The sequence below is a fragment of the Streptomyces lancefieldiae genome (assembly GCF_031845825.1).
Classification (GTDB): domain Bacteria; phylum Actinomycetota; class Actinomycetes; order Streptomycetales; family Streptomycetaceae; genus Streptomyces; species Streptomyces lancefieldiae.
In genome coordinates, this window is the sequence record NZ_JAVRFH010000050.1 from 1 (window position 1) to 51734 (window position 51734).

52 protein-coding genes and 2 pseudogenes are annotated in these 51734 nt (G+C 69.0%); 29 read left to right on the forward strand and 25 right to left on the reverse strand.

What is annotated here, in order from left to right; genetic code table 11:
• Nucleotides 1-233: 233 nt before the first annotated feature.
• Nucleotides 234-1472, forward strand: a complete 1239-nt coding sequence (locus RM812_RS32870; protein WP_311580983.1) for an IS110 family RNA-guided transposase — start codon at nt 234-236, stop codon at nt 1470-1472.
• Between the two features lie 21 nt (nt 1473-1493).
• On the opposite strand, the gene RM812_RS32875 is transcribed toward RM812_RS32870, so the two are convergent.
• The 15 genes and pseudogenes from RM812_RS32875 to RM812_RS32950 all read right to left on the reverse strand — a co-directional run bounded on the left by RM812_RS32875 (nt 1494) and on the right by RM812_RS32950 (nt 13395).
• On the reverse strand, nt 1494-1724 hold the full coding sequence (locus RM812_RS32875) for a hypothetical protein (protein WP_030977339.1): 231 nt from the start codon (nt 1722-1724) through the stop codon (nt 1494-1496).
• 85 nt (nt 1725-1809) lie between these two features.
• Nucleotides 1810-2346: pseudogene (locus RM812_RS32880) on the reverse strand (glycosyltransferase family 2 protein); the annotation flags it as partial.
• A 43-nt stretch (nt 2347-2389) separates the two neighbouring features.
• Complete coding sequence (locus RM812_RS32885; RefSeq protein WP_311580989.1) at nt 2390-2899, reverse strand: hypothetical protein; 510 nt, start codon at nt 2897-2899, stop codon at nt 2390-2392.
• Nucleotides 2900-3012: 113 nt separating this feature from the next.
• Entirely contained in the window at nt 3013-3807 is a 795-nt protein-coding gene (locus RM812_RS32890; RefSeq protein ID WP_311580991.1) for a hypothetical protein, read from the reverse strand.
• Between the two features lie 291 nt (nt 3808-4098).
• The gene (locus tag RM812_RS32895; RefSeq protein ID WP_311580994.1) at nt 4099-5040 is read right to left on the reverse strand and encodes a hypothetical protein; all 942 of its coding nucleotides are present in this window, start codon (nt 5038-5040) and stop codon (nt 4099-4101) included.
• Nucleotides 5030-5254: a hypothetical protein gene (locus RM812_RS32900; protein ID WP_311580996.1), complete on the reverse strand. Its 225-nt coding sequence runs from the start codon at nt 5252-5254 to the stop codon at nt 5030-5032. Before RM812_RS32900 ends, RM812_RS32895 begins: the two co-directional genes overlap by 11 nt.
• 89 nt (nt 5255-5343) lie before the next feature.
• Complete coding sequence (locus tag RM812_RS32905) at nt 5344-5859, reverse strand: hypothetical protein (RefSeq protein ID WP_311580998.1); 516 nt, start codon at nt 5857-5859, stop codon at nt 5344-5346.
• A 54-nt stretch (nt 5860-5913) separates the two neighbouring features.
• Nucleotides 5914-6438, reverse strand: a complete 525-nt coding sequence (locus RM812_RS32910) for a hypothetical protein (RefSeq protein WP_311581000.1) — start codon at nt 6436-6438, stop codon at nt 5914-5916.
• A complete protein-coding gene (locus RM812_RS32915) occupies nt 6435-6857 on the reverse strand; it encodes a hypothetical protein (RefSeq protein ID WP_311581003.1) in 423 nt (140 codons plus the stop codon). Before RM812_RS32915 ends, RM812_RS32910 begins: the two co-directional genes overlap by 4 nt.
• Before the next feature lie 468 nt (nt 6858-7325).
• A complete protein-coding gene (locus RM812_RS32925) occupies nt 7326-8840 on the reverse strand; it encodes a VirB4 family type IV secretion system protein (protein WP_311581006.1) in 1515 nt (504 codons plus the stop codon).
• Nucleotides 8841-8868: 28 nt separating this feature from the next.
• Entirely contained in the window at nt 8869-9330 is a 462-nt protein-coding gene (locus tag RM812_RS32930) for a DUF6238 family protein (protein WP_311581009.1), read from the reverse strand.
• Between the two features lie 97 nt (nt 9331-9427).
• Complete coding sequence (locus RM812_RS32935) at nt 9428-10900, reverse strand: SCO6880 family protein (RefSeq protein ID WP_311581012.1); 1473 nt, start codon at nt 10898-10900, stop codon at nt 9428-9430.
• 81 nt (nt 10901-10981) lie between these two features.
• Nucleotides 10982-12352 carry an SCO6881 family protein gene (locus RM812_RS32940; protein WP_311581015.1) on the reverse strand — a complete coding sequence of 457 codons (1371 nt, stop codon included), beginning with the start codon at nt 12350-12352 and terminating at the stop codon, nt 10982-10984.
• A gap of 36 nt (nt 12353-12388) precedes the next feature.
• Complete coding sequence (locus tag RM812_RS32945; RefSeq protein ID WP_311581018.1) at nt 12389-13081, reverse strand: hypothetical protein; 693 nt, start codon at nt 13079-13081, stop codon at nt 12389-12391.
• Entirely contained in the window at nt 13081-13395 is a 315-nt protein-coding gene (locus tag RM812_RS32950; protein WP_311581021.1) for a DUF6112 family protein, read from the reverse strand. The genes RM812_RS32945 and RM812_RS32950 overlap by 1 nt, the downstream gene beginning before the upstream one ends.
• A gap of 548 nt (nt 13396-13943) precedes the next feature.
• Between RM812_RS32950 and RM812_RS32955 the strand changes: the two genes are divergently transcribed.
• Nucleotides 13944-15395 (forward strand): glycosyltransferase family 39 protein, encoded by a 1452-nt coding sequence (locus tag RM812_RS32955; protein ID WP_311581024.1) that lies wholly within the window; start codon nt 13944-13946, stop codon nt 15393-15395.
• Nucleotides 15396-15419: 24 nt separating this feature from the next.
• Here RM812_RS32955 and RM812_RS32960 read toward each other — a convergent pair whose 3' ends face one another.
• From RM812_RS32960 to RM812_RS32980, 5 genes are all read right to left on the reverse strand, one after another.
• The gene (locus tag RM812_RS32960; protein ID WP_311581130.1) at nt 15420-18359 is read right to left on the reverse strand and encodes a TniQ family protein; all 2940 of its coding nucleotides are present in this window, start codon (nt 18357-18359) and stop codon (nt 15420-15422) included.
• 5 nt (nt 18360-18364) lie between these two features.
• Complete coding sequence (locus tag RM812_RS32965; protein ID WP_311581027.1) at nt 18365-19453, reverse strand: TniB family NTP-binding protein; 1089 nt, start codon at nt 19451-19453, stop codon at nt 18365-18367.
• Nucleotides 19450-21495 (reverse strand): helix-turn-helix domain-containing protein, encoded by a 2046-nt coding sequence (locus tag RM812_RS32970; RefSeq protein ID WP_311581031.1) that lies wholly within the window; start codon nt 21493-21495, stop codon nt 19450-19452. The genes RM812_RS32965 and RM812_RS32970 overlap by 4 nt, the downstream gene beginning before the upstream one ends.
• A complete protein-coding gene (locus RM812_RS32975) occupies nt 21492-22133 on the reverse strand; it encodes a TnsA-like heteromeric transposase endonuclease subunit (RefSeq protein WP_311581034.1) in 642 nt (213 codons plus the stop codon). Before RM812_RS32975 ends, RM812_RS32970 begins: the two co-directional genes overlap by 4 nt.
• A gap of 336 nt (nt 22134-22469) precedes the next feature.
• On the reverse strand, nt 22470-23603 hold the full coding sequence (locus RM812_RS32980) for a C40 family peptidase (RefSeq protein WP_311581037.1): 1134 nt from the start codon (nt 23601-23603) through the stop codon (nt 22470-22472).
• 519 nt (nt 23604-24122) lie between these two features.
• Here RM812_RS32980 and RM812_RS32985 point away from each other — a divergent pair.
• The 5 genes from RM812_RS32985 to RM812_RS33005 all read left to right on the forward strand — a co-directional run bounded on the left by RM812_RS32985 (nt 24123) and on the right by RM812_RS33005 (nt 27639).
• Nucleotides 24123-24878 (forward strand): DNA-methyltransferase, encoded by a 756-nt coding sequence (locus RM812_RS32985; RefSeq protein WP_311581040.1) that lies wholly within the window; start codon nt 24123-24125, stop codon nt 24876-24878.
• A 252-nt stretch (nt 24879-25130) separates the two neighbouring features.
• On the forward strand, nt 25131-25682 hold the full coding sequence (locus RM812_RS32990; RefSeq protein ID WP_311581133.1) for a DUF4913 domain-containing protein: 552 nt from the start codon (nt 25131-25133) through the stop codon (nt 25680-25682).
• Nucleotides 25679-26164, forward strand: a complete 486-nt coding sequence (locus RM812_RS32995) for a hypothetical protein (RefSeq protein ID WP_311581043.1) — start codon at nt 25679-25681, stop codon at nt 26162-26164. The genes RM812_RS32990 and RM812_RS32995 overlap by 4 nt, the downstream gene beginning before the upstream one ends.
• Nucleotides 26165-26182: 18 nt before the next feature.
• Nucleotides 26183-26878: a hypothetical protein gene (locus tag RM812_RS33000; RefSeq protein ID WP_311581046.1), complete on the forward strand. Its 696-nt coding sequence runs from the start codon at nt 26183-26185 to the stop codon at nt 26876-26878.
• 17 nt (nt 26879-26895) lie between these two features.
• On the forward strand, nt 26896-27639 hold the full coding sequence (locus RM812_RS33005) for a hypothetical protein (RefSeq protein ID WP_311581049.1): 744 nt from the start codon (nt 26896-26898) through the stop codon (nt 27637-27639).
• Between the two features lie 17 nt (nt 27640-27656).
• On the opposite strand, the gene RM812_RS33010 is transcribed toward RM812_RS33005, so the two are convergent.
• A complete protein-coding gene (locus tag RM812_RS33010) occupies nt 27657-28298 on the reverse strand; it encodes a hypothetical protein (RefSeq protein ID WP_311581053.1) in 642 nt (213 codons plus the stop codon).
• A 373-nt stretch (nt 28299-28671) separates the two neighbouring features.
• Here RM812_RS33010 and RM812_RS33015 point away from each other — a divergent pair, with 373 nt between their 5' ends.
• From RM812_RS33015 to RM812_RS33060, 10 genes are all read left to right on the forward strand, one after another.
• A complete protein-coding gene (locus tag RM812_RS33015) occupies nt 28672-28992 on the forward strand; it encodes an SH3 domain-containing protein (protein WP_394816551.1) in 321 nt (106 codons plus the stop codon).
• Between the two features lie 92 nt (nt 28993-29084).
• Nucleotides 29085-29567: a hypothetical protein gene (locus RM812_RS33020; RefSeq protein WP_311581059.1), complete on the forward strand. Its 483-nt coding sequence runs from the start codon at nt 29085-29087 to the stop codon at nt 29565-29567.
• Nucleotides 29564-30007: a hypothetical protein gene (locus RM812_RS33025; protein ID WP_311581062.1), complete on the forward strand. Its 444-nt coding sequence runs from the start codon at nt 29564-29566 to the stop codon at nt 30005-30007. The genes RM812_RS33020 and RM812_RS33025 overlap by 4 nt, the downstream gene beginning before the upstream one ends.
• Nucleotides 30008-30017: 10 nt before the next feature.
• Nucleotides 30018-30425 carry a hypothetical protein gene (locus RM812_RS33030; protein ID WP_311581065.1) on the forward strand — a complete coding sequence of 136 codons (408 nt, stop codon included), beginning with the start codon at nt 30018-30020 and terminating at the stop codon, nt 30423-30425.
• Nucleotides 30426-30468: 43 nt separating this feature from the next.
• A complete protein-coding gene (locus tag RM812_RS33035; RefSeq protein WP_311581068.1) occupies nt 30469-31311 on the forward strand; it encodes a winged helix-turn-helix transcriptional regulator in 843 nt (280 codons plus the stop codon).
• Nucleotides 31308-31802 (forward strand): regulator, encoded by a 495-nt coding sequence (locus RM812_RS33040; protein WP_311581071.1) that lies wholly within the window; start codon nt 31308-31310, stop codon nt 31800-31802. Before RM812_RS33035 ends, RM812_RS33040 begins: the two co-directional genes overlap by 4 nt.
• Nucleotides 31803-31846: 44 nt before the next feature.
• A complete protein-coding gene (locus RM812_RS33045; RefSeq protein WP_394816550.1) occupies nt 31847-33034 on the forward strand; it encodes an MFS transporter in 1188 nt (395 codons plus the stop codon).
• A gap of 326 nt (nt 33035-33360) precedes the next feature.
• Nucleotides 33361-33825 carry a DUF2199 domain-containing protein gene (locus tag RM812_RS33050; RefSeq protein ID WP_311581077.1) on the forward strand — a complete coding sequence of 155 codons (465 nt, stop codon included), beginning with the start codon at nt 33361-33363 and terminating at the stop codon, nt 33823-33825.
• Nucleotides 33825-34487: a hypothetical protein gene (locus RM812_RS33055; RefSeq protein WP_311581080.1), complete on the forward strand. Its 663-nt coding sequence runs from the start codon at nt 33825-33827 to the stop codon at nt 34485-34487. The genes RM812_RS33050 and RM812_RS33055 overlap by 1 nt, the downstream gene beginning before the upstream one ends.
• 96 nt (nt 34488-34583) lie before the next feature.
• A complete protein-coding gene (locus RM812_RS33060; RefSeq protein WP_311581083.1) occupies nt 34584-35201 on the forward strand; it encodes a DUF6000 family protein in 618 nt (205 codons plus the stop codon).
• 54 nt (nt 35202-35255) lie between these two features.
• On the opposite strand, the gene RM812_RS33065 is transcribed toward RM812_RS33060, so the two are convergent.
• The 3 genes from RM812_RS33065 to RM812_RS33075 form a co-directional block, all read right to left on the reverse strand.
• Nucleotides 35256-36608 carry a hypothetical protein gene (locus tag RM812_RS33065; RefSeq protein WP_311581086.1) on the reverse strand — a complete coding sequence of 451 codons (1353 nt, stop codon included), beginning with the start codon at nt 36606-36608 and terminating at the stop codon, nt 35256-35258.
• 899 nt (nt 36609-37507) lie between these two features.
• A complete protein-coding gene (locus RM812_RS33070; RefSeq protein ID WP_164245247.1) occupies nt 37508-37831 on the reverse strand; it encodes a helix-turn-helix domain-containing protein in 324 nt (107 codons plus the stop codon).
• Nucleotides 37828-38937, reverse strand: a complete 1110-nt coding sequence (locus RM812_RS33075) for a tyrosine-type recombinase/integrase (protein WP_311581092.1) — start codon at nt 38935-38937, stop codon at nt 37828-37830. The genes RM812_RS33070 and RM812_RS33075 overlap by 4 nt, the downstream gene beginning before the upstream one ends.
• A gap of 125 nt (nt 38938-39062) precedes the next feature.
• Here RM812_RS33075 and RM812_RS33080 point away from each other — a divergent pair, with 125 nt between their 5' ends.
• Genes RM812_RS33080 through RM812_RS33105 form a run of 6 tightly spaced genes read left to right on the forward strand, consistent with a single transcriptional unit; the run spans nt 39063 to nt 43607 of the window.
• Nucleotides 39063-39362 carry a hypothetical protein gene (locus tag RM812_RS33080; protein WP_311581136.1) on the forward strand — a complete coding sequence of 100 codons (300 nt, stop codon included), beginning with the start codon at nt 39063-39065 and terminating at the stop codon, nt 39360-39362.
• A 51-nt stretch (nt 39363-39413) separates the two neighbouring features.
• Nucleotides 39414-40637 carry an ATP-grasp domain-containing protein gene (locus RM812_RS33085; protein ID WP_311581095.1) on the forward strand — a complete coding sequence of 408 codons (1224 nt, stop codon included), beginning with the start codon at nt 39414-39416 and terminating at the stop codon, nt 40635-40637.
• Nucleotides 40634-41494: a DUF317 domain-containing protein gene (locus RM812_RS33090; RefSeq protein WP_311581098.1), complete on the forward strand. Its 861-nt coding sequence runs from the start codon at nt 40634-40636 to the stop codon at nt 41492-41494. Before RM812_RS33085 ends, RM812_RS33090 begins: the two co-directional genes overlap by 4 nt.
• Nucleotides 41495-41527: 33 nt before the next feature.
• Nucleotides 41528-42004: a hypothetical protein gene (locus RM812_RS33095; RefSeq protein WP_311581102.1), complete on the forward strand. Its 477-nt coding sequence runs from the start codon at nt 41528-41530 to the stop codon at nt 42002-42004.
• 27 nt (nt 42005-42031) lie between these two features.
• Nucleotides 42032-42526: a hypothetical protein gene (locus tag RM812_RS33100; RefSeq protein WP_311581105.1), complete on the forward strand. Its 495-nt coding sequence runs from the start codon at nt 42032-42034 to the stop codon at nt 42524-42526.
• A gap of 58 nt (nt 42527-42584) precedes the next feature.
• On the forward strand, nt 42585-43607 hold the full coding sequence (locus RM812_RS33105; RefSeq protein ID WP_311581108.1) for a SpaA isopeptide-forming pilin-related protein: 1023 nt from the start codon (nt 42585-42587) through the stop codon (nt 43605-43607).
• A 147-nt stretch (nt 43608-43754) separates the two neighbouring features.
• Here the strand turns inward: RM812_RS33105 and RM812_RS33110 are convergent, their stop codons facing one another.
• The gene (locus RM812_RS33110; protein WP_311581111.1) at nt 43755-43901 is read right to left on the reverse strand and encodes a hypothetical protein; all 147 of its coding nucleotides are present in this window, start codon (nt 43899-43901) and stop codon (nt 43755-43757) included.
• A 759-nt stretch (nt 43902-44660) separates the two neighbouring features.
• On the opposite strand from RM812_RS33110, the gene RM812_RS33115 reads away from it, so the two are divergent.
• The 6 genes and pseudogenes from RM812_RS33115 to RM812_RS33140 all read left to right on the forward strand — a co-directional run.
• On the forward strand, nt 44661-45041 hold the full coding sequence (locus tag RM812_RS33115) for a hypothetical protein (protein WP_311581114.1): 381 nt from the start codon (nt 44661-44663) through the stop codon (nt 45039-45041).
• Nucleotides 45042-45384: 343 nt separating this feature from the next.
• The gene (locus RM812_RS33120; protein ID WP_311581117.1) at nt 45385-45792 is read left to right on the forward strand and encodes a hypothetical protein; all 408 of its coding nucleotides are present in this window, start codon (nt 45385-45387) and stop codon (nt 45790-45792) included.
• 46 nt (nt 45793-45838) lie between these two features.
• Nucleotides 45839-45979 (forward strand): hypothetical protein, encoded by a 141-nt coding sequence (locus tag RM812_RS33125; protein WP_311581120.1) that lies wholly within the window; start codon nt 45839-45841, stop codon nt 45977-45979.
• A 304-nt stretch (nt 45980-46283) separates the two neighbouring features.
• Complete coding sequence (locus tag RM812_RS33130) at nt 46284-48059, forward strand: YVTN family beta-propeller repeat protein (RefSeq protein WP_311581124.1); 1776 nt, start codon at nt 46284-46286, stop codon at nt 48057-48059.
• Between the two features lie 949 nt (nt 48060-49008).
• Nucleotides 49009-50568: an RICIN domain-containing protein gene (locus tag RM812_RS33135; protein ID WP_311581127.1), complete on the forward strand. Its 1560-nt coding sequence runs from the start codon at nt 49009-49011 to the stop codon at nt 50566-50568.
• 462 nt (nt 50569-51030) lie between these two features.
• Nucleotides 51031-51609: pseudogene (locus tag RM812_RS33140) on the forward strand (transposase); the annotation flags it as partial.
• Between the last annotated feature and the right edge of the window lie 125 nt (nt 51610-51734).

Sequence of the window (51734 nt, forward strand, 5' to 3'; positions counted from 1 at the left end):
GTCGGCCTGAGCCTCTACCGAGTCGTCCGCGAGCTGCAGATACTCCTCGCGACCTGGACCGGCGCCTGCCCCACCTGTCACCGCGACATGCCAGACCCCGCACCAACATGACCAAGCCCTACTAGTGAGGTGGAGGCACTGCCGTGAACCGGTTGATGCCTGGGATTAGGTCGCTCGCGTGGCCCTGCATGCGCTCGTGACCAGCGCAAACACCTGCATATGGGGAGGGACTTTTGATCTACTGCGGAATCGACTGGGCCGAACGAACCCACGACGTCGCACTGGTCGACGACGCCGGCACGCTGGTGGCCAAGCGGCACATCACCGACGACGCGGCCGGCTACAAGGTGCTGCTGGACTTGCTCACCGAGTACGGCGACTCCGAAGAGAACCCGATCCCGGTGGCGATCGAAACCTCCCGAGGGCTGCTGGTCGCGGTGCTGCGGACCGGGAAGCGGAAGGTGTACGCGATCAACCCGATGGCCGCCGCACGCTACCGCGACCGGCACAGCGTCTCGCGCAAGAAGTCCGATCCCGGCGACGCTCTCGTGCTGGCGAACATCCTGCGCACCGACATGCACGCCCACCGCCCCCTGCCTGAAGACAGCGACCTCGGCCGGGCCATCGCCGTCCTGGCTCGAGCTCAGCAGGACTCGCTGTGGAACCGACAGCAACTCGCCAACCAGCTCCGTTGCCTCCTGCGCGAGTACTATCCGGCCGCCCTCAACGCCTTCGCCACCTGGACCAACGGTTTGTGCCGTCCAGAGGCTCGCGAACTCCTGCGGGCAGCACCGACTCCGACCCGGGCGGCGCGGCTGACCCGCACCCAGCTCCAGGCTGCGCTCAAGCGCGCTGGCCGCAAGCGCGGCATCGAGGCGGAGGCCGACCGTATCCGCGACGTCTTCCGCGCCGAGTGGGCCCATCAACCGCCACTCATCGAGGAAGCACTCGGCAAGCAGATGCTCGCCCTCCTCATCCAGCTGGAGGCCGCCTGCACCGCCGCCGACCAACTCGCCGAGGCGGTGGAAGGGGCGTTCCCTCAGCACCCGGACGCCGAGATCCTGCTGAGCTTCCCCGGGCTCGGTATCCAGCTCGCCGCCCGGATCCTCGCTGAGATCGGCGACGACCGTGCTCGCTTCGCCGACGCCCGCGGTCTGAAGGCATACGCCGGTTCCTCACCCATCACCAGGGCCTCCGGCAAGAAGTCGTCCATCACTCGCCGATGGGTGAAGAACGACCGGCTCAACCACGCCGGCTACTTGTGGGCATTCGCCTCGCTACGAGCATCTACCGGCGCCAACGCCCACTATCGACGACGACGCAAACGCGGCGACTGGCACGCAGCCGCCCAACGTAACCTCTTCAACCGCATGATCGGCCAGCTCTACCACTGCCTCCAGCACCGCCGATGCTTCGACGAGGGCCTGGCCTTTCCGGCTTCATCCGAAGCGACAGAAGCCGCTGCTGCATAGATCGACCGACTGAGCCGCCCCTCACTCAGGGATGACCAGCCCGCGGTCACGCAGCTGAGGCAGACAGGTCTTCAGGCAGTCCTCCACCGAAGCCGCATCAGTGCGCACGAGCAGGTCCTCATGGAAGGGGCCACCGTTCGCGACGAAGGTCCACGGCCTGACGCCATCGCGCATGCGCTCCGCATCTGCCTTGAAGAGCACCGTTACGCCCTGCTCGGCCAGCGCCTCCATCACGCGTACAACGTCGACCATCGTTCCACCCCCGCCCGTTCGAATAGGGAGATCACGCTACATGGGCCGGACGTCCCCGACTTGACGGCATAACAACGTGAGGTGTCTCGCCCTGGACGAGACCGCCCATCGGCGCAGCGCGCACGAGGTCGGTGCGGGCGAGGATCGTGGTCGGCCCGATGGGGATCGTGTCCGTCGGCGACTTCCAATAGGTCCACACGTCGCCGGCCTCGTGCCGGCCGGGCGGGGTCGGGCAGCGCCACAGGGTGGTCGAGCCGTCGGGGAACTGGTCCTCACTCCAGCCCGCGCACCAGCCGATCCCGGTGGATTCCAGGATATCCAGCCGTACGGACATGGCGTCATCGGTGAACTGGTCATCATCGTCGGCCCAGTTGATGTAGGGAGTGCGCACGTGGGTGAGGGCCAGATTCCTGGCGCAGGCGGCGCCGACCGGCCGGGGCAGCGTCAGCGTGCGGATGCGGGAGTCCTGCGCGAGCGCGGCCGGCAGGCGTTCGGGTGTGGTGCCGTCGAGCGCGATCACGGCCTCCCACGGCACGGACTGCCGGGTGAGGCTGGCGTGCATGGCGGTCAGGTAATCGAGGCGGTCGTCGCGCAGGCGGGTGGCGATGACGACCGTAATCAGGGGAGCGGGCAGGGAAGTCTCCGGCAATGAGGGGCGGTGCGGGTCAGCGGCGGGCCGCCGTGCGGGGCCCGGCCGACGCTGCTCCGGCAGCGGGCAGCGGCGTGCGCGTGGTGCGCGAGGTGGGGGGCGTCCGGCGTGTGGTGATGGCAGGCCAGTGCGCCGGGTGGCCGCTGAAGGGCGTGCTGGGGTCGGTGTCCCAGGCGACGAGGGGGCCCGTGCCTGTGTGAGCCATGCTGATCACTTCGATGCCCTGCGGATGCAGGACGTAGCCCCACGGCATGCCCAGTTCGCCGGCAGTTGTGTCGGTGACCGTCATGCGCACCGGGGGCGAGCCGTCCGGACTGATCAGGTGATCGAGGGTCCGGCTGGGCCAGTGTTCGCCGCCGGTCAGCGCGGCGACGAGCGTGGACGGGGCGTCGTCGAGGAGATCGGTGCCGAGTTCGTCCCAGCCGACGGTGATGTCGTCGATGAGGTGCTGGGCCATGGCCTCGACGTCGCGTCCGAACTTGTACTGGTAGGCGGCCAGGAGGAGCGGGAGGTGGTGGCTGGGCACGCCATCGAGCTGGACGTGGATGCCGCTGTACCCCGTGCCGGCGGTGGGGCGGGCGATGAAGGAGTGTGTGGACAGGAAGGTCTCCGGAGCGAGCAGAGGGCGGGAGGGTGCGGCTACGCGCGGTGCGACCAGGCGGCGACCGGGGGCCCGGAGGCGTCGGTGCGGGCGCAGGTGTAGCCGATCAGGCGGGAGGGCTCGGCCTTCGCGGGGACGGTGGCGGCGTCGTTGCACACGAACGTGTACGTGATGGAGGTGCGTGGCACGTCGTGGAGCCAGGCCCGGTCGCCCTTGCCGGGGTTGAGCTGCAGCCCGGAGTGCGCGACGGCGTCGGTCTGCGTGTGCGTGTGGGCGAAGACGATCAGCGCGCCGCCGTCTGCAGTCTTGAGAGCATAGGCGTCCGTGAAGCGGTTGTCGGCTCCGTCGAAGACGCTGGTGCCCTTGTCGCCGAAGCGTGTTACGGCATCGCTGTGGACTTTGATCTGCCGCTTGCTGGCCTTGGTCGGCGCGAGCACCTTCGTGCCGGTGTTCGTGCCGCCGGTGGCGAAGTTGTCCAGTACGGCGGTACGCAGCACGTTGGCGTCGGCGGCCAGCTGCTTGTTGTCGTTAGCGGCGACAGCTGTCGCGTATCCCTCGCGGTCGAGGGCGACGTCGGGCAGCTTCTGGCTGTCCAGGTCGACGACGGACACCATTTCCCAGCGCTTGTGCTGGGGCTGTTCGGCGAACACGGCCAGCCGTGAGGGGGCCTTGCCCTTCTCGCTGGAGAGGGCGGCGGCGAACCAGCGTTCCTGCCCGTCGGCCAGGCGGGGGATGTACAGCTTGGCGTTCGCTACGTCGTAGGACCACGCCTTGTACGGCTCGCGGTCCTTGGCGGGAAGACCTTCGGTCTCGGTGTAGTCCGAGACGGACATCGCGTACAGCGGTCCGTCCTCGACGGTGTCGAGCAGGCGCCGGTCGCGGTCGGCGTTGGCCTCGTTGTTGATCTTCGAATAGCGGGTGATGACGTCGCGGGCCTGGGCGGCGCTGAGCGCAGGCGCCGACTTCGGGGAGGCGCTGGCGCTGGGCGTCTGCCGGGCCTGGGCGGGGCCGTCTTCGCCGGCGCACCCGGTGAGGGCCAGGGCGAGGCAGGCGGCGCTGGTGATCAGCGGCAGGGTTCGGCGGGCGGTGCGGATGGAGGCTCCAAGGGTGCGCAGGGGAAGGGATCAGGGCGTGCGTCTGGCCGGTGGGGTGGCTTTCGGCGATGCCGGCGGGAGGGGCCGTGGGGGAAGGGGCGACACGTTGGCCGGGATGGAGGGCAGTCGTGGTGCCGGTGCGAGCGGAGTGAGGACCCGCATGCGGTCGTCGGCCACGTGCAGGACCTCGGAGAGGTTGCGGATCTCGGCAGCGGCGTCGGCGAGGTCGTAGGACAGGTCGAAGCCGTCGTCCTCCTCGGCTTCCTTGGCCTTCTCACCGGCTGCTTCGAAGAACTCGCCGAGCTGCGCCAGCAGGCCCTCGGTGGGTTCCAGGATCTGGTGCAGCAGGGCAGCGGCATCCGCATGCGACTCGGCTGCGTTGAGCCGGTCGGTCAGATCGCGCAGCGCCTCGCCGTAGACGTAGCGGGGGCCGTGGTGTGGTGTGCCGGGGACATCCTGGGCCTCGGGCGTGGCTGACGGTTGGGCTGGGTGTCGGTGGGGGCTTTCGTGGGGCAAGACGGGGTGCGGTAGCAGCCCGAGCTGGGCGAGGCGGTGGTCGATCGCCTCGATCAGGGGTTGGGCGCTGCCGCCGTGGCGGGCTTCGGGCTGCTGCGGAGCACCGGGGTCGTTGGAGGGAGCCGAGTCGTAGATGACCTCGAACAGCGTCTGGTCGTCGGGGTGCTCGCGAGTGGCGATCCAGCCCCCCGGGTCTCCGGGCGGTCGCTCGGAGGGCGGGTCGTGCGGCGGACTGATGACCAGGTAGCTGTCGTCGGGGAGCGAGACGCGCACGATGTAGGCGTTGAGGCCGAACTCGATGTCGCAGGGCAGTCCGCGCGCCCGTAGCGGTGTGGTGATGTGCGTGTGGCGACGCCACAGCTCCTGCCACCATCGCGTCTCCACGTCCTGGTGGTCGGGAAGCGGCGCGAGCGGGGTCGCGCGGGCGTCCGTGGGGTTCGGCTTGTCAGCGGCCACGGCTCCTCCTCCGGGACGCCGGCCGGTGTCGCAGAGTCGGCCGGCGGGCGAGGCCGGTCTCCGGCTCCGGCACCTGATCGCGGTCGAGTGCGCAGTCGTCGCAGGCGGCGCTCAGGTCGTGCTCCTTCTCGGCTTCGCGGTCGGCGAGCTGCGCTATGAGGGCGTCGAGTGCGGTTTTGCGGCGTTGGGCTTCGGCCCATTCAGCGGCGTTCACGTGCGGGGGGTGTGTCAAGGGACTCCGGGTGTGGGCGGGCTGGGGTGTTCGCGCTGGGTCGGGGCTCGGGAGGCGGTTGGAGCTGGGAGCTACCGGTGGGGCCCGGTGCCAGGGGACGGGGGCGAGGGCCGAAGGCGCGCGGTAACCCCCTGCTGGGGGTTGGTCGGCGTCGTGGGTGTGGGTGCCGGGTCGTAGATGGCACGCAGCCTGTTCATGCCGGCTTCGTCGGCGAGGGCCAGGACCGACAGCGCCCGGCTGGCCGCTGTCATCAACAGGTGCGAAGGCGATCCCTTGGCCGCGTCGCGGTTCTCCTGCTTCCACCGGGCGGCGGCGACGAGGTAGTCGCTCAGGGCGCGCAGTGCGGGTTCGGCGGCGTCCAGGACGTGGTCGGTGACCGCGTCGATCTCCGCCGGGGTCTGGGCTGCGGCGAGGGCGTCCAGGTACGGGGTGGGATCGGGCGCCGGCCAGGGCTGGTCGGGTAGGGGGTGCGCGGCGCGGAAGGGCTGTGCGTCGCGTCGTGCCCACCTCTTCAGGTCACCGCGGGTGGCGAGGTTGTACCGGGCGGCGTGGATCTGGTCGGCGTCGCGGCCGACGTTGTCGTACAAATCGAAGTCTGGGTCGCGCGGGGTGATGCGGAAGTCCTTCGGGGCCGGGGCGGGCTACAGGTCGCCAAGGTCGTCGGTGTCGGGGAAGCCGTCGAGTCCGTCGTCGAGGGGGTCCTGCTGATAGTGGAAGACGGCTTCTTCGAGGGAGGCGAGCCGCTCAATTCCGGGGTGGGCGCGGAAGGCGTCGGTACGGTCGGCGATGTACTGCTGGGTCTCGGCCTCGGAGGTGAGGATGCGTACGGCGTTGCGGGAGCAGACCCGTCCCCACTGCGTAATGTCGGTGGGGGTGGCGTCCTTCATCCACACCCAGATGCCGTTGCCGAGCTTCAGAACGGCGTCGGGGTGGTACAGGCCGCCGGTCGTGCGGCGCCGGCGGGGGCTGTGCCGGTCGCCCATGTCCCGGATGAGGCCCTGACAGCCCTTGGCGAGCGCCATCGGCATCAGGTCCTCGTGCTCGGCCAGCTCCTTGGCCAGCTCCCTCTGGAGTTCGTCGGTGTGGATGCGCCCGCGGTCGGTGGTAATGCGCCGGGCGACCTCAAGGACCAGCTTGCGCAGCGCGTCGTTGGAGATGTGGGTCACGGCAGGTCACGCTCCACCCACACCGAGGCAGCCTCGGCCAGGGCGCTGGCCGCGTGCTCGATGACCTCCCGTGTCACCGCCCTGCCGGGCGGCGCCAGATCGGGGTCATACAGGGCGAAGGTGCGCGTCCCACGGACCTGGGCCAGGGAGGGGAGCGTCTCGCACAGCAACTGGGTGGCGACCCGGCGCTGACGCTTCTCCTCCTCCACCCGTGCGCGCCGCTCGGCCCAAGCGCCCTGCAGAGAGAGGTCGCCTTCGGTGACCCGGTCGGCCAGCTGGGGATCCTCCTCGCGCAGCCGGGCGAGCTGCACCTCAGCGGAGTTGGCCTTGGCCTTGTTCTCTCGCGCTACGTCGTACGCCTCGTCCAGACCCATGGCGCCATTGATCACCGGGTCGACGAGGTCGGGCGCGTGCCGCAAGACAGTACTGGCTCGTCCGATCAGGGCCAGGGAGATGCCCGTGGCCTCCCCCAGGGAGCGCGCTGTCTGTTCCGTTTCGGAACGCGGACTCTGTTCCGAGTCGGAACGCCCTCCGTGTTCCGAAACGGAACGGGCCTTGACCGTAATCATTGCCGCCTGCCCCTTGGTGAGGCTTCGACGGCGGAGATTTACGGAGAGGACGTAGGCGTCCGGACGGTCGCCGTCATAGGTGGTGAATTCCGCCTCTACCTGGGCAAGTTCGCATGCCGCGAGCCTTCCTCGTCCGTCGAGAAGGCGACCCTCCCGGTCGAGGACGATGGGGTGCTGGAGCCCGTTCTCGCGTATGTCATCGGCGAGGGCGTTCAGGTCCTCGTCGTCGAGCGACGGGAAGAGGTTGATGGTCGGATAGGTTTCGATGGTGGCTTCCTTGCTGGGATGTTGTCAGGATTCGTGAACCCGGCGCTGCGTTCAGTGCATGCGGGCGTCGGTGTCGAAGAGTGCCAGTTCGTGGCTGTGGAGGAGGTGCTGCACGATGAAGCTGCGGCCTGCGACCTTCCACAGACCGCGCCCGCGGTTGAGGTGGGCGATGGCGTCCATCTCGACGGAGGTCAGGCCGAGTAGGGAGGCCGCGGCATGGAGCTGGTCGGTCTCCTGGCGGTAGATGATCCGGGTGGAGCAGTCCGCCAGGAGGCCCTCGGCCAGGGCGCGGCCCTGTGATCCGGCGTCGCCGGCAGTGAGCAGGTCGGACAACCGATGGATCACCATGAGGTTGGCGATACCGAGGCCGCGGCTGAGCTTCCACTGGGCCTGCATCCGCTGAAGCAGGCCGACGTGCCGCATCAGGCGCCACGCCTCGTCGTAGACGATCCAGCGCCGGCCGCCGCCGGGGTCGGAGAGGGCGGATTCCATCCAGGCGGAGGCGCAGGTCATCGCGAGGACGAGGGCGGTGTCGTCCCCGGAGCCGCCGAGGCGGGACAGGTCGATGTTGAGCATCGGCGCGTTCGGATCGAAGGCGACGGTGGAGGGGGCGTCGAACATGTCGGCCAGGTCACCGTGGACCAGGCGCCGCATGGCGTGGGCCAGGTCGCGGGCGGCGTCGCCGAGTTGGCCCGACATCATCCCGGCGGCTTCGTCGAGCGCGTTCGGGTTGTTGAGGGTGGCGGCGATGTCGCCGAGGAGCGGGGTGCGGTGTGTGTCAGTGGCGCGGGTGACGACGGTGTCGAGGGCGACGTCCAGGGCGGTGTGTTCCATGGGCATCAGGTCCCGGCCCAGGACGGTCCGGGCCAGGGAGCCGAGCAGGAGCAGGCGCCGTTTGCGGATTTCGCCGACCCAGTCGGCCTCGGCCACGCTCTCTGGGCGCGGGGCTGCGTCCAGGGGGTTCAGGCGTCCGGGCAGTCCGGGCCCGAGGGCGACGGACCGGCCGTCGAGGGCTTCGGCCACCGGCGTCCATTCGCCCTTCGGGTCGCACGGTACGTAGACGCGGTATCCGAAGGCGACCGACCGCAGCGCGAACGACTTGGCGAGGGCGCTCTTGCCCTGGCCGATCGCGCCGGCGAGGAGCAGGTTCGGGTTGGTGAACCCCTCGACCTTGCCGTACAGCGCGAACGGGTCGAAGACGAATGACGCTTCGGCGTGTACGTCGCGGCCGATGTAGATGCCCTCGGCGCCGAGTCCGCCTTCGGCGAGGAAGGGGTAGGCGCCAGCGGCGACCGCGGTGGTCATGCGGTGGGCGGGAAGTTTCAGCCGGTTCCCGCGGGCGGAGGCGGGCCCGGGGCGTCCGCCCGGTGGGTAGAGCGGAGCGGGCATCTGGTGCTCGGCGGGCGTGCTGTTGCTCTGGTGGGCGCTGGCTTCCGCGCGGGCTTTGGCGGTGGCCTCGGCGAGCTGGCGGCGGGCGGCCTTGCGGCTGGCGCGGTCGGTGCCGTGGGGGGTGAACAGCGGGCTGGCGGACGCGCGGCGGGCGCGGCGGGCGGGCCGATGACTCATCGGGGGCCCTCGATTCTGCGGGTGGTGCTCATCGCACGCAGGCCGTGGTGTGCGGGCGGAGGTCGGTGGGGGTGGTCTTGCGGCGGACGACGTGTCCGGCGGCGAGGTGGCGCTGGCAGATCGTCAGCACAGGGGGGCCCTCGGGAAGCCGTTCTGGATGACAGGCCCTTGCTGCGGTGGTGGCCTCGGCCGCGCCGGGCAGCAGGTGGAAGGCAGCGTGGACTTCGGTGGTGGCCTGCCAGAGCCTGGTGTGGGCGGTGGCCAGGTGACGTCCGGCGGCAGGGTGCGGTGGACGGGTGTGGTCGGCGAGCCGGTCCAGAAGCTGGAGCAGAGCGGTGAGGTGGGCGTGCATTACGTCGAGGTGCGGACGGTCCACGGGCCTGGGCGGGTCTGCGTCCGACGGCACCAGGGCTCGTGCGTGGTGGCGGATGCCGGCGCTCGCGGCGCGGAGGTAGGGGTGCGCGTCGTCGGGGCGCGGGGGAGAGGTCAACAGTGGTGGTCCTTCCTGCCGGTAGGCAGGGCAGCGGCGGGCGTTCCGTCGCGGTGATCCGGAGTGCAGGGGGCCAGCGCGCACGGGTGCGGCTGGTTCACAGGGCGGTGCGGGCGAGAGGGAGTGCAGAGAGGGCGAAGGCGTCCGGCTGCTGGTAGTTGAGTCTGCGGAGATCGACTCCGGAGGTGACGGCGTGGGTCTCGATCTGTGCGCAGGCGGCGTCCAGGAGGGCGTCGGTCTCGGCGGTGACGGTGACCAGGCCGGTCAGGGCCACGTCTGCGTGTCCGGCGATGAGCTGGCGTTCGCGGGTTTTGACGTCGGCGTACTCGACGGAGTCCTCTTCGGAGTCGACCTGTCCGCGGCGGGCGCGCTCGTTGGCGTCGGCGATGATCGCGGCCTTCTTGCGCTGGACGTCTCGCAGTGCGGACTCGAGCCCCTGCGGCACGTAGATAAGGGAGAGGCTGCGACGTACGCCGGCCGTGAACATGATCCCGTGCAGGAACCCGGCCCCCATCTCGGTGCGCGGCCAGTTCTCCACCCAGTACGTCGCGTGCCGCGCGCTGTCGGTGGCGAGGCGGTCGTACTCCTCGAACTGCACGACGGGACCGGCGGCTGCGGGGTCGGCCTCGGCACGGCCGGTCTCGGACCACTGCTGGAGCGCGGCGAGCGCCTTCGGGTCGTAGGCGGTGCGGATGACGGCGGCGATCTCCCGCGCGCTCAGCCACCCGGTGACCATCAGGCCGGCGTTGCGGGCGGCCTGGGCGATGGAGGCGGTGGTCTGCTCCATGACGGTGAACGCCCCGGGCAGCCCTCCGCCTGCCTGGCTGATCAGGCGCCGGGCGGCCTTGAGGTCGAGGGAGATGGCGAGGTAGGTCTCGTGCGGAGCGGCGGCCGGGCCGGCCGAGGCGACCAGTTCGGAGTAGATCTGTCCGGCGACGGGGGTCTGGGGCTGCCCGTTCTGGGTCCAGTGCCGGGTGAGCGTGTCACCGCTGTCGGGCACGGTGCGCTCCAGTACCTGGACGGTGGCGACGTGCCCGGTGCGGGCGATGCCGGCGAGGGCGCGTCCCCAGCTGGTGACGTTGTGGTTCTGGGTGGCGGTGTCGAGGAGGGCGAAGGCACGGCTGGTGACGCGGGCGATGGCGGTAAGGGTCTGCTGATGCGGGTCGTGGACGGCCGCAGCTCCGTTGGCGGAGTCGCCGGGAGTGACCACCTTCAGCGAGGCTGCGGTGCCGGGAAGGTGGAGGACGCCGTCCTGCCGGGGCCGGGTGACGGGCCGGGCGAGCCAGAGGGTCTGGCCGGTACGGCGGCGGTGCGTGTACCGGGTGACGATCGGTGCCCAGTCGATGAGGGAGCGGCCGTGGCGGCGGATCGCGACGAGTGCGCCGGATACCGCCCACAGCGGTGCCAGGGCGAGCGCGCCGAGCAGCCCGGTGGAGATCACCGTCATCAGCAGCAGGGCCAGCGTGCAGGAGACGAGGACGAGCTGGGGCAGGGAGAGGCCGAGGAGGATGCCGCGGCGGCTCCGGTGCGGGAATTTCACCGTGACCGGAGCGACAGAAAGATCAGTCATGGGGCGGGTCCTGGAGGCGCGGGTGGAATCCGGGGGCGGGAGGTGGCGTGCACGTCCCGCCCCCGGGAGTCGGGCAGGGGATCAGAGGCCGGTCGGAGGCGGCGGCGGAGCCGACCCGCTTGACGCGGCATTCTGTGAGCCGGAGGACGGTGGCGCGCCCTGCGGAGGCGGTGTCGTCGTCGGCGGAGTGGCCTGCCATCCGCCGCCCTGGCCGGACGCGGCATTCGCGCCGGATCCGCCTGGACCGGGGCTGCCTCCCACCTGGCCACTGGTGTCATCGGACACGCTCGTCGGCGCAGGCTGGACGGTCTTCTCCAGGCCGGACTTGACGGCACCGCCGCCGGGCGAGCCTCCCGTTCCGCCGCCCTGCGAACCGTCCTTGCCTTCTGTGCCTCCGCCGGTCGGGTTGGCGGCGACGTCGCCGGGGAAGCCTCCGGCGGGATCGGGACCCTGCGGTGCGGCGCCCGCTCCGGCTGCCGCGCCACCGGTTCCGGCGGTGGCCGCGGCTGCGGCGGCCTTACGGGCGGCCTTCTCGGCGTGGGCTTTCGCGATCTGTGCTCCGGCGCCGCCGGCACGGTGGATGGACTCGCCGTCGGTGCCTTCGGCCGCCCAGTGCACGAACTTGAAGACGCCGTACGGACACATCAGCACTAGGGCCATGATCACGATGCCGGACATGACGTCTGCGAGGGCGGCGATGCCGTCCTTGGCCTCGGTCTTGCCCATCGCGGCAATGCCAAGCACGAAGATCACGGTCATCAGCAGCTTGGAGACGACAAGAGTGGCGGTGGCCTCGATCCAGCCCTTGCGCCAGCGCCGGGCGACCTCCCAGCCACCACCGGCGGACGCGAAGATCGCCAGGGTGACCATGACGAGGATGCCGACCTTGCGGACCATCATCACGCACCAGTACAGAAAGGCACCGACAGCAGCTCCGAGACCGGCGACGGCGGCGACAAGCCAGCCCAGGCCGCTCAGACCCCCGATCCCGTCGACCTGCACGGTGCGCCGCACGGCCGTCTCGATATTCAGGTGGGCGGTCTTGAACAGGCCGTCGGAGACGGCGTCGACCACTTCGACGGCGACCGTGGTCAAAGCGATGGCACAGAAAGCGAACAGGACGCCGGACATGGTGCCGGTGAACGCCTGTGTGAGGGCTTGTCCGTCGCGTCTGACGGCGGCCCGTACCAGCTGCGCGCAGAACGTGGCGACCAGCAGGACCAGGCCCAGCGGCAACAGCATTTCGTAGTTGTCGCGGAACCACCCGGCGTTCAGATCGACCTTGGTGGTGGTGTTGACGGCCTCGGCGGCCAGGTCGGCTGCTGCGGCTGCCAGTTCACCCGCGGACTTCGCCATCCAGTCACCGATGGCTTTGCCGGGGTCCGAGGCGAAATCCACCGCGTCGCCGACGGCGCACAGCTTGTCCGCCAGAGGGAAATCACAGAAACCCACGAGGAGTTACTCCTCCTTTCGTGTCTCAGGCGCGGGTCACTGCGTGACGCTCGGAGCGATGGCGGCCAGATAGCAGTCGTGGTTCGGGCGGCACTGCACGGCGAGGGTCACGGCGCGTTCCTCGGCTCCGCCGCCGCCCTGCTCCCAGCTGAGAGTCTGCTTGCCGTTGACGGTGACGACGTAGATGTACGCCTCGGTGATCGCGGACGGATCCTCGGCCAGCGCCTGTTTGAACGCGCCGGGGTAGTGGCCCTCGGTGATGTGAGCGGTGGCGTGCTGGTCCTGGTCGGCCATCCGCGACCACAGCACCGGGTCGGGGACCTGGCCGGCGACCGACGTCCAGTCGGCGTACTTGGTCTCCGTGGTCATCCAGGCATGCATGCCAGCGAGCTGCTGGTCGCGGCTGGTGTCGCGGGTGTCGTAGGACCACAGCATCTGGGCTGCAGCCTTGGCGTAGGCGACTGGTTCGGCGATCTGCGGAGGCCCCGGCACCGAACCGGATCCGGAGGAAGGCTTGGGGGCGGCCCCCGAGGAGGTCGGGCTGCCGGTCGGGGCGGGCGCGGCGCTGTCCGGGGCTTGGTGGCCGTTGCCGCCGCCGGTCAGCAGGGCGACGATCGCGGCGAGGGCGAGCAGGACGGCGACGGAGGCGGCGAAGATCGCGATGCGCCGGTTGGCCGACCAGCCCGAGCCGTACGAGGACAGCGAAAGGGAAGGGAAACGGTTTCGCATCAGTGGACCTGAGACCCCAGGCCGGAGAAGAAGGCCACGATGCCGTTCGCGGCACCCAGACCGAGAGCGGCGCCGGCGGCGACGACCGCACCTTTCTTTCCGTTGGCCTCGGCCTGGTGGCCGCCGGTGTGGTGGCCCCAGGCCCAGACGCCGAGCGAGACGGCGAGGGCGCCGACGACGGCGATGATCCCGAACATGTTGATCGAGTTGACGACGTTCTTCAGCACGCTCAGACCGGGCAGGCCACCACCCTTGGGTGAGATGCCTGGGTCGTAGGCGAGCCGGATGACGCGGTCTGCGAGAGGGACGGACATAGGTGTGGCGGGGCTCCTTGCATACGTGGGCCCGGCGAGGGCCAACGGGAAGGTGAAAGCGGAGGGGGGCGAGCGAAGGGCCCGGGAGTGGCAGCGGCACCCGGCCCGCCTGGAGCGACGCCGGGCTGTAGGTTCCGATTTAATTTGTCGTCAGGTGTCCGCATGACCTTCGGCTTCTGAGTGTTGTCCAGGCTTTTTGTCGGGGATTTGTCCGGGCGAACTGTCGGATTCTTTGGGGTGTTGAGACCGCCGGGGGCGTTCGTGGTTCTGGCGCGTCAGCCACCGGCGGGCTGTGAAGGGTCCGCGTAGTGAGTCTTGGGACCAAGGCGGACATTCTGTACGCGGCTGTCGCGTTCGCTGCGCAGGTAGTAACTGTGAGCTGAGTGCGGTTTCAGCCAAGAGGTGCGGTGGCGAGCTCCGGCGATGGCGGGTGCGGTGTAGCTCGGGATATTTTCCTCACGCACAACTGTCCATCGAACGGTGCTTGCGGCGTGAGGTCGTGGCTGCCCTCGGGGGCTTCACCGCGACCTTGATGAGTTTGAGAGTCCATGACTTGCCATATAGCCGCGCCATGGCGCCGTTCCTCCGTCTGGGCGCTCCCGCTGCTTTGGACCTTCGCCCTCGGCCTGTGGGGGCTTTCGCGGCAGCACACCCTATGGCGGGACGAAGCCGCCACCTGGCAAGTAGCCCGGCGGCCCGTTGCCGATATCTGGCACATGCTGGGACAGGTCGATGCTGTGCACGGGCTCTACTACCTGCTGATGCACGGGCTTTTCGAATGCTTCGGGTCTGGTACCACGACCCTGCGTCTGCCATCGGTGCTGGCCACGTCATTGGCGGCGGCATGTGTGGCGGTCATTGCCCGTCGGTTGGCCGGCCAGTTGGTGGGCCTGACGGCAGGGCTGGCGTTCGCTCTGCTTCCGGCTGTGCAGTTCTATCTCCAAGAAGGTCGTTCGTACGCGCTGATCGCGATGGGTGCTGGGATCTCGACCCTGCTGCTGGTGACCATGCTCGAAGACCGTGGCCGCGACCGACGGCGTCGATGGACAGCGTATGGAGGCACTGTCTTGCTGTGCGCGCTGCTGAACTGGCTTTCCCTGCTGATTCTTCCCGCGCACCTGGCAACTCTGGTCTGGTCGAAGGCTGAACGCGGGATATGGATGCGATGGGCCGTCGCTTCGGCGGCCGCGGTGGCAGCCGCCCTGCCGTTGATTCTTTTCAGCCGGAGCCAGTCGGATCAGGTGTCATGGATTCCTCCGCTGACGTGGCACATGATGATCGGCCCGGCTGTCCTGCTGCTGATCGGCGGGATCGGGGCCCTCGCGGACAGGCCGCAGTCGGGCCGGCTGTCAGTTGCGGCTGTCGGCTTGCCGCTGCTGGCGGTGCCGCAGATCGGATTGATCGGCCTATCGCTGGTCCAACCGCTGTTCTTGGACCGCTATGTCTTGTTCAGCATGCTGGGTCTAGCTCTGCTGATCGGTGCAGCGCTGGGTGCGGCAGTGGCCGCACTCGGGAAGAGGTACCAGCGAACGTCGTCATGGCTCCTCCCGGTGGCTGTCGTGGTGGCAGTGTTGGTTCTCTTGCCGCAGTTGCTAGCAAAGCGCTCTCCGGAGAGTCGAGTTGATGATGTCCTGGCGGTAGCGACGGACGTAAGGCACTTGAAGAAGGCCGGAGACGCGGTGCTCTTCATACCGGCAGCACGACGTGATACGGCGCTGGTCTCACCCGACGATTTCGCCGGCCTGCGGGATATCGCTCTGGTCGAGAGCGCTGCGGCATCGGGGACATTGAAGGGCCTGGAGGCCAGCCCCGACCAGATAAGAACCGATCTCTTGTCACAGCAACGGGTCTTGTTGATCACGGATGCGCCCAATGTGGCCCGGCCAGTGTCGGCGGCGCGGGACGAGGCGAAGATGTCAGTACTGCGGGCATTCTTCACTGCGGTGGCAGATCGGCAGGTCCGCGGACGAAGAGTGACGGTGTACGAGCGGCGCTCGTAACGTGTCACATGGACGCACAGGGTGTCATGCACTCGCTCGGCCCTTGACGCGGTGTTGGGTTTCGTGGCGGGCGGCGCGGATGCCCTCAGCGGTGAGGGCGTAGAAGTTGCGGCGCTTGCCGGGGCCGCGACCCGGGGTGGCTCTGTTCATCCAGCTGTTGTCGTCTTCGAGGCGACTGGTGAGCCATCCTGCTCGTTCGAGCCTCTTGAGCTGGGGATAGACAGTTCCTGGATCGAGACCTGTGCGTGCGATGAGCTCGGCGCCGTAGAACTCCTTTTGTGGGCGGGTGACCAGGTCGCGCAGGAGGGCGAGCGTTGGCTTGGTGATGCGGACACGCTCGACCGCGATGTCATTGAACGGGGTGGGCGGGCCGGGGCTGCGGCGAACCCGGAACTTGGCACGGGCTGCTTCCAGGACGCGGTCGTCGGGCGGGTCTGAGGTGTCGTCGTGCGGAAGTGAGGCGGTCATCAGAGCCTGGGCGCGGTCGGTTCCGAGATGCCGTAGCAGGCGTCGGCCCTGCGGCGTGGGCTGTTGAGGGCGGCCGAAGGCTGCCCTCTCGAAGAGGCTTGCTCCGATGTCGCGTTCCAGCCGCTGGAACTGTGTGACCAGCGCGTTGGGTTCGGCCTTCAGGTGGTGGGCGGCACTGTCGAGAGACGGGAAGCGCATGGCGATCTGGAAGCGGTGGAGGCGGAGCCAGCCGTGGAGTGTGCCTTCGGCGGCGGACCGGATGTCGCGGGGGAGGCTGGTGTCGATCTTGGTCATGATGGTGCGGCTGTGCACTCCTGGGGGTCGCAGGGGAACGTTCAGGTGCTTGAGGCGTCGGCGGACAGTCTCGTCTTCGGTGCCGAGTTCTTGGGCGATGTCGAGGGTTGAGCGCTTGTGGGCGAGGTATTGCTCGCGGAGCCATGTCTCGTCGATGGGGAAGGGCTTGCGGGTGCGGCGGATGGCGAACCCGAGGGCGCGGGCGTGGGCGACGGCGATGTGGCGGGGGATGCCGGTTTCCTGAGCGATGTGGGCCAGCGACTTGTCGCCGTCGACGTACTCGCGTTGCAGGAAGGTCGTGGTGAGAACCATCCTGGCCTGCTGGTGCAGGCGCCAGGAGCCGAGGCTCGATGACCTGCCCCACTCGCGGGGCTCGCGGGGAACCTGTTCGAGTGCGAATCGGATGTGAGTGAGGGTGGTGTCCAGTTCCCGGGCCGCCTCGCGGGGGGCCCGCTGTTCGGTGATGACGATGCGGCGTACTTCTTCCAGGTCGATGTCATCGAGGTGCCGGCCGGGAAGGTCGAGTCCGTCGGCGCACTCTTGCGGCGGCTCCCAGGTCAGGGGCTCGTCGATGTTCAGGTCGTGCAGGATGCCGATCGCGTGCTGGTGGAGGGCGTCTCGCTGGTCGAGGGTCAGGGAGGGCGGGAAGGCGAAGTACCGGGAGCGGTCGGGTGCCGATCGCAGGACGAGGGGGTGGCGTGGGTCGGTGAGGTCGGCGCCGGTGAGGAGTTGGTTGAGGTAGCGCTGCGCGTTGAGGTAACGGGGAGCCTGGGTGGTCTTGGCGCTGAGCTGTTCACCGGGCTGGGTGCCGGTGCGGAAACAGAGTTCGCGCCACTGGTCGGGGCTGATAGGGATCGCGGGGATGAGGCGCCGCCGGCGTTCGTAGTCGATGGGGCTGCCGTGGTCGTCGAGGTGGTGGGCGAGCTTGCAGAGCGCGGTGAGCACGTCCGGGTGCCCGGACTTGAGGGCTCGCTGCAAGATGACGGTCATGGCGTTCGGCAGGTGCGGTCCCAGCCGGTCGGTGACTGCGCGTGCCCGCAGGGCCGGTTCCCCGGGCAGGAGCAGGAGTGCAGCGGCGATGCCTCGGAAGAGGTTCTCCTTCGTTCCCTCTCGGGGAATGAGCCGCACTGTCCAGCCGGGCCAGAGAGCCTGCGGGACGTGCCGGATGCGTGCGTTCGCGCTGTCCTCGCCGGGTTCGGGGACGCGGGCGCGTGGGGTGGAGGAGGAGAAGCGTACGCGGTCCAGGGCGCCCATGATCTGATCGCCGGCGTGCAGGAATCGGCGCTGTGTGCCAGGTGAGAGCTGGGACCACTGTTCGGTGGTCATGCCCCGGGGGATCACCTTGTTCGGGGTGTCGCGCCGGGTCCGCAGTCCATGGACAACGTGGACGGCGATGGAGTCGTTCGGGGTGTCGAGGAAAGGCAGAGCCGCGTGGGCGATGACGCCGTTGACCGCGGCGCCGAGCGGCTTGACCCGGTCGGCGGGAGTCCGCGTGGCCAGCGGCCTGCGGTGCCAGCGTTCTCGGACCGCCTGGCCCATCGACTGGACGTCGGTGTCGTTGATCGTGTGCATCAGCCATGGCGTGCACTGGTTCAGGTCGGCCAGGACGGAGTAGGCCGTGGAGGGGTCGGCAAGCAGTGCGTCGACGCGGCGCTGGGCGGCGAGCAACGGGTGACTGGAGGCCAATGGCAGGAGCTCGGCGCTGGTGAGGTCGGTGCCGCAGACCGACGCGAGGCGGGAGCCGAGCGTGCAGGTTCCCACCGGGAACCGGAGGGTGTGTCCGGGGAGCCTGACGCGTGCTCCTTCGCCGCAGCCGGGGCAGGTGTCGTGTAGCAGGGATCGGTGGGTGGTGCAGCTGAAGGTCCAGGGCAGCCACCACTTCAGCAGCCATCGTCCTTCCCGTTCGGCCAGGCACTGGGGACAGAACCGGCATCGTCGCTGCCGCCGAGGGCTGAAGGGAAAGTCGCTGCCGATCACCGCAGAATCGAGGCGGCCGGCCGGAAGACCGGTGCGGATCTCCAGCCCGCGCAGAACGGTGGCGGGCAGGCCGCTGACCAGCGGGCGTGTGAGGTAGTGCCGGGGCAGGCCCATGACGCGCAGGAACGTGGAGAAGGCCAGGCCGTTGCGGCGGCCCAGTGCCTCCAGCCAGCTGTCCAGACCCTCGCCGGGAAGGATGCGCATCCGCAGGGGCAGCACTCGCATCTCGGTCACGAGGCATCACCGAGAGCAGAGGTGATCTTTCCGTGCGCCATGGCGGCGGCCAGCTGCTGACGTGCCTGTTCGGATGCCTCGTCCAGGCGGACCCCGTCGAGCACTTCACGGGTGACTGCTTCTGTGCCGGTGCGGATTGCGCGGTAGCAGGCCCGCATGAGCAGAGTGAAGTACGACCCAATGTGCCCGCTGGTGCGTTCGAAGAAGTAGTCGGCGTTGCGCAGGAGCATCCCGGGACGGTGATCTGTGAGGACGAGCCGGTGTTCGCTGGTCTTGAGCAGGCTCCGCCAGTGGCGGCGGCCTTCGTCGGTGTCGAGACGGAACGGGTCGACACCGAGCCGGGTCCAGCGGCGGGCGGTCTGGGCGAGGGCGACGTTCTTGCCGGTCAGGCCATCGGCGAAGAATCGCCGCTCGGCCAGGCCGACACCGACATAGATGAAGGTGACCGGCAGTTCGTTGGCGAGCCACTTGAGATGGTTGGACACGGCCAGGCCGTCGCGTCGGTCCAAGTCGATGAAGTGGATGTCGTCGATGATGCCGAGCTGGGTCTCGCAGGACAGGACGCAGTCCAGGGCGTGGCTGGCCAGGGCTGCCGCGTTCGCCCGGTCAGTGGCCGGGTGGCCGTAGTACTCGCAGATCATCCGGTTCAGGGTTCGCAGGGTGGTGTTGGAGGTCAGGCCGACGCGGAAGACGGGGATGCGTTCGTGTCCGGCCTCGGTGACCGTGGACAGGCGGCGCATCTGCTGGCGGTCGAATTCGCGGCCGAACAGGTTGGCGATGGTGGTCTTGCCCAGGCCGGGCAGGGCGTCGATGACGGCGGCGGAACGGATGCGGTCGCCGTCCTGCCGGTTGCTGGCCACGATCTGTTCGAGTTCGTCGTGGATGCCCGCGAGCTGTGGCGTCTGCACGATGCCGAAGTTCGCGTGCCAGTCGTGGCGCGAGTCGTTGTAGTCCTCGGCTGCTGCCTCGCCCAGCGCGGCCAGTCGGGTCCGGGTCAGTGTCTCGGGCCGCTGTCGTGGCGGGGCGTCGGCGAAGCGGCGCCAGCCTTCCTTGCGGGAGAGGCTGAACAGGTTGGGCTGCCTCATTCGATCACCTCGAAGGCGTCGGCGTAGAAGTCGTCGCCTTCAGGGGCGTCGAACAGCTCGTCCTCTTCGTCGCTGTCTCCGGCCGGCAACTCGGGCACCAGTTTCAGTTCCGGAAGAGTCAGGGGGCCGGACTGCTCGGGCAACAACGGCAGGGACAGAGCGCCACGTTCCGCCGACAGCCGTACTGCCATGCGGCGTTCGCGCCGGTCGGTGACCATGCCCTGGTCCCAGCGGGTCAGGAGAGCCGCGAGTGCCTGCGAGGTGTCGATGTGCCGGCCCTCGCGTGCGGCCAGGCGGCGAGCGTAGGTGGCGGCCTCCCCGCTGAAGGCCATCGTCAGCGCGGGCGCGTGTTCCCAGAGCAGCGGATGCCAGGAGTCGTCGACTGGGTCCTGGAAGTAGACGAACCGCACGTCATCGGGGTTGACGTGGATCGGCCACTGCCGCCCGAGACCCGCGTAGGGGCTCGGTGCGTTGCGGTAGCCGTCCAGCACGGCCCCGTTGTAACGCAGGCCATCGACCTCGACGCCGTAGTGCTGGATCGTGCGCGGCTTGACCGCGAGGAACTGAAAGGCCAGCTCCGGTGAGGCTGGCATACGAAGTCGTCCCGCCCGGGCCAGACCGATGCGCAGCATCTCCAACGGCGACAACGACAGCTTCGGCCACTGCGGGATGACCAGCCCGTCGTGCTCTCGACGGTGGTAGACCTCCGTGATCCACTCACGGACGATCTCCTCGACCTCGTGGATGAAGAAGAACGCGGCATCCTCGACAGCGTGTCCGCGGCTGTGAACGTCGGGCCCCTTGTAGGCGGGAAGGTGCTGGATCAGCCCTTCTCGCAGGGTCCGGAAGAAGCGTTCGACGGTCGGCTTGTCCGTGGGCTTTTTCGGCTGGGCCGGTTGAATGGACATCCCCAGACGGGTGCAAACTCCGATCACGTGCGCGGACATGAATGCCCGCCCGTGGTCGATGACCAGCGTCTCCGGCGGACACAGGCCGCCGCCCGGCACGAGTCCGTCCTCGGCGAACACCACCTCGTCCCACAGCCCGTGGTAGGGAGCCAGCGCGGGCCGGGCCGCGTCCTCCAACGGAGGGCAGACCGCCTCGAACAGCACACCGGCGACGTCCACCGCCTTCGTGGAGCACGCTGTCACCCGCAGGCCGACGATGCAACGCGAGAACAGGTCCTGAGCAACGGTGAGCTGGAGCGGAACCCAGCGGCAGGTCACCGGTTCCATGGCATAGATGTCCAGGTCCTGGGTGTCGAGCACGACGTACTCACCGGGCCGGGTGGCCCGCAGCCGCCCGTAAGTGCCCTGTGGCCTCTCCGCGATCGAGCGGCGGGCCTTGGCACTGCCGGAGACCGCGTTCGTGCCCTTGGCCATCCAGGCGAGCCGGGCGTAGGCCGTGCTCCGGCCCGGAACAGGAACGGTGCCCTTGCCGTACTCGGCGTTCAACCGTTCCTCCGCCCGCAGCAGCAGAGCCGACCGCGTGGGGGTCGAGCCGGTCACCGACTCCGCCATCACCCGGCGCACTGCCTCCTCCCAGCGAGGATCGACGCTTGAGATCCTTCCCGCGCGGGCATCGACCAGACCGGCTTCGCCGCTTTGCCGGTAGGCGGCCAGCCACCGCTCAAGCGTGCGAGCGGTAACACCCAGCTCCGCGGCCTTGGCTGAAGTCCGGTCCTTCAGCGGGAGATCGGGATCGTATGAGGTCCTCGGCTCGGTCGGCAGAGCACTGCCAGGATGCCCGGACCGGTAACCGCTGAGCACCTCGCGGACGTGGCCGGCCCGTTCCGCCAGTCGCTGATGCTGATCGGCCGACAAGCTCGCCAGCAGCATGCCGACCCCGTCCGCGGCGGCCGGTGCGGGAGATCCGATCGACCGGGCTCCAGCTGCCAGCCGCCCGAGCGGAACGGAGCTGTACTCGCCCGTCCGTTCGTTGCGGACCGTCGTCTGGAGACCCTCGACTTCCACGACCTCGACGACATCACCGCCGAAGAAGAGCCGGGCCCCCGCGAACAGGGCCATCGCGTAGGCGTTCATGCCGCCACCCGGATTCGGCTGGCCCGGTTCAGCGGAGCACGCAGGTCGGCCACAAGCCGGCCGGACCAGATCAAGTGCAGGACGACCGGACGGACGATCTCGCACGGCTGTCCGGCCAGCGCGGCCTCGATACCGCCGATCGTCGGCTGGCCCGCGGCGGCTGCCAGCACACGCGCGATGAGCGAGTTCTCCACCAGGTCGCGGCGCCGGTAGCCGGCCAGGAAGCGGACGTTCTCCACGACGGCAGGCTCGGCACCCGACCAGGTTTCATAGATCCAGCCACGACGCGAACACGCCTGGCGTGTCCAGTCGAACTGTGCGATCACCTTGGGATCCTTCATGCGTGAGGGGGCTTTGACGTCGACAACGGTCACCAGACCGCCGGCATGGACGAGGAACAGATCGGGAACATGGCGGCGGATGCGCCCGCCGTCTGGGCCGACCAGTTGGAAGGGCTGGGCCGCGATCTCCGTGACCTCGCTGGCGAAGTCAGCGATCAGGATGCGGGCGAGCTCCAACCGGCTCTCGTAGGCCACCATCCGGCCCGTCGTAGAGGCGTGGTACCAGCCCGAATAGTGCTTCCGGCCGCGATACCAGCGGAACTCGCGTACCGGGAGGCCACCGGCGACTTCGTCCACCGGAACACGGTCGAGCTCGGCCTCGACCAGCCGCCCGTTGCTCTGCCGGTACGTGGCCTGGACTGTCCGGCTATCTGTCGCGGCATCGTCGCCTGTACCAGTCCGCATGGTCGCCCCTTCGTGTCCGGTGTCTTCGACACCAGGACACTGGCCGCCACCAGCGCTAGCCTGAGCGGAACGGAGGACAAACCCAACGAAAGACTGGACCGCGGACCGCCAGAGTGACGCTGGCGCTGTACCGAGTGGAGACTCAGCCGGACGAGTCGGGCGACAAGTTGCTGACAAGTCACTTGGAAAACGACATCTCTATTCGGAACCTACACGGGCGGGGCGGCGTCAGAGGACGCGGCGGGCGGCGAGAATGTCCCAGTCCTTGATCGGGGTGATCCGGACCGGCTTGGTGGTGCGCGGCGCCTCGATGACGAGGCCCTCGCCCATGTACATGCCGACGTGTTCGGGCCGGGCTGCGGTGCCGCGGCTGAAGATCAGATCGCCGGGCTTGAGGTGAGCGGGTGAGACTGCCTTGCCCTCGTTGACCTGCGTGTACGTGGTGCGGGTGAGTGTGATTCCGGCGTGGGCGTACGCCTGCTGCATCAGGCTGGAGCAGTCGCAGCGGCCCATGGGGTCGGGGCCGTGTGCGTTGGTGCAGGATCCGCCCCACTGGTAGAGCGTGCCGAGTTGGTGCATCGCCCACTCGATGGCCTTGCGGGCCTTCGGGTCGGCGTCCTTGGGGATCGAGTAGCCCTTGGGGACGCTCCCTTCGGGGATGCGGCCGAAGCCGGACCCGTCCTGGCCCGGCGCGCAGCCGGTCGTACTGGTCGACGGCTTCTCACTCTGGTTCGTGTCCTGGTCATCCGCGTCATCGCCGGCACCGGGGAAGGTCTTTACGATGGCGGCCTGCAATGCGGTGGCCAGGTTCTCCCACTGCGCGTACGCGTCCGGCAGGCCGGACTTCTGCACGGCTTGGGCGGCCTGGGTGACGGTCATCTGCTGCCAGCCGTCCACCTTGAGCAAGTGCTTGTAGAACTGCTCGGAGGCGTAGACCGGATCGCGGATCTGCTGGGCGCTGCCCCATCCCTGGGAGGGACGCTGCTGGAAGAGACCGAGGGAGTCGCGGTCCCCGTAGCCCAGGTTGCGCAGCCGGCTCTCCTGCATCGCCGTGGCGAGCGCGATGATCTGCCCCTTCTTGGGAACGTCGAGTGAGAGGCCGGCGGCCACGATCGTCGCCGCGTTGGGGACCTGCTCGGCGGGCAGGTCCAGGCCCTCGATGTGGACGTCCTTGCCGGATGCGCCGTCGAGGATCTTGGTGACCTGCTCGGCGACCTTGTCGCTGTCGATGTCGGTCAGGCAGCTGCTGAAGGAGCTGCTGCTCTGCACGGCGTCGGCGGAGGAGGCGAGCATCATGCCGGTGCCGGCGATCAGGATCGGGGAGAGAAAGACGACGCCGATGCCGGCGGCGAGTGCCTTCAACCCGAGCGGACCGCTCGCCGGTCAACGGGATCGGGCATGGATGGGTAGTCAGACGTCATGAACGAGTCCTTCGGGGTGTGGTGTCCGGCGTGCCGCGTGCGCGAGGCGTGGTAGAAGGGCACGGCGGCCGGGGTGGGCGATCGGTGGCGGGCCGGGGTGGGCGAGTTGCCGCTCGCTCCGCGTGGCCGGGCTGTGAGCTAGGTGTGCCGGGGCAGGGGGTACCTCCGTGAGGTGTGGCGGGGGAGTAGCCAGCGGCGGTGTGCGCCGGGCGGTTCAAAAACAGTAGGTGCGGATTGGCGGTTGACCAAAAAGTTCGGCGTGAGGTGCCGGATACCGGCACCCCGGCACGGCACTTCTTGGTCGTCGACGGATTCGCCTCTACAGTTTTTGCACTCCCCCCTCGCCTCTCCTCGGTCTGCGGCCCTGGGCTTTTGCATGCCCACTTCCGGCCCGCGAGGACGCTCGTGCGAGGCGGTGGCAGTTCCCTCCGTGATTCCGCACCCGAATAGGGGTTCCTCTTTGCCTTTTTCCCTGCACCAGGGCGACGCTCTGGCCGTTCTCTCCAGCCTTCCGGACGGCTGCGTCGACTCCGTCATCACCGACCCGCCATACAACAGCGGCGGCCGGACCGCGAAGGAGCGCACCACCCGCTCCGCGAAGCAGAAGTACACCTCCGCCGACGCCAAGAACGACCTTGCCGACTTCACCGGCGAGAACATGGACCAGCGCTCCTACGGCTTCTGGCTGACGCAGATCATGACCGAAGCGCACCGGCTGACGAAGACCGGCGGGACCGCGCTGCTGTTCACCGACTGGCGCCAGCTCCCGACGACAACGGACGCGATACAGGCGGCCGGGTGGCTGTGGCGTGGTGTGCTGGCCTGGCACAAGCCGCAGGCCAGGCCCCAGAAGGGCCGGTTCACCCAGAACTGTGAATTCATCGTCTGGGCGTCCAAGGGGCCGATCGACGGCTCCCGGAACCCGGTCTACCTGCCGGGTATGTACTCGGCTTCGCAGCCCTCGGGGGCAAAGCGCCAGCACATCACGCAGAAGCCGGTCGAGGTCATGCGTGAGCTGGTCAAGATCAGCCCCGTGGGCGGCACGGTCCTCGACTTCTGCGCCGGCTCCGGCTCCACGGGCGTCGCCGCCCTGCTGGAAGGCCGGGACTTCATCGGCGTAGAGAAGACCGAGCACTACGCGTCGATCGCGGCCGACCGGCTCACCGAGACGATCCGCGCAACCCTCACACAGGACGACGTGGTTCTCGCAACCTGAGCCGCGTCCTCTCCTGCCGCCAACGCACCCGGCTCCTTGCTTCAGCCGCTGGCGGAGCACCGCCGGAGCAGACGTGCGATTTCGCTGTCCGGTCCGTGCAAGGACGCTTTCGCCTTTCTCTCATCCCGTGTCTCGTAGGAGGCCGAACTTTCAATGTCCGAATCCGCAAAGCCGTCTGACGATGGGGAGTTGGAGCCGGTTCGTATTCCGGATCCGCAGTTGGAGGGAATCGAGGCGAGCGTGCGGCGGCTCATGGAGCAGTCTGCGCAACAGGCCCAGCAACTCGACCACCTCGCGTCCGCGCCGGCGCCGAGTGGCTCGCCCTTCGCCGCGTTCGGTATGCCGGGACTCGGCGGGCCTCCGGCGCCCGCTCCGCCGGAGTCCCGCCCGATCCTGGAACTCGATGGGGAGGAACGGGAAGACGAGCTCGACGCCTTGTCGGACTGGGTCGACGACTTCTTCCTCCCGGTTTACGGGGCGGAGGTCACCACCGCGGCGCCCTGGTGTCTGCAGTGGCAGGAACACGACGACGTCGTGGCCTGGCTCCATGCCCTGTGGCTCGCCTACCAGCAGCACAAGGACCCCGAAGCTGGGCTTTCCGGCCTGTTCGTGTGGCACCGCGACTTCCTCACCCACGCCGTCGCGGCCATCCGCGCGCCGGGCGGACCGTTGTCGGCCTGCATGACCTCCCCCGACCGGCCCGCACACCGTCTCCTGCCCGGTCCGCCGCCGTCCGTGCGCACAGAGACCGCGGCCACGGCGGATGGTGCCGGCACTGCCGAGCCGGACGAGCCGGCGCCATGAGCGGGGGAGTGGGAGAGCCCGCCTTCGCCCTGAGCTTCGACCCTCGCGCGCTGACCGATCTCCTCCAGGCCCCCAGCGATATCCGCGACCTCACCCTGGCCTACCTGCAGGAAGTCGTGAACGCGCAGCGCTTCGGACAGCGCCTCGACGGCGACCTGGAGGGATTCCGGAAGCTGTTCGTGGACTCCCGCAAGGACTGGCGCGTCGTCTACGGCGTCCGCCCGGCGCCTGCGGAATCCGCCCACCACAAGGAGATCCACGTCGTCGCGATCCGGCCGCGTGCGGGCAACGACGTCTACGACGAGGTCGGCCGCCGCCTGGGGATGACCCGCCGGCCGCTGAGCGCACGTACGCACGCGGCCCGCTCGCGTTCCCCGCAGCTGACCACCCGCACTCCCGTGCCCCGGACCGGTCCGCCGCCTACCGCACTGCCGGGTCTGCCCCGTCCCGCACCCAACCCCGCGCACCATCCCACCCGCTGAACGTACGGAGCGTCGCCCATGCCCCCTCAACCCGCGCCGACACCCACCCGGCGTGCGGTCACGCAGCTCGACCACCGCATCGAAGCGGTCACCGGCCACGACATCGACACCCTGTGGGCCTACCGCCGCGGCGCCCTCGACGAACCGCACGCCCAGCTGGTCGACCGTCACCGGACACTGGCCAACGCCCAGATCGGGGTCACCTTCTACCTCAAGCTGCTCAACCGGCTCACGAGCGGTGAGTTCCCTGTCGACGGCGCACTCTTCGTACGCATCGAGCGCACCGTGGACCACCTGGAGGAAGCCACCGACGCGCGCGACGCCGCCGCCCAAAAGGTGCTCGCCGTCCTGGAGCCCATCGAGGCCGCCGCCGCAGCATCGACGCCCGACGGGCGACCGCTTTCGACCGACGACCGGGCGGCACTGCTCGCCATCGCCGGCGGTGCCAAGCTCCACGAACACCTCCTGACCGGCAGGGCATCCGTGACCGCCTCCTCCGGCACCCGCATCCCCTATCCCCAGATGCAGAAACTGGAACGCGCCAGCCTGATCGTCCGGGACACCAGCCACCCGGTGCACGCCGGCCAGCCCGTCTCCCTCACCGAGGCCGGACGAGCCGCACTGCTCGACGCCCGCCGGACTCCCACAACGCATGCGTCAAACAGCCCGGCCCGCCCCGGAGCCTCGCCGTCCACTCCGGCGAAGCGGCGCTGAACTCCACCGAAAGGCTCTTGTTGTCCCCCACCGAACCGGCGCCGGTCCGGAAGTCCATCCCCCAGGTCGACTTCGAGTTGGACGACCTCGACGCCGACGAGGAGAGCTACCTCGACTTCTACCGCAAGGTCGGCGTCCACGAGGACATGCTCGTCCCCCTCGCCGAACACCACGACGGCCCGAACAGCTACTACGTGCTGTTCGACCGCACCGCCACCTGGGGACACCCCGGCATGCCCCAGGTGCTCGCCGTACATCTGCAACGGAACTACGAGAAACAGACGTTCAGCTTCGAGCAGGCCCCGCTGCCACTGCCCGCGATGGCACAGTCCTGGCTCATCCACCGCGGCTGCCCACCCGACGCCATCGGCCTCGACCCCGAACTGGGCCCGCCACCGGCGGACGAGGCCACGCGAGCACTGGAGCACCGCCTCGTCGGCGACGGCGACCGCTACGCCATGGGCTACTCCTACACCAGCGACGACCCGAACGACATGGTCATCGTCGTGATTCTGCGCGCCTGTGAGGAGCAAGCCCCCAGCCCGTACCGCGTGGTGGTCGAGGAGGTTGATACCGAGAGGTGGACACACACCCTGCGTGAGGGCGGCTTCGACACGGTCGGTGAGGCCCTGCAGTGGTGCGACGACCGCCTCACCGGCGAGGCCGGCCCTCTCCCGCCGGTCCGCCCAACAGCCACCGCCAGCCGCCCGGCCGGTGTCGCCAAGGCCCCTGCTCCGCGACCGCCCGGCCGTTCGCGCTGAGCGCTAGGGGTGCTGTCTCATGAGGTTGCTTTTCCTGCCCGTAGCGCCTGCTCGACCGCGACCTGCTCCAGCACCTCGTACAGCAACTCAGCGCGCTGGCTGCGCGGGCTGCCGAAAGACTTCCGGTCGGCGGTGAGCAACACGATCCAGTGCGCGCCGGTCATCCGCATCCGGCTGGCCGCCCTTACCGCCGACAGCAAAGTCCGGTTCTCCCGCGCGGCCAGCGGCCCACGTGCGGGCGACACCAGATCGTGTGCGGGCCCACGCAGCTGCTGGCGCAGATGAAGCGGCACCGCCTCCCACGTCGGGTCGTCCGCCCCCGGCAGCAATCGGCCCTGGGCAGCCCCGGACTCGGCCAGCGGCGCTGCGACGGGACCCGGTGGCACGGGACCTGGCGTCTGCTCCAGCCCGGGTTCGGATGCAGCGGGGGGCCGATCGTCAACCGGTGCGCCGACAGCGCAGGTGTGGGCAGCCGACGTACCGACGCATGCGCAGCCGGGGCAGGGCACCCACCCCGTCAGCGCGGCGGCCATCTGCACCACTGAGCGATCCGGGCCGAACCCCAGCGACATCAGCCGGAGCGGCAGGCGCAGGTCCTCCACAGCGCGCAAGGCGTCGGTCGCAATGAGATCGTGGCCCGCCACGAACCACTTGCCCATCTCTACGTCCTCGCCGCACCCGCAGAAGCAGCGCCGACTCTCCCTCGTCTCCACGCCCCGGGACCCTAGCTGCACCGGCAGCTCTATAGCGGGCCAAGCCACGCCGACTCGCCTACACGGTGGGCCCTGTCTCGTGGCAGGAGAGCGCTGCTCAAGCAGCGCACCGGCGAGTAACCAACCTGCCGAGACACCACAGCTAGGCCCGACACGGGCGACGCAACATAGCCGACGATCGCCGGTTAGCCAAACCGGCGATTTTCCGGACTCTTATACAGCCGCCGGGACAACTCCCGCGGCCCTTCCCCCGCATTCCCTGTGCCTTCCCGGAGGTTTCTTCCGCATGCGCTCCACCCGAATTGCCATATCCGCGGCGATGCTCGGCGCGCTCGCGCTGCCGGCGCTGTCCGCCACCCCCGCCAGCGCCGCCACCGTACCCACCGCAGCAACCGCCGCCCCCGCCGTGAACTGCCACAACCTGCCGCCGCTCCCGTACGCGGTGCACGCCAAGGCCGTGACCATCCGGTCCAAGGCCAGTTCGAAGTCCACCGCGCTCGGCGTGCTCTACAAGAGCCACAAGTTCAGCGTGTCCAAGAAAAGCGGCAACTGGCTCTACATCACGGACAAGACGACCGGCGTCAAGGGCTGGGTCTCCGGCACTTACGTCTACCGCGACGTCCGTATGTGCCTGGACTGACCGGATCCACCACGTCCCGCTAAGCGGCCGGGGCGCTGAGAACTGCCCTCGCATTCTCCAGGCATCGGCCTTTCCAGAACAGGAGATTCCTTTTGACCGACGGCATATCCGATGAGTCTGCGGATGTCGTGGGCGTGCTCACCGAACGGATCGAGGCCCGCTTCGACATGGGCATGGACCAGCTGAAGGCCGCGGTCGCCGCAGCTCCGACCGCGAACCCCGACGCTTCCGACGTCGTCAAGTGGCACGGCCTTCTCGTCGAGGCTCAGTCCGTGCTGGAGCGCGCGGAGGACGACCTCCTCGCAGCCTTGCAGACCCAGCCCAGCGAGGTCGACGACCCGACGATGGGCCTCGCCCACCGGGTGAACGCAGCCGTCACCGCCCGCGACGGCCGGGCCATGGTCGTGCGTTGGCTCCTCGACCCGGACGCTCCGGGAAAGAAGGACCTTGCCGCAGAGCGCCTGGCTCGCCTCCGGCCCCGAAGCGGCCCGGCGGTGCAGACCAGCGTTCCCCATCGTCCCGCAGGGATACCCGCGCCGGCGTCGGCGTGGCGGCCGGCAAGGTCCGCCCGATGAGCCGGGACAAGGCCAGCACCATGGACACCGACCTGCAGAAGGTCTTCGGGAACCCGGTACCCGAGCTGTACGAGGCGGCTGCCGACCACGATGCCTCACCTGCGCTCGCCCGTGCCCTGGAGCTGCGCTCGTTCCTGGCGCTCACCGAGGAGCAGGTCGCCCGCGTCCGCGACCGCGTCCACGCCGACATGGACCCGGAGCACGACATGGACGAACTGTCGGCGGACAAGCTCCGCTTCGACGCGCAGTGGCTGGAAGCAGCACTGGAGGCCCGCGACGGCTACCGCGCAGCCCTCGGCGAGCTGCTGCGCACCATGCCCCCGCCTGCCCAGCAGGCCCGGCCTGTCCGCACGGCACAGCTCAGGGCCACCGCAACCCTGCCCCCGGCTGCCGCCCCGGCACCCCAGCGTGCCGGGGCGGCCCGGGCCCGCCGACCGTGAAAGCCCCCGATTGCCCCACCTCACGTGCACCGACATAGCCGGACGGATCGAGGACCTGTACGGCGCACCGCTCGCCGACCTCGAAGCCCACGCCCAGGACCAGCCACCCGGCATGCTCTCCGCCCTGCTCGGCATGCACGACACCCTCGCCCTGGCCGAGCGCAGCATCGACTTCCACCGCAACCATCTGGCCCGGCTCATCCACCCCGAGCGGCAGATCGGCCCGCACGAGGTCTCCCACCTCCTCGACGGCACCCGCCGGCTCGCCGAAGCCGTCGCAGTCCGCGAGGCCCAGGCCACATCGGTCGCCGCCGTCCTGCAGAGCCTGGCCCGCGCCCCGACCTCCGCCTCGCCGACTCCCACGCCGCCGGCCCCGGCCGCGCCCCTTGCGGCGCAAAGCGCGGCGCACAGCCGCTGACCCCCAGGCGATCTACCTTTCCTTTCACCCAGGAGTTCCTCCCTTGGCCATCACCGCTCTGCCCCCCGATGCCGACGCCGACATCGCCCGGGTCATCGAGGCCCTCGCCATGATCACCCCGCGCTGGAACGTGAGGATCCTGCTGGCCCTATCCGGCCCGCCGCTGCGCTACAGCGAGCTGGCGGCCAAGGTGTCCTGGCTGCAGAACGGCCAGCTCCACCCCAAGCTCAAGTCGCTGTGCGACGCCGGACTCGTCGAACGCACCGAACACACCGCACGGCACGTCACCTACGGCCACACCGAGCGAGCCACTGCCCTGCTGCCGATCCTGCCGATGATCATCACCTGGGCCGAGGAGCACCTGGAGAAGGCCGACCACCCGCTGGCCGCGATCGAGCAGATCGAGGACAGCCTCACCCTGCTCACCCGGCGCCACGCCGCCGCCATCCTGTGGGTGCTCAAGTCGCGCAACGAGGTCAGCGGCCGGGTTCTGGCCCGGATCGTGATGCCCAGCAGCGACTGGACCAACATCTATCCGCCGTTGCGCCAGCTCGTTGCCGACGGCCTGGTCGACACCGAGGGGAACGGCCGGCCCTACCGGCTGTCCCCCGCCGGCGACGGCCTGGGCCCCGTGCTCGGCACGCTGTCCGCTTGGTCCGCCGGACAGCCCCTCGACCAGGCGGCCCACCACCCCGTCTGGGGCCAGCCGCAGGCCAAGAGCGCGCCGAGGCCGTGGGTCAGCAGCCAATCACGGCCGGCACCCACAACGCTCCCGCCCGCCCGCACGACCGGGGCATCTCCGGCGTGGCACAGCCGCGACCTCTTCTCACACGCCGCGACCAGCCGCCCGACGGCAGCCCTCCCGACGGGAGGCCCGCGCCGATGAGCACCTCCTTCACCCCTGCCGAAGCGCGCCACGCCATCGAATTGCTGGCCTCGCGCTCCTTGATCCGCCTGGTCACCGAAATCGACGACAACGGCGCCATACCGCCGCGACGGCTCGCCGGCACCCTGCCCGACCTCTCCACACACCAACTGCGCAGCGCTACCGACAGGGCCCACGCCCACGGCCTCGTCCGGGTCGCGTCCGGCGCTGGTCTGGAACTCACGGACTCCGGAATGGAGCTGGCCGACCTGTACGACGCGGTGGCGCGGTGGGCGCGGCGTCACGCTGTCCCGGCCCCCGTGTGCGAGTTCAGCAGTCGCATCCGGCACGTCCTTGACCTGCTGACACCATCGCTCACCAACGAGAGTGCCGACCGCCCAACCAGCGACGCGGCCGAGACGGGCCTGGCCCACCCTCGCACGCTGCTGATCCAGTGGCTGGTCGGCAACCCCCAGGTGGCGAGGGTGCCCGAGCCTGAGCGGGCCGTGTGAGCGCAGCGGTCACGCCCCGGCACGCACGCCTCACTGCCGGGCTGATGAGCAGCATCTACCTGCCGCGCACGGCGGACGCCTTGGCGTTCGCGATGTCCACCTACGGCATCCCGTTGCTCGTCCTGGCCACTACGGGCTCCGCCGCACTGACGGGAGCCGCCTTCGCCTTGGAGTGGATCCCACGCCTGGCTGCGTTCGGGTGGGCCGGATCGATCGTCGACCGGCGCGGCGCCTCGGTGGTCTTCCACCTCGCTTCCCTGGGACGGGCGCTGGTTCTCGCCGTCGGCGCGGTCCTGCTGCACCTCTACCCGTCCGGCACCGTAGCGAGCGCGACAGCGATGGTGCTCGCGGCGGCGACCGGCGTGCTCACCGAGTTCAGCTACATCGCGACCGAGACCGCCGGTGCCGCCGCCGGCCGCCGAGCCGGATCCCGGGCCCACCGTGTCCAAGCCGTCCTGCTCGGCATCGACCAGACCGCGACCCTGGCCGGACCGGCGCTCGCCGGCGTGCTGCTGCTCGCCGGGCCGCCGTCGATGCTCGCAGTGGTCACCGTGCTCTCGCTGCTCGCCGCGCTGCTCGCCCTGCGCACACCGCCCTCGCCCGTCGCCCCGGCCCGCGCGCCGAAGGGGCGGCCCGGGGCCGGGCTCGTCATCGGGTGGCGCACCATCCGCTCCCTTCCCGCGCTCGGTTGGCTGGTGACCGGGCTGACCCTGTCCAACCTGGCCACCGGCCTTCTCCAAGCCGCCGGTCCCGTGATCGTCGTCCAGCACTTCGGGCAGTCCACCACGGCAGTCGGCCTGGTGTGGTCCGCCGCAGCGGCGGCCACCCTTGTGGCCGTCACCATCTGCCGGTTCGCGTTGGACCGCCTGGGCCTGTGGTCAGTGGGAGCAGCCTGCTCCGTCGTCGCTTCGCTGGCCTGTCTTGCCGCCTCCCTGGCCCCCGACTACCTGTCCTACCTGGTCATGGTCGCGGTCCTGATGGCAGCCGATGGCGGCCTGGCGGTCGTCCTGCGTACTCTGCGCTCCCGACTGATCCCCCCGGAGGCGTTCGGCAGCACCCTGTCGGCCACCATCCTCATCCTCCTATTGCCCTTCCCTGTCGCCGGCGTACTCACCGCGCTCACCCCGCCCGACGCGCTGGGCCACGTCATCACCGTGTGCGCCGCCCTGCAAACGCTCGGCCTGGTATGCGCCTTCGCCCGCCTGCGCACCGACCCCGCCCTGCGCGCCTGACCCGGCTGCATCCCCAGCCTGTGGAGAACCTTCATGGCCATCGCCGCCCTCGGGTCGCACCGAGCGACCGGCCGCACCATCACTGTTGGCGGAGTGCACTTGTTCCGTAGCTGCGGTATTCCAGTGGCAAGGCGCCACGGAAGCCGCTTGCCCTCGCCTGTCCTCGGGGTATCTAGCTGTGGCTGAGCCGACAGTTGGCCGCGCGGAGTTGTGCCGGGTAAGCCCCCTTCGGATACGGCTGGAGTCCGTAGCTAGGCTCCGGGCCCATGACCAGTGATTTGGGGTTCACCTGCGCGTGCTGCGGGGCCCACCACCCTGAGCTGCCGATGAACTACACGGCCGAGGCCCCCGCCGTGTGGGATCCGGCCTTCGCCGACGCCGACGACTGCTTGCTCTCCACGGACCAGTGCGTGGTCCGTGCTCAGTACTACTTCGTCAAGGGCTTGATCGAGATACCGGTCATCGGCAGTGACGAGGTGTTTTCCTGGGGCGTTTGGGTCTCGCTCAGCCGAGAAAGCTTTTCCCGGGCCTCAGGCCTGTGGGACAGACCCGGCCGCGAGACGGAGAAGCCCTACTTCGGCTGGCTCACCACCGATCTCCTGGTGTACCCGGCGTCGACGCTCAATTTGAAAACGCACGTCCATACCCGACCGGTCGGTGAGCGCCCCTTCGTCGAGCTGGAGCCCACCGACCACCCCCTCGCCGTCGAGCAGCGCACAGGGATCAGCCTGGAGCGCGTGCGGGCGATTGCGTCGGCCGTGCTCCACGCCGGTGAGGGCGAGCAGCGGTAATGACCGACCAACCCGTATCGCCCATCCCGGTCGCGCCTGTCGGGCTGAGCCGCAGGGCCCAGCGGTTCATCGAGACGGAGGGCATCCGCGTTGGCCAACAGGACATCCGGCGACACCACGACGCGTGGATCGAGCATGGAATCCCCGCTGCGGAGATCGAACGGGCCACTGCTTTCCAGGACCGCTGGGGCGGCCTCGCCCTGCCGCCGGCCCCTTTCTATGAGGGTGGTCCGCGCATCCTGGACGCCGACTGCCCCGAAGAGATGCCCGCAGAAGGCTGGTCGTTCCCGGCAGGAGACTGCCGGGTGTCCATGGCCTACAGCTTCATGATCGGCCCCGACGGTGCGTTCGGCATCGACGCCTACCGCTGGACGCCCCTGCATGCCAGCACTGACGGATGGGTGGAATCCCTGGCGCTCGCCGCTCATGCCCGCCGCTGGGCCACGACCGTCACAAGGGTCACGCGCAAGGCCGTCGACGCACTGGATCTCGGCGAATTCGAGCCGGTCCCCGAAGTACAGGGTGTGACGGACTCTTGGTGGCGGGGCGAGGACTCCCTTATCGCCGTGTACCGGGGCGAGGCCGTGGGCCTTGGCGCCCCGCAATGCCTCGAAGCACACATCTACGGGGGACTTGACGAGTGGGGCCTCCATGGCGGCTGACCCGCGGACCTTGGAACTGGGCCTGCCTGTGCTCAGTAACAGCAGGGCAAGGGAGGGGCTGGCTCTGTTCCGCGGCGGCAAGGCAAGATCGACTGTGTGATACGCAATCCTCACGACGATGCCGAGCTGCTGGCCTTGGTTCGCCGCTATGTCACGCCCGAGCGGCGCTACCTGAAACTCGGCGGCGGCTTGCTGCGCATGCAAAGTCCTGAGTGCGACCGATTCATGCGAGATCTCCGTGAGGACGCAGGACTCATCACCGCCGATGAGATCGCCAGGCTTCTTGAGGGCGGTTGGCGAGAGCGGAGAACTGCGGCGTGGCTCGTAGCTGTATCCCGCCAGACCGAGTTCCGTGAGCGCCTCGGGGAACTCCTGCTGGCCAGCGAGGTCTGCTGCGCTGGGCTGGCCTACAGCGTGGCCCTGGCCAGTTTCGGAACGGCGCGCGACGCTGATCTGCTCGCCGCCTACCTGGACCGCTACCTCCGTCGCCCTGACCTCGCGTACGACCAGACAGTCGTCATGGGCGCTCTCCAGTTCATCGACCTGAACCTTGGAGGTGGTCAAGCCGACCGTTTCCGAGAACCGGGTGGCCTGTGGCAGCAGTGGCTCCAGGACGCACCTCACATAAAGGATGACTCGGACCCCACCCCCTTCTTCTTGAGCCTCATTCGTCGGCTCTGCGCATTCGTCGACGAATGCGCAGAGGCGCTATGACCGCCCTCATCTCGTGGTGGTCTTTCTGGACCATGTCGCCGCCGGGGGGAGCAGTCAGATCTGCGTGCGGGACGCGATGTAGTCGAGCCAATCCCGCTTGGCGTATCCGGTCCAGCGGGTGGCGTTACTGATGCTGGTGCCGGTGAAGTCGGCGAGAACGGATGCTGGTAGGTCGGTGGCCAGCGCCAGACGAGCAGTGTTACGGCTGGCGAGGGGTGCGATGCCGTGTCGGCGGAGTTTCAAGTAGAGGTAGGTAGCTCCGAGAAAGCGGGCGGGCTCCTGCCCGGGGAATAGCCACGGTGTTGTGCTGGCCGTCTGGTCGAGCTGCCAGCGTTTCTGACACTGGTCGCGCAGTGCGCGGACCAGCTGGGCGACTTCGGGCGGCAGCGGAAGACGATGACCGTTGAGGTTCAGTGTCACATCTGTGTCGTTGTCGATGATGTCGTGCAGGGTGAGTTCGAGCAGTCTGGTGTGCTGCAGCCCGAAGAGGAGTGTCAGTGCGCCGGCCGTGCGGACATCGAGAGGCATCGTCTCGTCGCTGAGACAGCGGTGCAGTTGTTCGGCCTGGCCCTCGTCCGTGCTGAAGACGCTGGGTGCGGCGACGGGAGCTCTGGGGACTTCGAGGGCGCCGGCCAGGCCGCGACCTCTCGCCCAAGTGATGAAGATACGTACTTCACGGCGCTTCTCTGGCCCTTCCTCCAGCCATGTCTCGAGTTCTGGCTGTGTGAGCTTCCCGAGAGGGATGCCGTGCCGGTCGAGCCAGTCGAGCAGTTCCAGGGCTCGGCGCAGCCGGGATCGCATCTGGTGCTGCGTGCTGGCGCGTAGCGGGCGGTGCCGGTGTGTCCGGCGGATGCGGTGCAGCAGGAACCAATGGGCGAAGGGAGTGAGGTACTTGCGGTGGGGGAGTGGTGCCTGGGCCAAGAAGGCGTCTGCCCAGCGGGGCAGAGCCTCCAACCGGTCGTCGCGCGGCTGCAGCACCGCAGCGGCAACGAGGACGTCACGGATGTAGCGAGTGGTCGGTGTGTTGGGCAGATCGTCGAGATGTCGGTGGGTGAACTCCTCTTTCGAAGCGCCTATGTACTTCAAGAGGGCTGGCACTCGGTCGCAGGTCAGCCAATACGCCACTCGGCGGGGGCGCCCCGCGGCGGAAAGAGCCGAGTGGAAGTCTTCCCGATGCGCGGGGATCGTGGCGTCTTCTCCACCGAGTGCCTCGGCCAGTCGCTTCGTAGCGAAGCAGCGGGTGCACATCTGCTCACGGAAGATCTCTTCGCTCGTGCCGCAACGCTGGCACGCGTAGGTGAGATCGACCCCGGCGCAGGGTCCGCAGATCCCGTTGCCTGCACCGGTGACCCCGATGAGCGGGCGACGCTGTTCACACTGAAAGCAGGCATCGGGGTGTTCACGCACTGCCGTGTAGCAGCCATTGCAGACCGGACCGATCGGCCAGTAGGCGTGTACAGGACGGTTACGGCGACAGCGTGCACATGGGGCAGGACGGCGGGGATAGCACCTCTGGCAGAAGGGCTTACCGGCCACCTTGCGTGCGCAGGGCCGAAGCCGGCCGCAGGTAAAGCAGACGACCGGAGGTTTCTCATAGCAGCGGGAACACAGGTCGGGTGTGTCGTCGCCGCCGCGCCGGACGACCCTGCGGACTTCTCCGCAGCTTCCGCACCGACGCTGGGGTTGTTGGTAGCAGCGTCGGCAGACCGGTCCGTCCACCGAGATCGCTTGGACCGGGGCCTGGGCTCCGCACCCGACGCAGGTGCGTTCGGGTCGTGGATGGCAGCTCTGGCAGCGGACACTGCCGTCCGGCATTCGGAAGGTCGCGCGGCGTACACGCCCGCACTGCCCGCATGCGGTGGCAACGTGCTTGCCATAGCAGGTACCGCAGAGTGGACCGTTGGGGCCTCTGGCGTTGACCTTCATCTGTCGGCCGCAGTCTGAGCAAGTCTTCGGCGGCCGCACCCGACGGGCACAGGCCGAACAGCAGTGTCCGGCCGGGAGGCGATGCGTGAGGTGGCGCGAGGTCTTTCCGCAGCCGGCGCACGTCGGCAGGGTGACCGGGCCATACCCGGCGTCCGCCAGCGCGTGTACGAGCCGCACCAGGTTCTGCGGAGGTGTCAGACCCGGATTGGTCAGGGCGTCCGGGTGCTCATGAAAGTGGCGGGCAAGGCCGACACAGGAACGTGCTGTGATCTTCCCGCGCTCCAGTGCCTGCGCCGCCTGTTCGCCGGTCACCCTCGTGAGCCGGGCGGTCAGGTGGACGACGACCTGTCGTTGGGCCTCGTCGAGGCCGAGAGGAACGGTCATTCCGGTCCTGGTCGCCGGATCGTCGTGCGGCGCGCTTGCGGCCGGGTCGCCGTCTGCCCGTCGGCGGTCTTGCGCACCTCAGCGTTGGCGACTTCCACCTGGATCAAGTCGTTGGGCTCACACGCGAGGATGTCACACAAGGCAGCGAGCGTATCCATGGACAGCCGTTGCGGTGTTTGGGTCACGAGACGAAAGACCTGCTCACGTGACAGATGCACGCCGCGTTCGGCCAGCAGCGGAACAAGTTCCGTGGTCTGGAACATGCCTCTCTCCGCCATCCGGATCCTCAACTGCCAGTCGATACCCATCTTCCTGATCATGTTTGCCGCCCCCATAGATCGCCATACCGGGCTTGCAGTGAGCGTTGCAGCAGCCGGTTGCGGAACTCGTCCGAGACGTGGCTGTAGATGGCCGTGGTGCTGGCGTAGGCATGGCCAACCTGGTCCTGGACGAACTTCTCTGGATAACCGAACTCGATCAGATGGGTCACGTAGCTGTGCCGCAACGAATGCAGATCCAGCTCCATGGGCAGGCCGGCGAACTGACGCGCAGCCTCGAAGGCACCGTTCAGCCGTCTCAAAGACATCCGGTCTCGTCGCTCGGTGATCCAGAAGGCTGGGTGCTTGCCGGGCCCGAAGGCGGGTCGGACCTCGCTGACGTACTGGTCGAGAACTCCAACGATCCAGTCCATCTCCGGGACGGTCAGAACACTGCGGCGCTTGGGAGGGCCGCCCTTGGACGCCTTGCCGTATCGGACGAAGATCGCTCCGAAACGGCCGTACTCGCCGACCTTGGGATTCCGGCGCAGGTCGCTCAGGTCCAGGCCGCACGCTTCCTGGCGCCGCAGGCCGAAGGCGTATAGCGTCTTCAAAACCATGGCGTCACGAAGCGCCGCGAGGGAGCCCTTGCGCCGTCGTGCGCGGATCTCTTCGACGCGTCCGTCGGCTGCGTCGAAGAGGGCCTGGACTTCATCGTAGGTGAGCGGACGACGCTCAGCGGCGCCTTCGTACTCGCTGCTGTGGGTGATCGTGTTCCACTCGTGCAAGAGCTGAACCGGAACTCGGCCGAAGCGCTCCTTGCACGTAGACGGCCAGCCGTAGCGAGTGTCGGTGATGTAGTCGAAGAACAGCCGCAGGTCGTTCTGGTAGTTCCGCGCGGTCGACACCGCCAGCGGCCTCCCAGGACGCCGATTGCGAAGGTCATCGAAGAATGCCTCCACCTCGGCAGGTTCCCACTGCCACGGGTACTCATTGGTGAATTGGGCCAACCGACGGACCAGTGCAATCCGCGGGCAGATCGTTGACTCCCTCAATAAGCGCGTGCGCTGCTGCAGCGCCCAACCCGCCAGCATCGCTTCCAGCACGGCGGGCTCGGGGTCCAGGTGCACGACTCCGTCGGCAAGGACCAGATGCGCGGCTCCTGGCATATCAACGACTGCACTCACGATGCATCTAACGCATCATCGTTGAGTTGGTCACGGGTGCCTGTTCAGAGCGTTCCAACCAGCCCGCCGAGTCGGCGTTAATCTCGATCCAACTGCAGCTCAGAGACTTGGCCGGGCGCGACGTGTGTTGCATTCAATGCAATACGGCAGCCTGCGAGCAGTTCCATGCCTTCGACGCCCGCAACCCGCACGTGTACTGCGCTCTGGAACGCATGGCCGCCCGCCGCCTGGCCGCCGGCGCCACCCGGGTCAGCCTCAAGGACCTCTTCGAGGAACTTCGCCGCCAACTCCCTCATGGCCTCGCCGGACTGAACAACAACTTCACCGCTCTCTACGCCCGCCGCCTCATAGACGACCACCCCCACTGGGCCGGCGCGTTCGAACTGCGGCGCCGCCGCGCCGCGTGAGACACCCCTGTGCCCGTCCTACCGTCCTCGATCGATACGGAGAACCATTTCTTGTCCGCTCGCCCCGTCGTGCTTGTCGTCGTTCCCGGAGATGAGAACTACCGCAGCTACTGCCTAGAGCAGGTCGCTGACGCCTACGATGTCGTGCTGCTCACCGGCACCGAACCGTCGTGGGAGAAGCCGCACATCACCGATCACGCCGTCGTGGATCTCAGCGATCCTGCCGCGCTGCTGGCAGGGGGCCAGGCTCTGGCCGGACGCCACGACCTCGCCGGTGTCATGACCTGGGACGAGTGGAGCCTCGTTCCGACCGCCCGTCTCGCCCGCCAGCTCGGTTTCTCCGCTACCGCACCCGAAGTGATGCAGGGATGCCGGAACAAGGCCCGCTCCCGCTCCCTCTTCGCCCGCCACGGCGTGCCCTCGGCCGCTTCCGTGAGCGTGCGTACCGGTCAGGAAGCCGAGGCTGCCGCCGAACGGATCGGATACCCCGTGGTGCTGAAGCCCGCCTCCCACGCAGGTGCCATCGGCGTGCTCCGCGTCGACGACCGCGACCAGCTCACGGCCGCCTACCAGGCAGCCGAACGGACCGCCGGTCAGGGCACGGAGAGCACCAGCGTTCTCGTCGAGGAGTTCCTCGACGGGCCGGAGATCTCGGTGGAGTGCGTCACCTACCGCGGCACCACCACGGTGGTCGCGGTCAACCGCAAGACCATCAGTCCTCCGCCGCACTTCGAGCAGCTCGTGCACTGCATCGACGCCGCCGATCCGATTCTCAACCTGGTTGCACCCACCGCCCGGGCCGCCGTCAAGGCTCTGGGGATCACCAACGGCGTCAGCCACATCGAGATGCGCCTCGTCCACGGCCGGCCGCGCCTCATCGAGGTCAACGGCCGCCTCGCCGGGGACATGATCGGCCACCTCGTCCGCCTCGCCACCGGTATCGACCTGCCGCGCGCTGCCGCCGACCTGGCCTGCGGCCGGGGCCCCGACTTGACCCCCACCCGCTCCCGAGCTGCCGCCATCGGCCTGATCTATCCTGACGCCTCCGGCACGCTCACCCACCTCCGTCACGCAGGGCCTCGCCCTCCGTGGCTGGACCGGCTGCACTTCCAGCGCCGCCCCGGAGACCGGGTCGTCCTCCCACAGGACGGTGGCACCCTGTTTACTGCCCGAGCCGGCTTCTACATCGTCACCGGCCGCAACACCGCCGAGGTCACCGAGCGCCTCGACACCGTGGCCGACGAGATCACCGTCACCACGCAGGTCGACCGATGAGCTACCAGTCCGATCCGGGCCACGACATCGATGGCGACGTCTACGTCTCCCCGCGCTACCTCGCCGGCCTCGGCGACAACATCGACTCCAGCTTCCAGCCAGTCGACACCTGGCCGCACCACCGCACGGACGGGGAGTGCCAGCTCCTGATCGCTTCACCGGACCACCGCATCAGGATTGGCTGGTTCGGCGATTACTTCGACGTATGGAAGATCAGCGCAGCCGAGAACGCTGTCGCAGCCCCTCGTTGGACGGTTGGCATCAGCGACAAGATGCCGCTTGAGATCGTCCGCGACTTCATCCACGCCCTGGCAAGTGAGTGGGACGAGGACAGCGAGAGCTTCCTGACGGACCCCTCCTACAGGTGGAGCGAAGCGGTCCAGCCTCTGCTTGACGCAGGCTGGGAGCGGAAGCCAGTCACCCGTGGCGTGATCGAAATCGTCTCCCCAGACCAGCTCGCCGGCGCCAGCATCGACGTCGTCAGCTGCGATCCCGATGCCGAAGTGGTGACGCTGTGGGCCGGGCGAGGCAGGTATCCGCTGCGCGCCGAGGCGAATTTCACCGCCCGTACTCCGAAGCGGCTCATCGCCGCCATGGCCGCCTCCTTCGTCGCACCGGATCCCATCCTTCGCTACCAGGCCGATCTGAGCCCCGAACTCGCCCAGTTCGCTCAGCTCACCCCCGTCGAGCCCCCGAAGCCACCCGCACCCACCCCGCTCGACGTTCAGCAGGCAGCTGCCGCGCGCCGCCCACCCGCGCTCGGCACACGCAGCGTCCCACGCTGGAGCACCACCACGCTCCCACCGGCCGTGGCCGGTGCCGCCCTGCCCGCCAGGCGCTCCGGTCCCCTTCGCTGACCGCACAGATCTCCTTCGTCCGAGAGAGGCCCTTTGGCCCTGCACGTTCAGCAGTTCTTCGACGATGTCCTCGAACTGCCATTTGATCGATACGCCGTCGTCGGCGACGCCCTGTACGCCGCCCCCCATCCGAACTCGCCGCTGCGGCTGCGGATCGACTTCGCCCCGACCATCCGCCACGGCGAGTACAACGGACTGCGCCTGCGCGTCATCCACCCCGAGCAGGGCGTCCTCGACACCGCAATCCTCCGCTTCGCCGACCACGGCACCTTCGAACGCCGCGATGCCGCCCGCGGTCTGGTGGCCGGCCGCGACGGCTACGCCGTCATCCGTGACTGGCACGCCAACAGCAGCCAGCCGCCGTGGCACGGCGCGGACAGCATGGGGCTGCGTACTGCCATCGAGCAGTACGCCCACGTCTGGTTCCCGCCCGCTGCCACGCCCCGACCGGCAGCCCGCCCTGTCGCCCAACCGGCAGCCACCACCGGGGTCTCTCCCCGTAGCCGCTGAACCGCTCGCTTCACCCCGGAGTACTGGATGCCCCCGCCCCGCTGGCTTCCCTCGCCCCTACGATCACCGGCGCCGTCCGCCGCAACCCACGGCCCGCCTCCACCGCCGGGCCCGAACGGCTTCTGGCTCACCGACCCGAACTTTCGTGACCGGCTGCACAGCGCGACGCTGACCCTCCTCGACAACGTCGAAGACTGCCTGAACGATGACGTCCCCCTCACCGAGATCCTCGACGGCGCCCGCGACCACGCCGAGCACATGCTCGGCGTGCCCGGCACGTACGGCGTCCTCGTCGAAGCCGAGGCCGCCGCGCAGATCGTCCAGGCCGCCGGCCTGGACGCAGGATCCCCCTTCGGACTGGGCATCGCACAGGGCCTGGCCGGCATCGAGCAACTGCCCCCCGAGCAGCAACAGCAACTCGTCCGTGCCGCCGCCCGCCGCTACGCGATCACCGCACCCTCCCGCGCAGCCAGCGGACCGCCTCCGTCACCCCCGCGCCCGGCACCGGGGCGTTCCCGCTGAACAACGACCTGCTCGCCCACCTTGTCTGTCCCGTCTGTATCTCCTGGAGAGCTCCTTCTTGCGCATCCGTTCCGCTCGCACCCTCCCTGTCGCTGCCGCCGTCGCCGCAACGGTGACCGGCACCCTGTCCTGGGCGCCGGCCGCCTCGGCCCAGAGCACCGATCCCACCCCGTCCGCATCCGCGTCCTCGACTCCGCGCAACGCGGCCGAGCCTGAGACCGGTGGTGTGACCGTCCTGAAGAAGGACCCCGGCGGCGACGTGCTCGCCGGTGCGTCCTTCACCCTCATCGACTCCGCGGGCAAGGAGGCCGCCAACGGCAAGACCGACGCCCAGGGGAAGCTCGCCTTCAAGGACCTCGCACCCGGCATCTACCGACTCAAGGAGGTCTCCAGCGGCAGCTCACTGCACGACAAGGTCGACGACCAAGACGTCATCGTCACCCCCGGCACGAACACATCGCTTACGATCGTCGACCCGTTCAAGCCGGCCTCGGTCTTGCTGAAGGCCAAGGACGACAAGACAGGCAAACTGCTGCCCGGATCCACGGTCAACATCGGCAGCGGCGACAAGACCCTGCTCACGCTGACCACCGGATCCGACGGCACGGCCACCGGCAAGCTGCCCATCAACTCCCGTGCCAGCACGGACTTCTGGGTCAAGCAGGTGAAGGCGCCCGCTGGCTACGACATCTACAAGCCCGCAAAGGAGTTCGAGGCCAAGCCGGGTGATCCGGTGACGGTGACCACGACCAACGCCAAGACCGCGACCACCTCGCCGCCGACGGAGAAGCCGACGGAGAAGCCGACCGACGAGCCCACCGAGAAGCCGAGCGACAAGCTCTCCCCGGACAAGCCCGGCAAGGGCGAGAACTCCCCAGCTCCTTCCGCCTCGGACACCCCGACCCCCGACGAGACCGTGTCGAGCACCGCGGCGCCTGCCCCCGAGGGCGCGCTCGCACGCACCGGCGCCGACGCCACCCCGTGGCTGATCGGCGGCGCCAGCCTTCTGATCGCCGCAGGAGGAGGCGCCCTCTTCGCGGCCTGCCGACGTCGCACGTGCGACTCCACTGACGAGAACTAGCCGGTCCCGCCACACTGCTGTAGGCCCTCGGAATCACTATGATTCCGAGGGCCTTTGCGTTGGTGCGCGGAGACGGGCAGGCGGATCGCTCGCAACCGGAGCACCATCCGACCGTGCAGCTCGGCTCTGGAGGGCAGCCCCTGGGTCCTACCGGGCCCGGAAGAGGATTGCTAGGAGCCGTTCGGCACACGCCCTGACCTGGGGTTCAGGATGGGCCAGTGCCACGGAGAACAGCACCGTCAGGAGTGCCCACAGCGGGCTAGCGAAGGCCAGGAACTGAGCATCAGTCGTCATGCGCCGGAAGGTACCCGAAATGGGCCCGCTTTGGCGTGTACCTGCCCAAGGGGGGTGAGTTTACCTAAAAGCGTCATATCGAAGTCCCGCTGGTCAGGCGCACCCAGGGTCATCGCCCCTCGATGTCCGATGCCGCCTTGGTCCAAGTTTGTCCGTGGCGGGTCTCACATGGCCTGCTGGGTTCAACCGCGCGATGGCTGCGTGTCACCCCCCTTATGGGTCGAACCGTTGTGCCCGTGCCCGCGTTCACGGTCAGGAGTGGACCTGCCGCCCCTTTGGTGTCGCGCGATACCGAACGCCAGCGCGAACGCGCAGGGGTCCGGCAGACTGCCGCAGGGAATGAAGTTCTCGCACATGAGGAGCTGCCCATGGCTGAATCGATCGTTGTCCCGAGCCCGTGGACGGGTCGTTGCCAGTGCGGCGACCATGCGTACGAGGCGTCCGGCATCCCGGACGACCCCCACACCTGTTTCCCTGATGATTGAGTGAGTTCAAGGAGCTCACAGGGGTGGCAGATGGACGAGTGGTGGCTGGTGTTTGTGCCGGATCCGGAGCGGTGGGGCCCGCTGCCGGAGGAAGGTGTGCCGGCGGTCCGCGACTTGCGATCACTCCGGTCGTCAACGCCATCCGCGTCCTGGAACGCATCGTCCCCAAGGGCGAGCTCTTGTTCAGCTCCACCCACCACGACATCGTCTCCCAGCGAAGGCGCCACGGTGCGCTGAAGCGGGCCACGCTGGATCGTCGCGTCGAGAGAACCTCGTGTCGTGGATCAACCAGGAGGCCACTGCTCAGGTCCTGCCGGGTCAACGTGTACCGGAGGACCCGCACGGCAACCTTGGATTGAGCCGTCTGCGCAGAACCCTGGCCTGGCACATCGCCCGCCGGCCCGGTGGCCTGGTCGTCCTCGCCATCCAGTACGAACACATGCGCACCGCCCTGGATGCCCGTATGTCCAGCGGCTACGGCAGCCGCGAGCGTAGAGGCTTCTACGGAGAACTCGACGTCGAGACCGCCTCGCCACAGCGACCACCGCCGCACGTCTGCGCGACGCCACGGCGGCCGGCGAGAAGATCTCCGGCCCGGCAGCGCGGCGGGCAATTGTCGGAGCGGCCTCGATCTCCAGCTTCGAAGGCGCCCTGACCACCCCGAAGGCCGCCGCCAAGTTCCTCGCGCGCGATGGCCTCGTCCTCTTCGACAACCCGGACTCGTTCCTCATATGCGCCTTCAAGCGGGACACGGCCCTGTGCGATCCGGATCCCGGGGCGACGGCACCCAACCAGTTCGCCTGCCAGCCCGGCTGCGGCAACGCGATCCGCACCGACAGCCACGCGCAGGCAGCACGGGAGCACGCTGATCGGCTCGATGCGAAGGCAGCCCTCGTGCCCCAGCCCCTGGGCGACCGGCTTCGCCGAACAGCCGGCCGCTTCGGTGCACTCGCCGACGCCCACGACTCCGCCGCCCAATCCGCCGAGGAGGCCATCGCATGAACCAGCAGCACGAGGACGAACGCACCCGCATCCGCGCGGCCATCGACCGCCTCCTGGCCGGACAGCCCACCAGCTCCAACGGCAGCCTCACCGCGGTCGCGCTCGCCGCGGAAGCCGGTGTCCACCGCATGGCGCTGCAAAAGCGCCACGCCGACCTCAAGGAGGAGTTCTACGCGCGGGTGCGTACGGAAACGCACCAGACGCCGGAAGTCGAAAAGCGGCTTCGCACAGAGGTCGTCCGCCTGAAGGAAGCTCTCAAGGACTCCCGGGCTGCCGAGGCAGCCTCCCGGCATCGGGCGGAGCAGATGGCCCTCGTGGCAGCCGTCCTCATCCTCCGGCAACCTGACCGCCAGGACCAGCCTGCCCCCGACAACGTCTTCCCGCTTCGCCCGTCCGGCAACTAAAGAGAGCCAGCCATCACGCGGCGACGCCGAGTTCCTTGCGGGTCCGGTGGATGAACTCGCGGACAGCCGGCTCGCGCCGTCAGGGCGCGAGAGCGGCATTGAACTCGCGGACATGGTCCTCGGCCCGGCTCAACTGGACGCGGGCGAGAATGTCGACGACCGCGCCGCCGGACTCCTCGTCGAGTAGACCGACATGGGAGCGGGCTCTCCCTCTACCTGCACGCCCTGTCGCTGGCCCGGCGGCGTTCCTTTGGGCCGCGCGCTTGTGGATGTGCTGGTTCGGAACTGATGCGGGGGCCCGGGGTGTCATGCTGGGCGGGTCGAGGGGGCCAACGTCGTTGGCCTCCAGGGATGTTCGCTCCGTCGCGGGTATGTCCCGGTGGCGGTGGCCGGGGGCGGTGAACACGCGGCGCCCTGGGGTCGCCCCTCCGACACCCTGACGCGGGGCGGGCCTCGAAGAAGGGTTGAGGCACCTGATGTCCTCACGTTCCGTGTTACGCCCGTCGCGTCTGCGACTCAGATTCTCCGCGCTGGTCGCCGCCGGCGCGCTCGCTATCACCGGGCTGGTCGCACTGCCCGCCCCCGCCGCGCATGCGCTGGCGCCCGCCCCGGTGGCTTACGTCGCCGACCTGGACGACAACACCGTGAGGGCGCTCGACACGGCCACCAATACGGTGGTCGCGACGATCCCCGTGGGTTCCTCCCCGCTCGGTGTGGTGGTGTCCCCGGACGGTGTGTCCGTCTACGCCGCGAACAACGGTTCGTCCTCGGTGTCGGTGATCGACACGGCCACCAACGCCGTCACCGCGACCGTCGCGGTCGGCGCCGGACCCGTCAAGCTCGCACTGTCCCCGGACGGCGGCACCCTCTACACCGCCAACTCCGGTGCGAACACCGTCTCCGTCGTCGACACTACGACCAACGCGGTCACCGGTACCGTCGCGGTCGGGGCCCTCCCGTTCGGCATCGCGCTCTCCCCGGACGGGTCCCGCGCCTACGTCTCCAACAACAACGGCAACACGGTTTCGGTGATCGACACCACCAGCAACACCGTCACCGCCACCGTCGGCGTCGGCCAGAAGCCGAACGTCATCAAGGTGACCCCGGACGGCACCCGCGCCTATGTCGGCAACCAGAACTCGCACAACGTCTCGGTGATCGACACCGCCACCGACACCGTCACCGCGACCGTCCCGGTCGGTATCGGCCCGTTCGGCCTCTCGCTGTCCCCGGACGGCACCCGCGCCTACGCCAGCAACAACAGCGATTCCTCAGTCTCGGTGATCGACACCGCCACCAACACCGTCGCCGCCACCGTCGGCGTCGGCAACGGACCCTTCGAGTCCGCGGCCACCCCCGACGGCACCTCGGTGTACGTCCCCAACGGCTACGACGGCACCATGTCGGTCATCGACACCGCCACCAACACCGTCACCGCCACCTTTCCGCTCGGCCCCTTCCCCTACGCAGTCGCCTTCGCCCCCGCCCCTACCGCGGTACCCGCTGCGGACCTGACCGTGGCCGTCACCGACTCCGCCGACCCCGTCAACGCCGGCGCCCCGCTCACCTATACCACCACCGTCAACAACAACGGCCCTGACACCGCCACGGGCACCACGGCCACGATCACCCTCTCCGGCGCCGCCCGCACCATCACCTCCGCGAGCACATCCCAGGGCTCCTGCGCCGTCACCGCGCCGACCGTCACGTGCGCACTGGGCACGGTCGCCGACGGCGCGTCGGCCACCATCACCGTGAACGTGACCCCGGCCGCCGTCGGCACCCTGACCGCCACCACCACCGCCAACGCCACCGAGACCGACCCGGCCCCCGGTAACAACACCGCGGCCCAGTCCACCACCGTCGCCGCCCCACCGACCGCGGACGTCGACGTCGATCTCACCGCCCAGCCGCGGCTGGGCATCCTGGCGCCCTACATCACCTACACCCTCACCGCCCGCAACACCGGCCCCGACCCGGTCACCTCCGCGACCGTGAAGGCGGTACTCCCGCCGGGCGCCGCAGCCACCAACCTCTCCACCGGATGCACCACCACCGGCACCACGGTGACCTGCACCTACGGGGCCATCGCCAACGGTGCGAGCGTCAACAAGACCTTCCGTGTCCCGCTCGGCCTGCTGACCCTGGGCCCGGTCACGGTCACTGGCCAACGCACCGCCTCCGCACCCACCGACACCAACACCGCCAACGACACCGCCGCCGTCACCTGCAACGCGCTGTCCATCGTGCTCGTCACCTGCCCCTGACACCGGCCAGGCGATGAACCCGGCCACCCGACGCCGTTGCCCCCGCCGACCCAGAAGCCGGCGGGGGTCCGCCACCACGCCGTCACCCCTCGCGCAGGGGATTCCGGTGCGACGGGTGACGGACGAGTGCGTGCCGGGCGAGGGCTCGAACGGGTTCGCCGGTTCCACCCAGGAGTCGGCGAACCCCGCCAGAGCGTCAGCACTCACCAGCAGAGAGCGCGGCCATGAGCAGGACTGGCAGGTTCCAGTCGTCGCCGTCCCCGCTCACCGCGGCACCGCCCGCGTCACCGTGCCGGGCCAGTGTCGACCGCGCCCCGCCGCCTGCTGCCGCAGCGACGCGTTCCGACGCCGGCTGCTCGTCCTGGGAGGCCCGGGGTGCGCGGTCGCCGGCGTGGTGGAGCGCTCCCCGTTGCCCAGCGGAGGATGCGGGACCAGCGTGCTGCTCTCGGCTCGTCGGCAGGCATCGGGGAGCAATCATGTGCTGACTGGGCTACCTCTGGAAACGGAACCCGCAGCTCAACGGGCGAGCGGGCGTGAACCACAGCACCTCGTCGCCACAAGCCGGCAGAGCATGTGGTCATGGGGGGCGCGCGGATTGCTGCGTACTCACCAGCTAGCGCGCGGGCATGCCTTCGCCTCCCATCCTCCGCCGGAAACCCGCAGCTCAGCAGCAAGACCGGGTATAGAGGACCGCGGCGGATGGGGGCGCATGGTCGGCCGGAGCGACTTCCGTCCGGGAACACTGAATCCCTACCTGATGTTCACATCAGCCTCACGACTGCGGTTCGTGATTCTGTGCGCTTCTGACGGAAGTGCGGTGTCACCTCCACGATGGCTCCGGTTCAGACCGCCCGTACCTGGCGGCGTACACGGGCCGGGGTCCAACCGGTCTTCTTCGCGCGCCAGGTCTGCCGTCGGCGGGCCCGGGCGCTCCTTGGGAAGGACATCCATGTTCGGCAGACCCAGAGCCCTGCTCCGCCTGTTGATACCTGCGTTGCTCGCCGCCGGCGCCCTGGTGCCGCTGTCGGCAGGCACAGCTTCCGCCGTGTCCCCGATCTGCGTGAGCGGCACGTTGCAGTTCGACTACCAGTCCGCCGAGGCGGGCACCTCGAAGCCGACCCTCACCCGAGGCGCCCGTAACGCCTCGGTCGAGCTCTGGGGCCGGGAGCTGGCGACCGAGACCGACCACAAGCTGAACACCGGCACGCAGCTCACCGGTGCGGCCGACGGCTCGTTCAACCTCTGCTACACCCCCGTCAACACCACCACGATGAACCACCTCTTCGTGCGGTTCGCCACCCGCAGCAACCAGGTGTGGAGGGTCGCCAACTCCTCCGGAACGGTCTACACCCACGACACTCCGACACTGACGAACGTATCGGCGAACGTCGCCCTCGGCGCCGTCAACCCCACCGTCTCGGACCGGGCCTGGCACGCCTTCGACACCGTCAACCTGCTCTGGTCGCAACGCGCCAACTCGACCACACCCTGCTGGACGACCGCAGAGAACAACGCCGCGACCTGCACCACACTGACGCTGCGCTGGCAGACCGGCTCCAACAACGGCCCGTACTACGACCTGGCCAACAACATCTACCTGGCCGAGGGCGACCCGGACTCCGAGCACACCGTGCTGCACGAGGCGGGACACTTCTTCCAGCACCGGCTCTACAACAGCAACTGGCCCACCATCACCAACTGCAACCCGCACTTCATCCATCTGACGTCGTCCGCCACCTGCGCCTGGACCGAGGGCTTCGGCGACGCGGTGGCCGCCTACCTCCTGGGCGACCAGCGCTACGTGTTCCCGAACGGCGACTCCACCTCGTTCACCCACACCGCGGGCTGGCAGACCGGCGACCATGTGCAGGGCAACGTGGCCGCGTCACTGCTCCAGCTGTGGAACCAGGTGGACGGAAGCTGGAACCGCAGCATCACCACCCTGTCCGCGAACACACCCTCCACCTTCTACGACTGGTTCAAGTATGTCCGGCCGACGGCCGTCCCGCCGCTGTCCACCACCGGCTCCGCGCTGACCGCCCTGGACGCACACGCCATCAACTACGGTCCCACGGTCGTCGACAGCAACGCCTACCACGCGCTCAGCAACGGCGGCGGCGTCGCCCTCCAGCGGGGAGCGGGCTGCAGCCTCGCCATCTCCGGGGTGGCCCAGTTCGCCGCCCTGGACACCTCCCGGGCATCCCAGCGCTGGAAGTTCACCGCCAACAGCGACGGCACCGTACGCGTCTACGACAGCTGCCCGGTCTCGCTGACCCTGACCGCACCGACCACCGCCGGCGGCCAGATCTCCCTCCAGGCCATCAGCCTCGGTGCCGCCAACCAGCGCTGGCAGGTGACACGGAACGCGGTCGGCACCTACACCCTGACCAACCCGGCCACCGGATTCGTCCTGGACGGCAACGCCACCGCCGGCCAGGCGGTCACCGCCAACACCGCATCCGCCGCCTCGACCAGCCAGAACTGGGCGTCGGTCTTCTCCACCACCTGACACCGCCCGCACCCCGGTGACCCCGACCACCGGACCGGAACCATGACAAGGCGGTCCGGCTCGCGGACCCAACGTCGGCGCGTGCCGACGTTGGGTCCGCGAGCATTTCCCTCTGTTCTGACGCACAAGCGCTGAGATGTTTGGTTTCCGGGTGGGGGTACTCAAAGGGGCAGGCAGTCGGCGTACGCGGCTGCTGAGGTGCTGGACGGTCGGGGCAACAGCTCCCGGTGCCACCCCTACGTCCGGGGCTGCTCCAGCCCCGATGTACCCCCGCATGCCGTGCGCGGGGACCAGCGTCGCCCGCCCTGACCACGACCCTCCAGCAAGGCCAGCAGGCGTACAGCACGGTCCTCGGCGGGTAGAAGCCGCAAGCGCCGACTGCGCCCGATCCCATGCTCGGGCCCCCGCGCCCTCCACACCCGCCCTGTTCTCCGCCCTGGGACCGAGCGAAATCCCAGGGCTTACTCCTTCGTGGCCGTGCTGGAGCCGGGTTCCACGTCGTGGACCGCGATCCCGGACGCGGTCCGGCTCGGCCCGACGGACGACGCGACCGCGGTCACCGCCTCCCAACTCCGAGGGGTCGTTGAACGGCTCATCGCCGCTGGCCAGTGGCAGGCCGGGAATCCGGACATTGTGATCGTCAGCGATGCCGGCTACGACGTCACCCGCCTGGCCTGGGTCCTGCGCGACCTGCCGGTCGAGCTGGTCGGCCGGGTCCGCTCCGACCGCGTGATGCAGCTGCCGAAGCCACCGAAGGCGCCCGGCGTCAACGGCCGGCCGCCCAAGCACGGACCGGAGTTCCGCTTCACCAAGCCGGAGACCTGGCCCGAGCCCGCGATCACCACGGTCACCGACACCACCAACTACGGCGAGGCCGAAACTCAGGCATGGGACCGGGTCCGCCCCCGGCTCACCCATCGCTCCTCATGGCTCGACCACGACGTCGAACTGCCCTTGGTCGAGGGCACGTTGATGCGGCTGATGGTCGGGCATCTGTCGAAGGATCGGGATGCTCCACCACTGTGGTTATGGTCCTCTAAGCTTGTTCTTTAACCTTGGGCTGGCCCCTGCCGTTTGGCCCGCTCGCGGGCCAGTGGCAGAGTGAGCCGGATGATCGGACACCTGTACACCGTCGTCATCGACTGCCCCGACCCGGACGAGCTCGC

Coding starts and splice junctions, on each gene's coding strand:
- RM812_RS33135 (WP_311581127.1), top strand. CDS start 49,009: ATGTTCGGCAGACCCAGAGCCCTGCTCCGCCTGTTGATACCTGCGTTG.
- RM812_RS33100 (WP_311581105.1), top strand. CDS start 42,032: ATGCCCCCGCCCCGCTGGCTTCCCTCGCCCCTACGATCACCGGCGCCG.
- RM812_RS32935 (WP_311581012.1), bottom strand. CDS start 10,900: ATGACTGATCTTTCTGTCGCTCCGGTCACGGTGAAATTCCCGCACCGG.
- RM812_RS32970 (WP_311581031.1), bottom strand. CDS start 21,495: ATGAACGCCTACGCGATGGCCCTGTTCGCGGGGGCCCGGCTCTTCTTC.
- RM812_RS32875 (WP_030977339.1), bottom strand. CDS start 1,724: ATGGTCGACGTTGTACGCGTGATGGAGGCGCTGGCCGAGCAGGGCGTA.
- RM812_RS33010 (WP_311581053.1), bottom strand. CDS start 28,298: ATGGGCAAGTGGTTCGTGGCGGGCCACGATCTCATTGCGACCGACGCC.
- RM812_RS33040 (WP_311581071.1), top strand. CDS start 31,308: ATGAGCACCTCCTTCACCCCTGCCGAAGCGCGCCACGCCATCGAATTG.
- RM812_RS33075 (WP_311581092.1), bottom strand. CDS start 38,937: ATGCCAGGAGCCGCGCATCTGGTCCTTGCCGACGGAGTCGTGCACCTG.
- RM812_RS33110 (WP_311581111.1), bottom strand. CDS start 43,901: ATGACGACTGATGCTCAGTTCCTGGCCTTCGCTAGCCCGCTGTGGGCA.
- RM812_RS33055 (WP_311581080.1), top strand. CDS start 33,825: ATGACCGACCAACCCGTATCGCCCATCCCGGTCGCGCCTGTCGGGCTG.
- RM812_RS33050 (WP_311581077.1), top strand. CDS start 33,361: ATGAACTACACGGCCGAGGCCCCCGCCGTGTGGGATCCGGCCTTCGCC.
- RM812_RS32945 (WP_311581018.1), bottom strand. CDS start 13,081: ATGCGAAACCGTTTCCCTTCCCTTTCGCTGTCCTCGTACGGCTCGGGC.
- RM812_RS32925 (WP_311581006.1), bottom strand. CDS start 8,840: ATGAGTCATCGGCCCGCCCGCCGCGCCCGCCGCGCGTCCGCCAGCCCG.
- RM812_RS33090 (WP_311581098.1), top strand. CDS start 40,634: ATGAGCTACCAGTCCGATCCGGGCCACGACATCGATGGCGACGTCTAC.
- RM812_RS32890 (WP_311580991.1), bottom strand. CDS start 3,807: ATGTCCGTCTCGGACTACACCGAGACCGAAGGTCTTCCCGCCAAGGAC.
- RM812_RS32990 (WP_311581133.1), top strand. CDS start 25,131: ATGGAGCAGTCTGCGCAACAGGCCCAGCAACTCGACCACCTCGCGTCC.
- RM812_RS33015 (WP_394816551.1), top strand. CDS start 28,672: ATGCTCGGCGCGCTCGCGCTGCCGGCGCTGTCCGCCACCCCCGCCAGC.
- RM812_RS32965 (WP_311581027.1), bottom strand. CDS start 19,453: ATGAGGCAGCCCAACCTGTTCAGCCTCTCCCGCAAGGAAGGCTGGCGC.
- RM812_RS33025 (WP_311581062.1), top strand. CDS start 29,564: ATGAGCCGGGACAAGGCCAGCACCATGGACACCGACCTGCAGAAGGTC.
- RM812_RS32960 (WP_311581130.1), bottom strand. CDS start 18,359: ATGCGAGTGCTGCCCCTGCGGATGCGCATCCTTCCCGGCGAGGGTCTG.
- RM812_RS33120 (WP_311581117.1), top strand. CDS start 45,385: ATGAACCAGCAGCACGAGGACGAACGCACCCGCATCCGCGCGGCCATC.
- RM812_RS33045 (WP_394816550.1), top strand. CDS start 31,847: ATGAGCAGCATCTACCTGCCGCGCACGGCGGACGCCTTGGCGTTCGCG.
- RM812_RS32950 (WP_311581021.1), bottom strand. CDS start 13,395: ATGTCCGTCCCTCTCGCAGACCGCGTCATCCGGCTCGCCTACGACCCA.
- RM812_RS33070 (WP_164245247.1), bottom strand. CDS start 37,831: ATGATCAGGAAGATGGGTATCGACTGGCAGTTGAGGATCCGGATGGCG.
- RM812_RS33000 (WP_311581046.1), top strand. CDS start 26,183: ATGCCCCCTCAACCCGCGCCGACACCCACCCGGCGTGCGGTCACGCAG.
- RM812_RS32955 (WP_311581024.1), top strand. CDS start 13,944: ATGACTTGCCATATAGCCGCGCCATGGCGCCGTTCCTCCGTCTGGGCG.
- RM812_RS32995 (WP_311581043.1), top strand. CDS start 25,679: ATGAGCGGGGGAGTGGGAGAGCCCGCCTTCGCCCTGAGCTTCGACCCT.